General features: G+C 50.8%; 39 protein-coding genes and 1 riboswitch (2 of these 40 cut by a window edge). Of the genes, 16 read left to right on the top strand and 23 right to left on the bottom strand.

Features of this window, described 5'->3' with window-relative positions:
* The 4 genes from B7988_RS02010 to B7988_RS01995 form a co-directional block, all read right to left on the bottom strand.
* Positions 1-2062: the 5' portion of an SNF2-related protein gene (locus B7988_RS02010; RefSeq protein WP_088656645.1), read on the bottom strand. The gene continues 1640 nt to the left of window position 1, outside the view; 2062 of the gene's 3702 nt are visible here — the first part of the coding sequence; its start codon is at positions 2060-2062; its stop codon lies beyond the left edge, outside the window.
* 95 nt (positions 2063-2157) lie between these two features.
* A complete protein-coding gene (locus B7988_RS02005) occupies positions 2158-3183 on the bottom strand; it encodes a hypothetical protein (RefSeq protein ID WP_088656644.1) in 1026 nt (341 codons plus the stop codon).
* A gap of 1 nt (position 3184) precedes the next feature.
* A complete protein-coding gene (locus tag B7988_RS02000; RefSeq protein ID WP_088656792.1) occupies positions 3185-4018 on the bottom strand; it encodes a TIGR02147 family protein in 834 nt (277 codons plus the stop codon).
* A gap of 207 nt (positions 4019-4225) precedes the next feature.
* Positions 4226-13489: a VWA domain-containing protein gene (locus B7988_RS01995; RefSeq protein ID WP_088656643.1), complete on the bottom strand. Its 9264-nt coding sequence runs from the start codon at positions 13487-13489 to the stop codon at positions 4226-4228.
* A 102-nt stretch (positions 13490-13591) separates the two neighbouring features.
* On the opposite strand from B7988_RS01995, the gene B7988_RS01990 reads away from it, so the two are divergent.
* On the top strand, positions 13592-14581 hold the full coding sequence (locus B7988_RS01990; RefSeq protein WP_170930512.1) for a hypothetical protein: 990 nt from the start codon (positions 13592-13594) through the stop codon (positions 14579-14581).
* A 7-nt stretch (positions 14582-14588) separates the two neighbouring features.
* Here B7988_RS01990 and B7988_RS01985 read toward each other — a convergent pair whose 3' ends face one another.
* From B7988_RS01985 to B7988_RS01965, 5 genes are all read right to left on the bottom strand, one after another.
* Positions 14589-16910: an NADP-dependent malic enzyme gene (locus B7988_RS01985; RefSeq protein WP_073320730.1), complete on the bottom strand. Its 2322-nt coding sequence runs from the start codon at positions 16908-16910 to the stop codon at positions 14589-14591.
* Positions 16911-17121: 211 nt separating this feature from the next.
* A complete protein-coding gene (nadC, locus tag B7988_RS01980) occupies positions 17122-17985 on the bottom strand; it encodes a carboxylating nicotinate-nucleotide diphosphorylase (RefSeq protein ID WP_073320727.1) in 864 nt (287 codons plus the stop codon).
* A 93-nt stretch (positions 17986-18078) separates the two neighbouring features.
* Complete coding sequence (locus tag B7988_RS01975) at positions 18079-19530, bottom strand: sugar transferase (RefSeq protein WP_073320724.1); 1452 nt, start codon at positions 19528-19530, stop codon at positions 18079-18081.
* Between the two features lie 55 nt (positions 19531-19585).
* Positions 19586-20875, bottom strand: a complete 1290-nt coding sequence (locus B7988_RS01970; protein WP_073190709.1) for a homoserine dehydrogenase — start codon at positions 20873-20875, stop codon at positions 19586-19588.
* A gap of 47 nt (positions 20876-20922) precedes the next feature.
* Positions 20923-22800 (bottom strand): InlB B-repeat-containing protein, encoded by a 1878-nt coding sequence (locus B7988_RS01965; RefSeq protein ID WP_073320721.1) that lies wholly within the window; start codon positions 22798-22800, stop codon positions 20923-20925.
* Positions 22801-22889: 89 nt separating this feature from the next.
* On the opposite strand from B7988_RS01965, the gene B7988_RS01960 reads away from it, so the two are divergent.
* Complete coding sequence (locus B7988_RS01960; protein ID WP_073320718.1) at positions 22890-24062, top strand: sugar transferase; 1173 nt, start codon at positions 22890-22892, stop codon at positions 24060-24062.
* A gap of 116 nt (positions 24063-24178) precedes the next feature.
* On the opposite strand, the gene B7988_RS01955 is transcribed toward B7988_RS01960, so the two are convergent.
* Together B7988_RS01955 and B7988_RS01950 are read right to left on the bottom strand one after the other, a co-directional pair.
* Positions 24179-24694 carry an OmpH family outer membrane protein gene (locus B7988_RS01955; RefSeq protein ID WP_073320715.1) on the bottom strand — a complete coding sequence of 172 codons (516 nt, stop codon included), beginning with the start codon at positions 24692-24694 and terminating at the stop codon, positions 24179-24181.
* Positions 24695-24703: 9 nt separating this feature from the next.
* Positions 24704-27394, bottom strand: coding sequence for a POTRA domain-containing protein (locus B7988_RS01950; protein ID WP_249268799.1), 2691 nt, complete (start codon positions 27392-27394; stop codon positions 24704-24706).
* Positions 27395-27621: 227 nt separating this feature from the next.
* On the opposite strand from B7988_RS01950, the gene B7988_RS01945 reads away from it, so the two are divergent.
* Positions 27622-29415, top strand: coding sequence for an ATP-binding protein (locus B7988_RS01945; RefSeq protein ID WP_088656641.1), 1794 nt, complete (start codon positions 27622-27624; stop codon positions 29413-29415).
* A 158-nt stretch (positions 29416-29573) separates the two neighbouring features.
* Here B7988_RS01945 and trpS read toward each other — a convergent pair whose 3' ends face one another.
* From trpS to B7988_RS01930, 3 genes are all read right to left on the bottom strand, one after another.
* Positions 29574-30569 carry a tryptophan--tRNA ligase gene (trpS, locus tag B7988_RS01940; RefSeq protein ID WP_088656640.1) on the bottom strand — a complete coding sequence of 332 codons (996 nt, stop codon included), beginning with the start codon at positions 30567-30569 and terminating at the stop codon, positions 29574-29576.
* Positions 30570-30585: 16 nt separating this feature from the next.
* Positions 30586-31527: a UDP-glucuronic acid decarboxylase family protein gene (locus tag B7988_RS01935; protein WP_072798431.1), complete on the bottom strand. Its 942-nt coding sequence runs from the start codon at positions 31525-31527 to the stop codon at positions 30586-30588.
* 82 nt (positions 31528-31609) lie between these two features.
* Positions 31610-32449, bottom strand: a complete 840-nt coding sequence (locus B7988_RS01930) for a type III pantothenate kinase (RefSeq protein WP_249268798.1) — start codon at positions 32447-32449, stop codon at positions 31610-31612.
* Between the two features lie 70 nt (positions 32450-32519).
* Here B7988_RS01930 and B7988_RS01925 point away from each other — a divergent pair, with 70 nt between their 5' ends.
* From B7988_RS01925 to B7988_RS01900, 6 genes are all read left to right on the top strand, one after another.
* Positions 32520-33425: a DMT family transporter gene (locus B7988_RS01925; RefSeq protein ID WP_088656639.1), complete on the top strand. Its 906-nt coding sequence runs from the start codon at positions 32520-32522 to the stop codon at positions 33423-33425.
* A gap of 137 nt (positions 33426-33562) precedes the next feature.
* On the top strand, positions 33563-35194 hold the full coding sequence (locus B7988_RS01920) for a hypothetical protein (protein WP_088656638.1): 1632 nt from the start codon (positions 33563-33565) through the stop codon (positions 35192-35194).
* A gap of 382 nt (positions 35195-35576) precedes the next feature.
* Positions 35577-36536: an ornithine carbamoyltransferase gene (argF, locus tag B7988_RS01915; RefSeq protein WP_088656637.1), complete on the top strand. Its 960-nt coding sequence runs from the start codon at positions 35577-35579 to the stop codon at positions 36534-36536.
* Positions 36537-36796: 260 nt separating this feature from the next.
* Positions 36797-37768: a biotin synthase BioB gene (gene bioB, locus B7988_RS01910; protein WP_088656636.1), complete on the top strand. Its 972-nt coding sequence runs from the start codon at positions 36797-36799 to the stop codon at positions 37766-37768.
* Between the two features lie 407 nt (positions 37769-38175).
* Entirely contained in the window at positions 38176-38409 is a 234-nt protein-coding gene (locus B7988_RS01905) for a hypothetical protein (protein WP_088656635.1), read from the top strand.
* Entirely contained in the window at positions 38393-38809 is a 417-nt protein-coding gene (locus B7988_RS01900; RefSeq protein ID WP_088656634.1) for a PIN domain-containing protein, read from the top strand. The genes B7988_RS01905 and B7988_RS01900 overlap by 17 nt, the downstream gene beginning before the upstream one ends.
* 344 nt (positions 38810-39153) lie before the next feature.
* Here the strand turns inward: B7988_RS01900 and carB are convergent, their stop codons facing one another.
* The 7 genes from carB to B7988_RS01870 all read right to left on the bottom strand — a co-directional run bounded on the left by carB (position 39154) and on the right by B7988_RS01870 (position 46761).
* Positions 39154-42372 carry a carbamoyl-phosphate synthase large subunit gene (carB, locus tag B7988_RS01895; protein WP_088656633.1) on the bottom strand — a complete coding sequence of 1073 codons (3219 nt, stop codon included), beginning with the start codon at positions 42370-42372 and terminating at the stop codon, positions 39154-39156.
* Positions 42373-42695: 323 nt separating this feature from the next.
* Positions 42696-42869, bottom strand: coding sequence for a hypothetical protein (locus B7988_RS14995; RefSeq protein ID WP_170930511.1), 174 nt, complete (start codon positions 42867-42869; stop codon positions 42696-42698).
* A gap of 196 nt (positions 42870-43065) precedes the next feature.
* Positions 43066-43368: an HU family DNA-binding protein gene (locus B7988_RS01890; protein WP_073053306.1), complete on the bottom strand. Its 303-nt coding sequence runs from the start codon at positions 43366-43368 to the stop codon at positions 43066-43068.
* A 106-nt stretch (positions 43369-43474) separates the two neighbouring features.
* Positions 43475-44602 carry an AI-2E family transporter gene (locus B7988_RS01885; protein ID WP_088656632.1) on the bottom strand — a complete coding sequence of 376 codons (1128 nt, stop codon included), beginning with the start codon at positions 44600-44602 and terminating at the stop codon, positions 43475-43477.
* The gene (locus B7988_RS01880; protein ID WP_088656631.1) at positions 44599-45531 is read right to left on the bottom strand and encodes a helix-turn-helix domain-containing protein; all 933 of its coding nucleotides are present in this window, start codon (positions 45529-45531) and stop codon (positions 44599-44601) included. The genes B7988_RS01885 and B7988_RS01880 overlap by 4 nt, the downstream gene beginning before the upstream one ends.
* Positions 45528-46277 carry a hypothetical protein gene (locus tag B7988_RS01875; protein ID WP_088656630.1) on the bottom strand — a complete coding sequence of 250 codons (750 nt, stop codon included), beginning with the start codon at positions 46275-46277 and terminating at the stop codon, positions 45528-45530. Before B7988_RS01875 ends, B7988_RS01880 begins: the two co-directional genes overlap by 4 nt.
* Complete coding sequence (locus B7988_RS01870; protein ID WP_139261162.1) at positions 46270-46761, bottom strand: hypothetical protein; 492 nt, start codon at positions 46759-46761, stop codon at positions 46270-46272. The genes B7988_RS01875 and B7988_RS01870 overlap by 8 nt, the downstream gene beginning before the upstream one ends.
* A 143-nt stretch (positions 46762-46904) precedes the next feature.
* Between B7988_RS01870 and B7988_RS01865 the strand changes: the two genes are divergently transcribed.
* Together B7988_RS01865 and dusA are read left to right on the top strand one after the other, a co-directional pair.
* Positions 46905-47729, top strand: a complete 825-nt coding sequence (locus tag B7988_RS01865; RefSeq protein ID WP_088656629.1) for a tetratricopeptide repeat protein — start codon at positions 46905-46907, stop codon at positions 47727-47729.
* Positions 47730-47847: 118 nt separating this feature from the next.
* Positions 47848-48831 carry a tRNA dihydrouridine(20/20a) synthase DusA gene (gene dusA, locus B7988_RS01860; protein WP_088656628.1) on the top strand — a complete coding sequence of 328 codons (984 nt, stop codon included), beginning with the start codon at positions 47848-47850 and terminating at the stop codon, positions 48829-48831.
* Positions 48832-48840: 9 nt separating this feature from the next.
* Here the strand turns inward: dusA and B7988_RS01855 are convergent, their stop codons facing one another.
* A complete protein-coding gene (locus B7988_RS01855; protein ID WP_141225527.1) occupies positions 48841-50361 on the bottom strand; it encodes a hypothetical protein in 1521 nt (506 codons plus the stop codon).
* 41 nt (positions 50362-50402) lie between these two features.
* On the bottom strand, positions 50403-52496 hold the full coding sequence (locus B7988_RS01850; protein ID WP_088656626.1) for a TonB-dependent receptor plug domain-containing protein: 2094 nt from the start codon (positions 52494-52496) through the stop codon (positions 50403-50405).
* A 3-nt stretch (positions 52497-52499) separates the two neighbouring features.
* A riboswitch (cobalamin riboswitch) is annotated at positions 52500-52693 on the bottom strand.
* Positions 52694-52748: 55 nt separating this feature from the next.
* Here B7988_RS01850 and nadA point away from each other — a divergent pair.
* The 5 genes from nadA to B7988_RS01825 form a co-directional block, all read left to right on the top strand.
* A complete protein-coding gene (nadA, locus tag B7988_RS01845) occupies positions 52749-53765 on the top strand; it encodes a quinolinate synthase NadA (RefSeq protein ID WP_170930510.1) in 1017 nt (338 codons plus the stop codon).
* A 23-nt stretch (positions 53766-53788) separates the two neighbouring features.
* Positions 53789-54460 carry a hypothetical protein gene (locus tag B7988_RS01840; RefSeq protein ID WP_088656625.1) on the top strand — a complete coding sequence of 224 codons (672 nt, stop codon included), beginning with the start codon at positions 53789-53791 and terminating at the stop codon, positions 54458-54460.
* 124 nt (positions 54461-54584) lie between these two features.
* A complete protein-coding gene (locus B7988_RS01835) occupies positions 54585-55724 on the top strand; it encodes a DUF6588 family protein (protein WP_141225526.1) in 1140 nt (379 codons plus the stop codon).
* A gap of 39 nt (positions 55725-55763) precedes the next feature.
* Positions 55764-57299: a carbon starvation CstA family protein gene (locus B7988_RS01830; RefSeq protein WP_073323228.1), complete on the top strand. Its 1536-nt coding sequence runs from the start codon at positions 55764-55766 to the stop codon at positions 57297-57299.
* Positions 57300-57671 carry the start of an ATP-dependent RecD-like DNA helicase gene (locus B7988_RS01825; protein WP_088656623.1) on the top strand. The gene runs 1770 nt beyond the window's last position, so 372 of the gene's 2142 nt are visible here — the first part of the coding sequence; it begins with the start codon at positions 57300-57302; its stop codon lies off the right edge, out of view.

The raw sequence follows: 57671 nt of genomic DNA, 5'->3' as shown, positions 1-57671 counted from the left end.
CGGTCGTCTCGGCCGATTCTGCATTCTCGGCGTCATCGATGACTGCGACATCGTCAGAAGCGTCCGCTTTCTGTTTTTTCGCCTTTTCTTTTTCGCGTTCGTCCAGGCGCTGTTGCAACAAATCCAAATCGTCTTTATTGAATTCAATGTAGCGGTCCTTGAACTTGAGAAGCCCTTCGGCATCGCGGGCAAGTTTCAAGAATTCTTCGGCCGAAATCTTGTCTTCACCAAGCGCCACTTCCCAGTCAAAGTCCAGCAAGTCGCCTGCGGTAAACGCCCCGATTCCAAGGCCACCCTTCAGCTTCATCTGGGTCTTCGGGCGCGTACGTTCCAAAAGCGAACGCGGAATTTCGGTCACGATTCCAAAGACTTCGGACTTCTTGACCGTGTAATTCACGAATTCCTTGAGTTCGGCACCATGCATTACCACAGGCTCTGTCGCATGGTTTTCAAGGTAGGCCTTCATGGGCTTAAAGATTTCGGCCATGCAGTTTAGCACATTCAAGAGCGACAAGAGCCTCGGATCGCTATCGCGGAACAGCTGCGCAAGCGGCACGCGGCCCGAAGCATCTTCAATAAAGACATTCAGCGCAATTTCTTTACCAAGCTCCGAGCAGACAAATACAATCTTGTGGTTGAATTCCAGCGAATTATAGACCGAGAACCACGCCTGAATCTTGGAGGGAATCTTGAGGCCGTTCGCGGCAAGGCGCCCCGACTTGCAATCGAAAAAGAATCCGAGCAAGTTTTCGTGCGGCCCCTTCTTGTAGCTTTGGGCGGTGCGGGCAAATCGCAACAACTTGCCGATAAACACCGACAGAATATGCTCGGCCGCGGCATCCAGATCTTCACGAGATTTTTCTTCACGAGATTTTTCTTCGCGAGAATTTTCCTCGCGCGATTCTTCGCGAACGGTAAACGCAAAATCATCGGGCACGGACTTTTCGAGTTCAGCCACAATCGCAAGCACATCGGGCAACATCTCTGCCGGTAGCCAGCGCACCTGTGCAGTCACGTTATTCAGCCAGAACACCTGCGGGTATATCGCACCGCAGCGCACCAGGTAATACGCCACCTGCAAAAGCTGGTGCAAAAAGCGGACGGTCACGTGGTTATGCCAAACGCAATCCTGATTCAGGCGGCAAAGGGCGCCCATCACGTTTTCAACCGAAAGCCCCGAGGCAACCACATTCTCTTCGACCATCTGGTCAAAAGTCCACTGCCAAGGGCGCGCGTGAATCAACTGCAGGCGCTCCTGTTCCATCAAGAAGGTTCGGGCATGGTAAATTCCAAAATCCTGCGCGAACTGGCCAAAATTTTCGAAGTGGTTGTAGAATTCGCGGCAGCGGGCAAGTTCGTCGACAAAGCTCTTCTTAAAGTTCCCTGCCGGGCAAAAATCCGGGAAGTTCTTGAGCATGGCCGGCAACACATGCGAATAGTCGCGCCATTCCTCGAACTTGAACATGGGCACGCGCGGGGCTGCCACCCGGTTGTTCACCGGCAAAATGCGTACCAAGGTCGATTCGCGCGGCACATCCGATTCTACCGGTTCTTCGGGCTTGTAATCCTTGAGGTAGGCAATATCAAGCCCATGCAGCCTGAACAACAGGAACGGGTCGGCCGACGCCATTTCAGCAAGTTTCAGGAACACGCAAATCACGTAGCGGCAAGGCAAGGCGTCCTTGCAGTCGCAATTCATGTTCACCTGGTCAAAGCCCTCGAACAGCGAAAGCCCGCATTTCGATAAAATCAGTTCGATGGAAGGATTGAGTGCGCCATTCGAAAGCGCCATGAGTTCGACCGGTTGCTGCTTTAAAAGCCCCACGAAGGCTTCGCCACGTTCCTTGTCGAACTTGGGGAACACGAGGTACACATTGTGCAAGCCCCCATTCGGGCCCTTGACCTCGGCCATGACGCGGTTATCGTTCACCGTAAACGGCTGAACCTGGCCGCGCCCCACATACTTAAAGGCGTAATCGATATCGCGTTCAGAAGCACCCGCAAGCAAGCGGTCTAGCCACTTCTTGCTCCACCAAGTACTTCCATAAACACCATATTCCATAGCCGCCCAAATATAGCAAATTTTTCCAAGACAAATTGCTCATTTGAGCAATTTAATCTAGGAAAAGTACGACTTTGGTGTTATGGATATTTGTCTTAATCTAGGTTCGTGCCTACCGCGAAAATGTGGAATTTGCCTTCAGTTCCGTTCCTTTCTTGAAATTGAATATAAACCTTCGACAGGTGACGTGCAGCCATTTCACCGGCAACATCATCATCCCACCCTTCGACAGAGGGACCCCAACCAGCACGTTTGAACTTACTCCATTCAAAACATTTAACAGAACCGGCTTCGGACCTCGCTAAAGGCACATTGGGCAAGTCATACTTCAAAACCTGATCAAGCGAATCACCGACATCTAGCACAAGAATCGCAGATTGAGAAGCTTCATACATCAAGCAAATTCCGGTCCAATTCGAAACATCTGCTGTAAGGGCAACCCCATTGGAATCAAAGCCTGCCACATTGAATCCAACCCGCACAAACGGATCATAACTCAAGTCGCCTCTATCCAACTTAAATGTACCACAAACTCCACGTTCACCACATTCTTCTACCACAGGCAGAATCGAGGTCGAATCCCCTTCAACACCAACAGGAGCCGCCCATTGGATAGTTGACTTTCCGCCATCAGCAGTATCTATATCCAGGAACCATTTTCCCGCATTTATTCCGAACTGAGATTTATCTTCGGCAAACGAGCTTGTTTTCACATCATCATCAGGTTCATCTTTCCCATAATAAGTTTCAGGACTCCACAAATCACCACTATAGGAAACAGCACAACCAAAGCCACCGATCTTGCACAAGACAGGCGGGATATAAGCGCTCGAGTACAACCAAGAAGGTTCACTTGAACTTGAAGACACCGGGATTTCTGAACTCGACGAAATTGTCGGCACTTCTGCAGACGAGTTAGGTACATCTGCAGAAGAATTAGGCGTATCTACAGAAAAACTAGATAGTTCTACTATCGAGCTGCTCGACGGCAAGTCGTTATCCGCCATCAACACGTTCGGTTCTTCGGCTGTTCCCGAAACCGGAGAATCTACAGATTCCGAGCAAGCGAGCATTGCAAGCGCGAACACACCCGCACTGGCCATATAAAGTTTCTGATTCATATTAATTCTCCTTGGTGCCCTTGACTTGCTTGGTCAGGGGGAACAGTTGTAAATTTAACCTATAAACTTGATCCAGTTCGCCACACTCCGCAGCAATCGCCACGATTTTCTTGCGGCAATCATCAAGTTCATCAACAATCTTTTCGTAGGCTTCGCGATTCAAGCCCATCGTAATACCAGTCACGTTGCGTTCGCTGGAATCGAATTTTTCAAGCGAATCGACGGCAAGCCGTCCCATTTCGCGATGCATTGAACGAATCGCAATGGGGAGCCCCTCTTTTGAGCCCTTCACCGACTTTTCAGTTTGTTCGTAAGTTTCTTCGCCAACCTTTTTAAGGAGCCCGGTGCGTTCCAAGAAAATCAGGGACTTGCGAACTTCATAGGCAGAAATATCTTGGTTGCACATCTTTGCGATTTCGCCCGGCATGGCACCCGGCATCATGGGAGCAAGTTCACGAATCACCGGATTTTTCCAGCTGTCATAAAATTCGAATGCCGCCTTGTCAATAACGCGAACCTTGTGCGCACTTGCAATCGCATGCATTTCGTCAAAGTAGCGCCTTTTGGCAACGTCTTTCTTGGCATTGCCAAAATTCACCATCGCCTTAAAGTAGTCCACCTCGTAGCCCACAAGCCCCATGGCAACCGCCACACGCTCCATGGTCACGCGGCTCAAGCTACTCTTGCCTTCGCATACCAGCTTCAGGTACGAGGGCGAAGTAAACCCCGCAATTTTTGCAAATTCACGCCACGAAAAAGCGGAACTTCTTTTGCGTTCCTCGTAATAGTCGCTCATGAAGATGCGATAATCTTGATATTCAACTATCGGTTTCATATTCATAAATATATTTCGTGAAAATTGCCTTGTCAATAGTTAAATGATACAAAGTTAAAGAATTTTACACGTTTTTAGCATTTTAGACAAACATTAAAACGCATTTTATGCGTAAATGATACACCCCGTATCATAAAAAAGGCCCGCAGGGCCTTTGGGTAAAGAACCTCGTCTCGATTTTCGTCAGACGAATCGGTTCCGTTCGATTTACTTGTGGCGTTTCACGCCGGTCTTGAGCAGTCGATATTCCTTGTGACCATCGTTAAACTTGAAGTCGATTCTCCAGATGTACACGCCGTCACCCACCTTGCGACCTTCGGAGCTGCGCTCGTTCCAATAGAGGAATCCTAGCTTGGAATGGTCGTTTTCATTACCGCGGGAATCCATTTCCATTTCTTCCTTGGTGAATGTTTGGTTAAACGATGTTACCACATTGGAATAGTTATCGTAAATAATGACGCGGGCCTTGTACGGGGCAATAGACGAAATGCGGATCGTCTGCAAGGAATCAGGAACAGGTTCCCATTCCTCTTCTTCAGGGGGTATCCACTTCGGTTTCTTATCTTTCTTTAAAAGGCGAATATTGGAAGACACCTCGTAAAGGTAAATATCGCTGTTCTGGCCGCCCACCGACACGCCTCCAATTCCAACGGCATTCTTTTGAGGGTCAACATAACCCGAGGCGGGGTTTGTGCGAATGCAGTTGTCCACCAGCAAGTTGTTGTCCTTAAGGACAATCGTCCATTCCTTGCCAGATTCGCTAACCTTCGGTTCACCTTGAACGCGCAGTGCCATGCTCGCCGTATCGGAGCAGCGAGCGGAATAGCGGAACAAGTTTTTCCAAGGTTCCTTCTTTTCCTTGGTGGAAATCGGTTCGGACATTTCTACGAACAAGGTGTCGGGCGGAATGCCGTAAGAATCCTCAATGTATTCCACAGTCGGGACACGGCCAGGGTGCTTTTCCGCCTTCACGGGAACCGGGCCAATTTTATCCCGGAGTTCCACCTTTTGCGGGCGGTCGGCAGCAGTCTTTGTCATGCGCAAGTAAGGGGTCTTGTCCTTATCGGCAAAGGTCACGCCGTAATCGAACGGGTCCTTGATAATGGATTCCACCCAGTGGAAATCTTCACTCAAGTGCATTTTGCTCTTGGACGCCTTTTTCCACGTCTTTCCGGCAGCATTCCAAAAGACCGTATCGATGCTTACGATATTTTCGGAAAGACGCTCGATAAAGTGGATGCGAACGGAATCGGCGCGGCCATCCTTGTCGCTGTCGTAAATTTCGGCATAGTCTGCGGCAGAATAATCGGAATAGACAATCAGCGAGTCGCGGGACTTTAACGAAGACTCGTCGCCATCGACCTCGGCATAAATCTTGATGCGGTTATCGGAACTCTTGTAGTCGAAAACAGCATCGAGGCGCTTACTTTTCAGTTCCTTCTTGTCTTCGACATAGTAGAACGCCGATTTCACTTCAAATTCCGAAGAATACACATCGGTTTCTACAGCCTTAAGCTTAATGGTATCGCCGGTATCAGTGAACAGAATGACCTTGATCGTATCGCGGTCATACATCGACTTGCTTTCGGCCGTAACGCGGAGTACAAACGCCACGCTGTCGGTGGTTTCTGCAGAATCCAAATCCGCCCCGCCTTTCTTTTTCAAGAAACGGTAAGCGATTTCGATGTCATCGGACACCACGACGCTCTTGCGGGCGATGGTCTTGTACACAGGATCCTTGAATTCCGCTACAAGGGTATCCGTAGCATCGCAAGAAATCTTTCCGTCACCGCGTTTCGGCGCATATTCATTTTTCTCGATGTCCTTTGTAATCTCGTAATAGCCGGGCTTCTTTTCGGCAACCTTCAGGTCGCTTTCAATATCGCCAGAAGAGAGACAAGAAAGCGAAACCTTCAGAGTATCCTTTCCCCGCGTATAATCTTGGCTTTCTAGAGTCAACCTGATCTTTTTCGTCGATCTTTTGATAGACTTTCCGGCAGAATCCGCATTTACGATTTTGATACGGTCCCTTTCATCTGGAGCGGCCGGAGCTTCGCAGCCCTCAATCAAGACCCTCTCTGTGGTAAGCCAAGTGGTCTTTTCGCCCAGAACATCCCACGCCTCGGCATTGATTTGCAGTCCGCTTCTGCCAAACGCCTTTGAGGGCACCATCACGTCCCAGTAATCGCTGGTTCTGCTGCGGCGCACCATAGGCAAAGTATCGAAAGGCACCTTGTCGCTATTTCTATACAAAAGCTTTGCCGAGCTGACACCTTCAATGTCGCGTACCTCGAAGCTCAACTTCACCTCGGTTTGAAGCGTATCCACACAGCCTTCTGTCAAAAGCGCTATGCTGGATTTAAGGTTCTTGACATAAATGGTGTACGGATTTCTTTCCGGGGAAACAACAGAAGGTGTGCTTGCATCACGCCCCAGGGAATCCGTCGCCGTCACATAAAAATCAACACCCGGAGAAACCAGATAATCTTCAGGAACCGTGACCGTCCAAGTGCTATCCTTCACTTTTCTCATGGTAAGTTGCTTATATGTTGACAACGTATCTCCATGCGTGCGGACAAAAGCCTTCACGGATTTCATGGAGATTCTAGACGAAACGAGAACGCCGATATTCAAGGAATCCGATTTAAGTTCCTTGCCCACAAGGCCCGCGGTCGCCTTAGTCAAAGTCACCTTAGGCGGCAAGAAATCCTCTCGCCAGCTCGCCGTATCGGAAGCCTTTTTGCCGCGATAGCTGACGCCGATTTTAACATGGTGAATGTCGCCATCGATTATCGTATCCGGCGTCGTGTAGCATACCGTGTAACGGGTTTGCATGTCATGACGGATTTGGGCAAGGATTTCCCTCGTTTCCGTAATGCCCGCCGTTTCGTAATAGCGGCCTCCCGTTCCTGCGGACATGTCCTGCAAGATGTCGAAGCCGTAGTTGGAATGCGAGGTGGAATATTCTGCGCTTTTTTTGAACGCGATAGTATAGATGGAAGTCGCATATTTCTCGGCAAGTTCTACAACGGTAGAGGCTGTGTATTTTTTATGGTCGGATCTACCGTCCGAAAATACGATGATTGCCTTGGGTCCGCCTAAATCGGCCCCGAGTTCCACACCTGTGTAGGCACCGAGGGCGATGTCTTCGTACGCCCCGGTAAACTTTAGCCGTTTCACGGCACCTAAGAGGCTGTCCTTATCGGCCGTGTAGCCCTGCACCACTCGAACGGTATCTACGTAGCCGATAATGGCAACCCTATCGAACTCCTCCATTTCGTTCACAAAACGGGTTACATATTCTCTGGCCGCATCTTGAATGGCACCGATGGAGCCGCTTTCGTCAACAACAAATACGACAGATACGCCCATCACATTTTTCGGGCTTGTGACAGTTGCGGGGAGAGATTTCCCGTCTTCGAATAAAACGAAATCAGAAGAATCCAAATCGAAAATCGACTTTCCGCTGTTGGAATCCACCACGGAAACGATGCTGCAAATTTTAGGATGGTCGGCCGTGTTGATTCCTTGAATGTCGACTTTCGGAACGGTGGTCAGGTCCACTACATAATTTGCCTTTATGGAACAAGTTGTATCGATGGGGGTTACTTTCGTTTTTTCACTTGTGGGGTTTGCGATGGTCACATTTCCCTTGGTTACGGTCCATTTGCTGAAAACATATCCGCCGTACGGAATGGCCATGACGGTAGTGTCGCCGCCCGAAGGCAAAACGATGGCCCCGTTGGGATGTGACGTACCGTGATCGCCGGACTCGACTGTAAGCACGTACGGAACGGCAATCTTTGCAGAAAATTCCGCAAGGCTATCGCGAGCGAGCACGGGACCAAGCGACCAGTAATGCACCGCACCCTTTGTTCCCTGGAAGGACAAAATGCTTTTCCCGTTCACTTTTTTCAAACGGCCGGTCCTATTTTTCAAGTCGGTTCCGTAGCTGTATAAATTAAGATTAACACCAGAATCGGCAGAGATTTCTATAAAGTACCAGTTGGTATCAGGCGCGGTCCAAGACATGAACACCTGGTTTTTGAACCCGGTGGTGTCGGTATAGTAGTCTTTAGCAAAGACAAAGTCCTTGGAGGTGGCGCCTATGGTGTGTATAGTACCCTTGTTAAAGGTAGCCTTGACGGTGGCATTGTCCGCAGATTTTACCGTGGTGTTTGCGCTCTTGGTATCTCCGATATCCGGGGTGCCAGACGTAACAGCCCACTCCTTGAACTTGTATCCGAAATCCGATGTTGCGGTAATGCTTACCGTGCTCGTCGGACTTGCAGGTTTCGGAGTTGTGGGCGTCACCGTTCCATGACCATCCGAGACAACCATGATTTGAGCGGACTTTACGATTTTCACCGTAATGCGTTTACTGGAATCCGCAGAATAATACCGTTGGAAAGACCAATACTGGGGCACCCCGGCTGCCCCCTGGAACAGGTATGTGACAGGCAAGGTGTAGGTACTATAGGAACCTCTAAAGGTAGAATCCGTACCATAGTTCCAAAGGTAGCCACGGGTAATGTTACTATCGGGGCTTTCAATATCCAGGTAATACCAGCCGGAATCCGGAGCGGTCCATGTCAAGGCGACATCATACAGATGGCTCGAATGGTCCGTAAAAGCGTCCTTATTAAAGGTAAAGGTCTTTGCTGTTGTTCCAATTTTCTGAACAGGTCCCTTATGGAACTTCGCTTTTACCGTAGCATCACTTTCGATAGATACCTTTGTCGAACGCTGGGTTGAAGCGCCAATCGTCACACTACCAGAAACTTTACTCCACTCGTCAAAGAAATACCCCACCTTGCTGCTGGCCGTAATGGTTGTATCGCGTCCTTTATGCAGAGCAATCTTGCTATCCGTATTAATCGTTCCCATAGAAGCATCAACATTAACGGAAAGTTCATACCCCCTGCTTATTTTTACTTTACTGGATCCAGAACTGTCGCTAGCATAATAAGGTCCCAAGGCCCAATACTGCGGAATACCCGAAGCACCCGTGAAAGCGAAGCCGTTCTTGCCGGAATAGTAATACTTCGAAGAATATCTCGAGAACGAAGAATCCGTATCAAAACTATAGAGATAGCTGTATCCCGAAATATCGAAATCAACAAAGTACACACCAGAATCAGGAGCGGTCCAGGTCATGAATACATAGTTGTTGAATCTGCTGTTGTCGGTATACTTGTCCTTATAGAATATAAACTCACTTTCGTCATAACCGATATCTTGAATGGAACCTTTACGGAACGTGGCTTCAATAACAGCATCCTTGTTGACAGTCACCTTGGTAGAGCGTGAAGTCGGGTTCTTTATAGACGCACCGCCCGAAACCACTCGCCACTCGTCAAAGAGATAGCCCATATTTCCATAGGCGGTAACGGTAGTATCTTGACCTGCACCAATTTTTATTTCCGAATAACTCGATATAGATCCATTGCTGCCAGCGACAACCTTCAGGGATACCGAGCCCCGTATAGTCGCCGTAAATGAATTGTTAAAATAGCTGGAGCTATTGGGAGCAACGGTCCAATACAGTGTTTCACCCTTATTTTTTACGGTAACAGGGAAGCTGTACTTATTACTAAAACTCTTATAGGTATTATAAGACCTGAATGTGGAACTACTGCCAAAAGCGTACACATACACGCTTGCCTGCGGGGATTCAATATCCAAGATAAAGGTTCCCGTATCGGGAGGAGTCCATTTCAACGCCACTTCATATTTTTTGCGGTAAACAGAATCGGAATAGTAGTCAGTGCTAAAAACAAAAGACTTTACCGTTTTGTCAATTTCATAGATATCACCTTTTCTAAAGTGAGCTTGAACGGTGGCATCGTTGGTCGTGCTGACAAATGTATGGCAAGTATCTTTATTCGCAATAGTCGCATTACCGGACTTCACACTCCATTGATCAAATCGGTAACCAAAGCGAGTCGCCGCAGCGTCAATACTGTAGTCCATGCCAGAAATCACATCTGTATAGCCCGCGCTGGGAGTAACTGTCCCCAAGGAATCAGCCAGGAGTTTTATGACAAGGCGTTTTTCATTCAAATCTACATAATGGACCGAAATAGTATCCCCGTTGGCAATAGCGACACTGTAGGGCACCACTTTGAAGTTTACCGAGTCGCCCTTTGAAACGGTTACAGAGTCTATATAAGCGGTATACACACTTCTGGAAGCAGAGGTACTTGTGCAGCCCGCATTAGCGCACTTGTAATATGTAACATAGTTAGCTTGATTTTTACGTTTTACCACAATACCAAACTTACCGTCATCCGGCGCAACGAAACGGAAACGAACGCCATTAGTTGCTGAGCCACTGTAATAATTGTCTTTGAAGGTATATTCCTTGGGCGTATCGGTAACGCTATAAATTTCACCTGCAACAAAGTGGGCTTCAAGATTGCAGTCTCCCTTGACCGTGACTGTAGTCACAGCCGACGCCTTATCGGACAAGGTACAAGAACCCGAAACAATATCCCACTTTTTGAACTTATAACCAGTGTATGGAGTGGCAACAAGCCGAAGGGTATCCCCCGCAGCAGCCGTAGAATCGTCATAACGGTAATAGCCATTGATTGTGACATCGCCTTTTCCCAGGGTATCTATATGAACCCGGTAAGTACGTTTCACCGAAATCAATATGGAATCGGCAAACGTGACCTGCGAGACATTGTGATAATCACGGAACACATAATAATGCTTACCGGCCTCCGCAATGGCATCAACATTAGAAGACTTGTAGGTCCCCCCTTCAAAAGTTTCATCGGAATAAAGGTAACGATAATAATTGGTCGTGTTAGAATACGTAACAAACTTATAGGTTCCCGCAGTCGGAACATCGAAATAAGTCTGTATACCCATATAACCGTCGCGCATGACACCGTCTTTAAGGAAATTGAACCATTTGGGAGTTTCGCTAATTTCAAAAACTTTGCCTTCTACAAAGAATGCCTTTACCTTGCAATCCCCGGCGAGCGCCACAAAGGTGCTAACCTTTGCCGTATCGCGAATCGTACAGGAACCAGAAACTTTTTCCCAATGGTCAAAACGCGACCCATCGTCCGCAGTCGCCACAATCGAAATGGAATCTCCGGCAAATTTGTCGTCGCTGGAACCCAATTTACCATTGACTTTAACGGTTCCCGCTCCCGAAACTGCAGAGCTCACGTTTACGTTTTTGACAACCCATACCGAGAGAGTGTCGTTCTTGTCCGGAGAATAGGAAGAACTGGTGCTTTGCAAGTAGAAATAATATTTTTCACCTTCAGTGGCGCTAAACGCATTGGACGAGAGGCTACTCCTTGTGGTAAAGGTTTCGTCGTAAGCCCAAACATTGTTCGACAGGCTACTTTTTACAAAAAGAGTGTACCCGCCGTCTTCAGGCGCCGTAAACACGGTCCTGATGCCAAAACTTGAACCGATTTCAGAACGGTGAATGGCATAGTTGAATTTCGAAGACGTTGTAGAAATCGGATAAACACCACCCTCATCTTCTGAGAATACGGTTATTTTACAATCTCCATCGACAGTCACTTTTGCATTCTGGGCAGCGGTGTCGCTCAAGGTGCAGTTACCCGAAGTCACCTTCATGTACGAAAACCTCTTTCCGCTAGATGCAGTGGCGGAGATTTGTATGGTTTCGCCATTAATGTGCGTCGTGTCGTGGGAAGAACCGTTTTCAAACTTGGCAGAAACACCTTCGTCACCAACAAGCTCTATATGGTAAGTACGGTCGACGTTGAGCGTTAAGGATTGCGAGGCACCAGTGCTAAAAAGAAGGTACCGGCCGTCTGTATCGACGTTTCCCAAGAAAACCTGTTTGGTCGTAGTTCCACTATAACTTTTACTAGTTGTAGAAGGGAACGTTTTGTCGGAGCCATCATCATACAAATAAAAAGAAGTCGAGAGAGCCGGTTTAATCGTGAGCCTGTAGGTACCGGAATCTGTCGGGACAAATCCCGTATTTATTCTGTAATTGGAACCGCTGGCATAGCCATCGACACTAAACTTGTAGGTGACGGGGGTTTCGGTAATGGGCAGAATGGGAGCCTCTTTAAATTGTGCCCTGACAGAGCAATCCGTAGAAAGTTGAACCTTTGCAGTCACAAGGTTCTCATTGTCTATTTCGCAGGTACCCGACACCACGTTCCATTTGTCAAACATCTTTCCATACACAGATCCCGCAGTAATCGTGTAAGAAGAATCGGGGTCGCAATTCTTCGTGCTATAGCTTCCTGAGCCATAAACATCATAGCGTAAAGCATATTTTCGCTTCACCACCAGTTCAACATCATCTGTGCCGTAGTCTTCCAGTTGGCGGAACAAGATATAGTTGGACTTTCCCGCACTCATGCTCAAGGAGATTTGTCCATTACTAGCAAGCGTCTTTACCGTGGTCGCGTTAAATGAGGAACTTTGTCCATTGTCAATGTACTTGATACTTCTATTGGTCTTTACATGAATCACATAGGTGCCGGTTGCCGGGGCCTTGAATACGGTACGCAAATCATAATTGCCGTCTACCAAGAAAGCATGTTTGGCCAAGTTGAAAGACCTCGGCGTCGAAGAAAGTTCAAAGACTTCGCCCGTATTGAACACCGCCGTGACAACGCAATCGTTTGCTCCCATGGTAATGGTAGCCGTGGCAGAATTTTCATCGTCAACAGAGCAGCCGCCGGTCGTTTTCCAGTGGCCAAAGCGGTAGCCTTTATTCGGAGTGGCGGAAACAGTTTGCGTATCGCCTTCAATAAGGACACTTCCAGAGGGACCCAGTTTAACAGAACCGCCGCCCTCCACTTTAGTTGACAAATAATAGGCTAAAAACGCCTGAACCGTAGCCGTTTTGTCTTCGCTATCAATGTTATTTTCGGGAATAGCGATATAGTAATCATAAGGAGTAGAGCCGTACTCATCACTATAAAAATTGAGTCGACCATTTGAGAAATTTCCACCCGAGCTCATATAGCCATCAAAACCTGAGTGGCTTTTATACACGCTTTCTTTTTGAGTATAGTTCGAAATGGCAAGAGCCACCCTCTTGGCCCCCTGCTCGATTTTTACCCGGACCCCATAAACACCATTCGTCGTGGTCGAATTTTTTTTAAAGTCCAGCGTAGTAGGGGAACTTGCTCCAGGAGTCAGTGTATAAAAATAGTTTTGTTCTTTGGCGTAAGGTCTAAAACGGCAATAGCCACCTTCGTACGCCGTGGCAAAGGTCGACATGGAATGAACGTCGTCAATAACGCAATTACCACCATTATCCATTTTCCATTCATCGAAGGCATAGCCATCTTTGGTAGACGCTCTGAGTTGAATGGTATCGCCGGCAGAATAATCCCTAGTCCCTTTTGTAGAAAGAAGGTAAACACCGCCATTATCTTCTATGGAAACTTGTACAGCCTGCGCATAACTAAAAGCAAACAAAATGCACAATGCAATATATGCACGAATCATCAATGTTCTCCTAACATGGTCTTTTTTAGAGGGGCCTTTCCTACAAAAAATTTAGAATTTTTTTTATATTTTGCTACAAATTTCTTGATTCACGGGGTTATTTTGAGGAAATTCATACTCGTTTGCATTTCTTGCCTAATCGGCAATATTTTTGCCATGGAACTCAGGCCCTTTTTCAACGGCTATGCTCCCAGCAACGCATCTATCGTCACCCACCAGAAAAGCGTAAAATCCGAAAGGGACTGGGACAGCGAAAAGCAGTTCTCTGCCGGACTCGAAATGAACTTCGCCGCTGAATTTAGTCCCATTCGTTACGGTTTCGGCGCAGGCTACAAGAGTCCGCTAAAAGAGGATCACACCAAGATTGTCCCCGCCTCTATTCCCGTATGGGGAACCTTCGCTTTCGGCCGCATCAATACCGACGCCTTCTTTTCACCTTATGCCGTGGGCCGTGTAGGCGTTCTCCCCCTCATCACAGCTAACGGCAACTGGTGGGAACGCCCCTTCGACTTCTTTGTCGCCGGAGGCCTCGGCGTCATACTTCCCTACCGAATCGGCGTCGAAGTCAACTACGAATACGCCTCCGTGCTCAAGTCCTACGAACATAGCGACCAAAACTTTCGCATTTCGGCAGGCAAATTCGGCGCCCGCCTATCCATCGGTTTCGAAATTACTCGTGACAAAATTTACAACCCCCACGACCGAATCGAAAAGAGGGACGAATCCGCTGTACAAGAAGAACCTTTCGACGATGGCAGCGATGATAGCGAAACCACGTCCGCTATAGCAGATAGCGTCGCCCCCGTCCCCGAACAAGTTGTCGATTCTACTAAAGCCGCAGAACCTGTGCAGCCTGTAGAGACGGCACAGCCAGCGGCGGCTTCCGCAGAAAACGAGCCGGCGGCAGCCTCTGCAGGAACCAATCCTGCAGAAATTTCTTCTGAAGAAATGGCTGAACCCGAGCCAGCCGCCGAGCAGACGAAAAACGTCAAGGGAAAGAAAAAGGCTTCCAAAAAATCTACAACAAAGAAAAAAGCCTCCGTAAAAACGAAGGCTAAAAAAACGAAACCCAAAAAGAGTAAAAAGAAGTAGATTTATTCTACCACATCTTGTCGTATTTCTTGCGGCTCTTTTCTTCGTCCTTCTTTTCCTGAACGATAGCGTCGATTACGGCGGCAACCGTCAGGTTGAAGATATCATGCACAGAGGCGTCGGTATCGGTAAAGTGAACCGGCTTGTTCAGGCCCATCTGCACAGGACCGATGGATTCGCCCACGCCCATTTCCAAGAGCATCTTGCAAGTGGTATTTGCAGAAGAGAGGCACGGGAAAATCAGCGTATTGACCGTCTGGCCCTTGATCTTGTTGAAGGGGTACTTGGTATCGCGCAGGTCCTTGTCGAGCGCCACGTTCACCTGCATTTCGCCGTCAATCATGTAATCCGGGAACTGTTCGTGAATCATGCGCACGGCTTCGCGGGCGGTGTTGGACGTTCCGCGCGGAGCACCCTTGTCGCTGCCGAAGTTTGCGTAGCTGAGCATGGCCATCACCGGTTCGTGGGCAAAGAAGCGTACGGCGTCGTGCGTGAGTTTCACGATATCCACGAGCGTTTCTGCATCGGGGTCGCGGTTCACCAGCGTATCGGCCAGGAAGAACGTGCCCTTGCGGGTGCTCAAAATGTGCATGGCACCGAAGTGCTTGTATTCTTCGCGGATACCGATGATTTCCTTGGCAAGTTCAATCGTTTCGCTGTACTTGGAATAGCCACCAGAAATCAGGGCGTCGGCATCGCCGACCTTCACCATCATCATGCCGAAGTGGTTCGGTTCGAACATGTCGTCGCGGGCTTCGTCGAGCGTCACGCCGTTACGACCGTTTTCTTCGGCGTAGATTTCGGCATACTTGCGGCGGCGTTCAAATTCTTCCGGAGAACGCGGGTTCACGATCTTGATGCCCGTGAGGTCCAGCTGTTCGCGCTGGGCGATAATCTGGATGCGGTCGGGGTTGCCGAGCAGAATCGGGTGTGCAACGCCTTCAACCTTCGCCTGCACGGCGGCCTTGAGCATGTTGAGGTTGCTTTCGGCAAACACCACGCGCTTGGGGTTGCTGCGGGCGGTATCGCTAAACTGACGGATGAGCTTGTTGTCGTAACCCATCATGTCACGCAGACGGTCATAATAAGCGTCCCAATCGGTAATCGGCTTGCGGGCCACGCCACTTTCGATAGCGGCCTTCGCCACGGCGATAGAAACGTCGGTCAATAGGCGCGGATCCAAGGGCTTCGGAATCAAGTATTCCTTACCGAAGGTAAAGCGCTGGGCGTTGTAGGCGATGTTCACCACATCCGGAACCGGCTTGTGGGCAAGGGCTGCAATGGCGCGCACGGCAGCGTGCTTCATGTGTTCGTTGATGCAGGTAGCGCGAACGTCGAGCGCCCCGCGGAAAATGTACGGGAAACCGATCACGTTATTCACCTGGTTCGGATAGTCGCTGCGGCCCGTTGCAAAAATCAGGTCGCCACGGCTTGCCATGGCTTCTTCGTAGCTGATTTCGGGGTTCGGGTTGGCAAGAGCGAAAACAATCGGCTGGTCGGCCATGCTGCGGACCATTTCGCGAGTAAGGATGTTGCCCTTGGAAAGACCCACGAACACGTCGGCACCCTTCATGGCATCTTCGAGCGTTTCGATATCGGTGCGGTCGGTCGCAAAGAAAGCCTTCGCTTCGGTTAAGCCCTTGCGGTCCTTGCGGATGACGCCCTTACTGTCGCACATCACCAGGTTCTCTTTCTTGAGACCGAGCGACAAGTAGAGTCGCGTGCAGGCGCAAGCGGCTGCACCCGCACCGTTCACCACCATCTTCACGTTGCGAATGCTCTTGCCTGCGACTTCGATAGCGTTCAAAAGGCCTGCAGAAGAAATGATAGCCGTACCGTGCTGGTCGTCGTGCATCACGGGAATATCGAGTTCGGCCTTCAGGGTGTCTTCGATTTCAAAACATTCCGGAGCCTTGATGTCTTCGAGATTGATGCCGCCGAACGTCGGGGCGATTCCCTTCACGATTTCGATAAACTTCTTCGGGTCCTTTTCATTGATTTCGATGTCGAACACATCGATACCGGCATAAATCTTGAAGAGGAGAGCCTTGCCTTCCATCACCGGCTTACCGGCAAGCGCACCAATATCGCCGAGGCCAAGCACTGCGGTGCCGTTACTGATCACGGCAACCAAGTTACCCTTACCCGTGTATTCGTAAGCGAGGTTGTTATCCTTTTCGATTTCCAAGCAAGGAGCAGCTACACCCGGAGTGTACGCAAGACCCAGGTCGGTCTGCGTGCTATGCGGCTTGGTCGGCACGATTTCAATCTTGCCGGGCTTGCCCATGGAATGGTATTCGAGAGCTTTTTCCTTTAAGTCCTTGCTCATTCTTTTCTCCTTTTGGCAAATCTTACGTGGATTGCTTCGTCGCCTTCGACTCCTCGCAATGACGTTTGAACACCAATAACAAATTTCAGCGCGCAAGATAGAAAAATCAAAGGGCATTGTAAAGATTTCAATACCCTTATAAGAAAGATGTATTTTTTTGCAGTCTAAAAGGAGTCTAGACTCCCCTTTTGGGCCTTGGGCGCGAACGGTCTTATATTCTCATGGAAATGTCAAGGGCCTTTACACTATGTGTAAGAGCGCCGACCGAAATATAGTCGAGGCCGAGTGTCGCGATTTCCTTCGCGCGTTCAAGCGTCATGTTGCCGGAGCCTTCCACCAGGCACTTGTCGCCGCTTTCCTTGATAATCTTCAAGGCCTCCGCCATCATCTCGTTACTCATGTTGTCAAGCATGATGACGTCGACTCCCTTGTTCAGGAGCGCTCGCAGCTGGTCGAAGTTTTCGACTTCCATTTCCACCATCAGGCCCTGCTTGTTGTTCTTCTTCACCACTTCAAGCGCTTCGAGAACGCCACCGGCTGCCGCAATGTGGTTATCCTTCACCAGCACCATGTCAAAAAGACCCATGCGGTGGTTAGAACCGCCACCCACGCGAACGGCGTACTTCTGCAGAGTGCGGAAACCGGGAACCGTCTTGCGCGTATCGAGAACCTTGGTCTTCCCCGCCTTCAAGGCTTCCTGGAAGGTATGCGCAACGGTTGCCACGCCGGAAAGTTGCTGAATAAAATTCAAAAGCGTGCGTTCGCCCGTCAGGAGTTCGTGCGTCGTGCCGTCCATTTCGGCAATCAGGTCACCCTTTTTAACGACATCGCCGTCTTTCTTGTGGAGCGTCACCTTCACGTTCGCCTTGAGTTCCTGGAACACAAGTTCAATCACCGGAAGGCCTGCGAGCACGCCATCTTCTTTTGCAATCAGGCGCGCATGCTGCTTCTGGTCGGCAGGAATCGTCCATTCACTGGTCACGTCACCCGTGCGCACGTCTTCGGCAAGCGCCAAGCGAATCATCGTGAGAGCATCATCTTTCGGAAAAACTGGAGTAGAATTATCGCCGTACATAACTTAGTACCTTTTGTTAAAATGTGTAATGTGAGATGTGTAATGTGAAATGAAATATTTCATCAGTCATTCCACATTCGTCATTTCACATTTCTATTGAGCTCCTTTTCCAGTCAGCACCACATACACTGTGCGCATCAGAATCTGGAAATCAAGCAACAAGCTCATGTTTTCAAAGTAGTACATGTCGTACTGCAACTTGATTTTCACGTCTTCGGTGCTGGTATCGTAATGGTGGCACACCTGAGCCCAACCGGTCAGGCCAGGTTTCATTTTCAGGCGGCTAATATAGAACGGGATTTCTTCACGGAGCTTGGCAATGAACACGGCGCGTTCCGGGCGCGGGCCCACCATGCTCATGTCACCTTTAAGCACACACAAAATCTGCGGAAGTTCATCGATACGGGTCTTGCGCAAGAACTTGCCCACCTTGGTTATGCGGGGGTCGTCCTTGGTGGCCCACTGGGCGCCAAACTTTTCAGCATCGGTACGCATGGTACGGAACTTGTAGACCGTAAAGGGCTTGCCGTACAGGCCAATGCGTTCCTGCGAATAGAACACCGGGCCACGATCTTCGAGCTTGATTGCAATGGCGGCGAGTACGCATACCGGGAACGAAATTATCCCGAGGAAGGCGCCAAACAGAATATCAATCACACGCTTCACGCGCACCTGCCACAAAGGCATGGTAAACGCAAACAGTTCCTGCAATTCAAAACCATAAACCAGGTTCGCCTTGAACTGTCCATGCACCACGCTGTAGAGTTCAGGCACCAGGTAAATGTGAACCGGCTGGTCGCACACCCACACAAGCACGCGCATAATTTCTTGCGGCGAAGAACTTTCGTGCGCAATAATAATGCCCGTTACCTTGTACTTCTTAATGAGCGAAGCAAGGTCTGCATATTTTCCAAGCACCGGAACATTCGCAAATTCATGTTCCATGACCTGAAAACGTTCATCCACAAAGCCCACCACACGCTGGCCGCGTTCGGGAGTTTTCGCAAGCGCTTCGGCAATCTTTCGGCCCGCCTCGGTCGCACCCAAGACAAGAATGTTGTTCGCACCAAAGCCAAGGCTCAAGAGCCTACGCAGACAGCGGTAAATGAGCATTCTGAAGAGAATCACCAGGAACAGCGCAAAGCCGCCATAAATAAAAATCCAGGGGAATCGAGAACCGTACAGGTAACCTTGATTGAGCGGTTCGTTCACCATGACCTTACCGATAAATTCAGCGCCGAACAGGACTGCGATTACAAGCACGATGCCAATGAGCACCGCACGCAACACGCGCAAAACTTGGTGCGTACGCGACATCAACAGCCATGAACGGTAAAGCCCGGCGCAAGTAAACAGCACAAGCCAGCCCACATTGAGCACGAGGCCCATGTGCCAATATTCGGCAAAAGTCTTGCTAGGATCGAACTTATCGGCAATCCAACCACTGTGGAACTGCACCCAGAAGGCGAGTACAAAACAAATAGACAACGCCACGAAGTCCGAAAGGACAACGAGAATGCGTTCCAATGTAGCGGCGCGAATCATAACAGCCCTAAATTACCAAATTACCGAATCTCAGATTTTCCGTTTCACGCAATTTTTAGGCGAGGAAACGAATCACCTGGCTCTTTTCGACAATTTCGGGCAAAGCGTCGATAGCGTCGACAGCCTTCGAGGTCTTGCAATCCTGGGTCTTTTCGGTGATAACCACGATAGAAACCTTACCCGGATCCTTCACGTTCTTCTGGATAATGGTTTCGATGGAAATCTTGTTTTCGGCCAGGATGCTCGTAATCTTGGCAAGCACACCACAAGCGTCACGAGAGGTGAAGCGCAGGTAGTAGCGAGAAGTCGTTTCCGAAATCGGCACGAGCGTCGCGGAATTGTCGACGTTGAACCAGCCCATGGGGAGCGCCTTGCGGGAGCCCTGGTCCACGGAGCGGGCCAGGGAAACGAGGTCGGCTACCACGGCAGAGGCGGTCGGCAAACGGCCTGCACCGGCGCCGGTCTGAACCGTTTCGCCCAGATTGTCGCACTTCAGGTAAACGGCGTTGATCACGCCATTCACGTTAGAAAGCAGGTTGTCGTTCGAGACAAAGCACGGATGCACGCGGGCGTCCACGCGGTCGCCGTCGCGGTGGTAAATGCCAAGGAGCTTCACGCAGCAGCCGATTTCCTTGGCGAATGCGATATCCTGGGCGGTAATTTTGGAGATACCGGTCACGTGAATCTTTTCGAAGTCCACGCGCTTGCCGCTGCAGAGGCTAGCGAGCAAAGCCGTCTTGTGGGCGGAGTCGATACCTTCGATATCGAAGGTCGGGTCCGCTTCGGCAAAGCCGAGCTTCTGGGCATCCTTCAGGACCACATCGAAGTCGAGGCCTTCGTCGGCCATGCGGCTCAAGATGTAGTTACAAGTACCGTTGATAATGCAGCTCAGGTGTTCCACCGTAGAGCCGAGCAGGCCTTCCTGCAGGCTGCGGATAATAGGAATGCCACCGCCAACAGCGGCTTCGAACAGCACATGCAGGCCGTTCTTGGCTGCAAGCGGGAAAATTTCGTGACCGTACTTGGCGAGGAGAGCCTTGTTCGCGGTCACCACATGCTTGCCGCTTTCGAGGGCAGCGAGGATCCACTTGCGCGGCATGTTGTAGCCACCGGCGAGTTCCACGAGCACGTCGATGTCGTTACCGGCAATCATTTCGTCGGCATTGGTAGACACCTTGTAGCCCTTCGCCTTGTACGGGGCAACTTCTTCTTCGGACTTCGCGCAGATGCAGGCGAGTTCGAGTTCGACACCGAGCTTTTCCTTGTACTCGGCAATCTTCTGTTCCAGAATCTGGATAACACCGCCACCAACGGTTCCAGTACCAATAAGACCAATACGCAACATAAGGCGTCTCCATTTTAAATTTTTACGGGGCAAATATAGAATTTTGGCTAGAATCTCACAGACACCTTGCGGCTTCCATTCCCGATTCGAAGCACATAATTCCCCGAAACAGGCACCACCATATTGAAATTCGAGCTGTTTACAGTCCCGCGGAGCACCACGTTGCCCTGCATATCGAATAAGGCATACCTATCGCCCACACGGGCTCCCGCCACCTGCAAGTTGCGATTTACAACGTACACGCTAAACCGCGGCAACGGCATTCGCTCAAAGGAAGTAGTCTGTTCACTACTCGAGCTCGGCGTCTCAGAGGAGCTTGACGCATCAGAAGAACTGCTAGATACGCTCGAAGAGGATTCCTCGCTGGAGCTCGAAACTGGGGGTGTAGTCCACTTGGCATAAAAGATCTGTGTACCAGTCGCTTTGGGGCTCACCGAAGTGACAGCATTCCCCCAAAATTGCCTGTTATCATACCAACCCGCAAAATAGAACCCTTCGCGAGTCACGAATTGTGCATCAGGAAGCGCTGTCTCCACTCCTTCTTCATAATACTTCAGCTCATGACCTTTTTCGATTTTGCCGCCTTCATCTAAAACGAAAAATACATAGTGTTTCGTGTTACTCCAATCAAAATGCGGGAGCACCTGCGTGCCAGCAGGGTCTTCGGCCCATACGAGACCATCGGCGCCATTTTCCACATAAGAACCGTTACGGTAAGTTTCAATCCAGCCTCGTAAATAACCAGCAATAACTCCACCCATTAAACGTTCTTCGGTAACACCTAGAACATCTTCTATTACCTTGTTAGTTGTATCCGACACATTAGCAACAAGAATATCCTCTTGCTCCACAAAAAAACAATTTTCAAATCTGATCTTGCCGTCACCATATCCATACCCGAGAATAGTTCCTGCTTTTAGTGAAGAATCTGCATCGTAGGAAACATGCCCAGCATTATACGCATTAGCAATAGTAACGCCACCACCAATAAGGTCTGCGCCTTCTCCATAACCAACAAGCCCACCAACACTCGAGCCACCTTCTACGGCACCCTTGTTGTAGACATTTTTGAAAAGAGCGTATTCGAAAGAAGTCGCTTTGCCTAATAAGCCGCCAACATACATCTGTCCGACAACTTTTCCGGCATTATAGCTTTGGTAAACCCCGAGAACGCCCTTACTTGCCCAACCAACAAATCCACCAACAGCCTCCTTACCGGAAACCACCCCTGAATTATAGGATTTTATTATATAGACATCGTCTTCATATTTACTCCCAATGAATCCCCCCACTTCGTACAAACCTTTCACCATAGACAGGTTGTAACTGTTCGATATATACAGCGATCCCTTGTGCCATGTTGCGCTTCCAATAAAGCCTCCTACGCCAGATTCACCCTCAACCAAGCCTGCGGCATAGGAATTCGTTATTTCCATTTGGTTTTTCGAATAATCGTTTACAAAGCCAACAAAGGCGCCCACATTTTCTTTTCCCGCGAAATAAAAGTCTTCAAGACCGAGGTTTAATATTTGAAAGCCTGACGCATTTTCAAATAAGCCCACACTTTTGTCACCGTTGCCATTAAAATACAATCCATATATAACATGGTTGTTCCCATCAAACTTTCCCGAAAAATCTTTCATCGGAACCCACGGGACAAAATCCTTTTGCGAATTCAATTCGCCTTCGGAATTTAGCACTGATTCATTCACCACGATATCCTGAGTCAGTTTTCCACACACCTTCCCTTGAGGGTCACCCTCTCCTGTACCATTCACAATGTCTGCAAATCCGTAAAGTTCGGCGGCATCTGAAATTTGATAACAACCATCCGACAAAGTTGGCATTTTTGAAGTAATAGTCGCCGCATTTGCAGACAAGGCTGTAAACAGAACTCCCGTAAAAATTGAAATCGTGAATTTCATAAAATCTCCTCTTTAATTCTGATTAGAAAGATACAATAATTGAAAGCCCCACTTTGCCTAAGCAGTTACAAGTAACTATATTTAGCGACATGGAACAGGAATCCGTCAATCCGGCAATTGGCTCAATTCTCGACGAACAAAAGCTCAAGAACATTGTCTACCCGGCAAAGCTCTTCAGAACGCGCTTGAACGAAGAATTCATGCGTGCGAACCGCACCCGCAAGCCGTTCCTGTACATCAAGATGTATTCGCACCAGTACGACTTCTTCGGTTGGGGTAGCCCGAACAAGACCGTCGAAAACACCTGGCGAATCAGCATTTTGACCATGTTTTCGCACCTGCGCTTTATCGATGTCTTGGGCTACCTTTCCGACGGTAGCGGTCTCGGCATCATCTTGCTGAATTCCGACCTCTCGGTGCTGGAATCGATCCGCAAGGAGATTCTGCACAAGCTGAACGACGCAGGCCTTATCCAGACGTTGCGCATCAACCCCAAGAAGCCCATCTTTGAAGCCTATATCTATACCGGATACCAGGAAAAAGACAACCTGGAACTCGAAGATAAAATCAAGGACTTCAACAGCGCTAACGGTCGATTCTTCTCGCTTAGCCGTCTGAACCTTGACCACATCTGGGAACACCCGCACACCATTCGCTACCGCCACATGGTCAAGCGCATTGTCGACGTGACCTGCACCAGCATCGCGATTGTACTTTGTTCCCCGCTACTGCTTTTCTGCGCGGCCGCAGTCAAGATCAGTGACCCGAAGGGACCTGTCATATTCAAGCAGACCCGCGTAGGCAAGAACGGCAAGCTATTCACCATGTACAAGTTCCGCAGCATGTACGTGGACGCCGAAGAACGCAAAAAGGAACTCATGGCCCAGAACGAAACGGGCGGCAAGACGTTCAAGATGAAGAACGACCCGCGCATCTATCCGTTCGGTCACGTGCTCCGCAAGTTCAGCCTCGACGAACTCCCGCAGTTTTTCAATATCATCAAGGGCGACATGTCCATTGTGGGTCCGCGTCCGCCGATTCCGTCCGAAGTGGCGGAATACGAGCCCTGGCACCGCATGCGTCTGTCCGTAACGCCAGGTCTCACCTGCATTTGGCAGGTCAGCGGTCGCAGCAACATCAGCTTCGAAGGCCAGATGCGCCTCGACAACGACTACATCAAGCGCAATGGCAAACTCAGCGATGATGTCTCGCTTATCCTCAAGACCTTCAAGGTCGTGTTCAAGGGCGAAGGCGCGTACTAGTCAGTGTGTAGTGAGAAATGTGAAATGTGTAGTGTGAAGTGTGAAATGTGAAATTTAAAAAGAGCAATGAAAAAATTTCATTGCTCTTTTTTGTTGATTAAATTGTCGAGGCTTGATTATCTGTTGTTCAGGTAGTCAAGCACTTTCTGCGTCAGGTCGTTCTCTTTTTTCCAGAACACTACGGCGCCCGTTGCCCGGTCAACCACCATGTCGTAGCCTTCCTGCAAGGCGATTTCGTTAATGGCCTTACGGATCAACTGAATGATCGGACCGCTCACCTTTTCGTTTTCAGAAATCAGTTCTCCCTTACGGCCGTACACGCGGTCGATAAAGCTCTTGAGTTCCATATCTTTCTTGTTGTATTCGGCTTCGAGCTCGCGCTTCTTTTCGTCGCTGAGCATAAGCACCTGCTTGTCGAGCTTTTCCTTAATGGCGGCAAGTTCCTTCTGCAGCAAGTTGCCCTGCTGTTCCCACTTGGCCACCTGACGGTCGTATTCTTCCTGGGCGCGCTTGGTGCCCTTGTAGCCGTCAAAAATCAGCTTGGAATCCACATGCGCAATGCGGAGTCCATCTTCGGCAAACGAGACGGTCGCAAACGCAAGCATTAAAGCCATCAGCAGATGTTTAAGCATAAAGCCTCCTTAGAATCCCTGGCCAATGACAAAGTTGAACTGCATGTCGCCCACTTCGGTACGCTGTGTGCCGCTATAGGTTTCGCCCACATCCAAGGGCCAGGCAAAGTCGAAGCCGATAATACCGAGCATCGGAACAATCACGCGGAAACCGAAACCGATATCCTTCTTGAGGCTCGTCGGATCCCATTCGTTGAGCGGGTTCCTGGAGGGTTCGGGCACCTTGGTGCGCGGGTTGTAGCGTTCACCGAACACGTTACCGGCGTCAAAGAAGAATGGCAACAGGTAGAAGGTCTGCGGCACAAGGCCGAGCTGGAGTTCGGCACCCGTGTACTGGTAGCTACGACCCAAGCGGCGGTAGCCGATAGAACCCGAGCTGTAACCACGCATCATGCCTTCGTAGCCCATCACGCCACCCATAGTGTAAAGCGTGCGGTACTGCAACTGGTCGCCAAAGATCACGCCGTACTGGTTCGTAAGGGCAATGGCCAGGCGGTCGCGGAACAGCGGGAACCACCACTTCACCGTAAGTTCAGTCTTCACGAAGTTGAAGTCACTAAACAGCACATCGTCTGCCCACTGGATATCGAGCACGTAGCGGGAACCTTCGGTCGGGAACTGAGGCAGGTTCTTGTCGTCACGCAACAGGCGGAAGTTCAAGGCCGATTCCACACCGGTGTAAACCACGTAGCTGTCATCGATGTTGGGGCCCTGCTTGTTCATGAGCCAGCTGTAACCGATCTGGCCGTAGAAATAGTCATCGGGCCACTTGAGGCGCTTACCCAGGTAGACAGAACCGCCGTAACGGGTAATATCGGGGTCGTCATACTTGGACATGTTCCACCAGGAGTAGCTAAGGCTTGCACCCAAGGTGATCGGCTTATCCATGAACCAGGGTTCCTGGAAGCTGATAGAAGCACTCTTCTTGTCGGCACCGTATTCCACGCTGAACGATGCGGCCTGGCCATCACCCATACAGCAGTTCGGAATAGACACGCTAGCCGTACCCACGACACCGTCGCTTTCGCTATAGGACACGCCCAAGCTGAACTGGCCGGTACCGGCTTCCTTTTCCTGTACGGTAAAGTCGAGGTCCACGTCCTGCTCGCCCACCACCTTGATGTCGGGTACGACCATGTCGAAGTAGTTGAGCTGCATGATTTCACGGAAGCTACGTTCCAACAAGGACTGACGATAAGTATCGCCCGGATACAGGCGGACTTCGCGGCGGATTACCTTTTCGTTGGTCTTGGTATTGCCGTGAATATGCACCTTGTGAATCTGGGCAGGCAGGCCTTCGGTCATCCTGTAGGACAGGTTCACAATAGAATCGTTTTCGAACGTACGGGTTTCTTCGTACTGGGCAAACAGGTAGCCGTCTTCGCGGTAGGCATCCAGAAGGGCCTTGCGGGAAGCGTCGTACTTGTACTGGTCAAAGACTTCGCCGCTGTCGAGGCGGTAGGCATAGGCAAGCATCTTGTCGTTGAGCACTTCGTTACCCGAGAAGTGCAAACCACCCATGTAGTACTTACGACCTTCAATCATGTGGATATGAATGAGAATCGAGCTCGAAGTCTTGATATTGTCGTACTTGTTGAGGACCGGGAACATGTCTTCGATCATGTAGCGGACCATCAACTTTTCTTGATAAGTAGAGCGTTTCTTGACCTTGCGCAAGGAATCGATCTTGGGGTTCTTCCACTTGCGACCGTCGACAATGTCCAGGAATTCCTTACGGGCGCTTTCGTAGCGGATAATGTCGTTCAACATCTTCCAGGCGTCTTCTTCGGCCTTGACCGTGACCTTAGGTCTAGACACCCACGGCATTTCGCCCACTTCGCGGTGCCTGCGGAAGAAGTGCGTCACCTGCATGGTGGGCTTGCCCGCCATCTTGTACAAGGGCGTTGCGGAGTCGCCCAAGGCGAGGTTCAACTGCTTGTAAAGGACTTCCAGGTTTTCGCCCAGCGGAACCATGCGGCCCATATAGAACAAGCAGGTGGAGTCCGGCAGGTATTCGGCACTGAATTCGGTCAGTTCTGCATCCAGGTAACCGAAATGACGAATAGCGTTCAACACCGTGTCGCGGTCAGCCTCAAAAATGTTTTCCTTGAATTCGCCGCCGCCCCACCACTGGTCGAGCTTTGTCACCATGTGTTCCATGATATCTTCGGCAGGCACATGATCGTTGCCCTGGATATCGAACTGGCGGACTTTGACCTTTTCACCTTCGCGGATAATGAAGGTCACCATATTCTTGTTTTCGTCGACCGGCGTTTCGCGGTAGCCCACTTCGGCCAGCAAGTAGCCTTCGGCGCGGTAAAAATCCAAAATAGCCTGGCGGTCGCGTTCGAGTTGGCTCTTGCTGTAAACCTGACCCGGAATCATACGGATCTTGAGTTTCAAATCTTCTTCGGATTCTTCGTCACAGCCTTCGAATACGGCCGTATCCAATGCCGGGAGTTCCTTAATCTTGAAAATGAGGTCGACATCGGTGCCATCGCCCACATAGTCAATCCAGGCAGTCACATCGTCAAACAGGCCCGACTTGTAAAGGGACGTCACCGAGGACTGCACCTTTTCGGTCAGGGCCGTCGGAGAATAGCTTTGACCATCGCGAATACCGATACGGCTAAGGACCGCGCGGTCGTCCATGTGGACGGTACCTTCGACCTTTACCTTATGGATTTTATTTTCGACCATATAGCTCTCGGACATTTCGGACATGTCCAAAAGCTGGGCCTGAGCAAGCCCAACAAACACAGCAAATAGAAACAGCCAGCGAAAGCGCAGAATAAACCTACCTATAAACAAAATTCGGGACAAAAATACAAAAGTTATAAGCGGGAGACCCGCACGATTCTTTCCAAAAAGTAAAAAAACGGCATTTTTAGTGTTCACACCCCACACTTTTTATATACATTCAGGGTATGACACAACAAGCACTGAGATTATCCGAGATTACTATTTCGAATCTGCGCTCTATTCAGAGGCAGACGTTTCCTCTCAGTAGCTTTACCGCACTCATCGGCTACAATAACGCGGGCAAAACGAATATCTTGATGGGTATTCGCTGGCTTTTGTCCAAATTTTCGCTTGACATTTCATACTTTGACGACCCCAACGACCCCGTAGAAGTCATCGGCGTTTTTGATGGCATCACGGACCAAGTCTTGAACCGTTTGGGCGAAGAATACGCCTCCGAAGTGCGACCGTTTTTGCAGAATACGCCACAAGGCCCCGGCCGCCTGCGCGTCAAGAAAGTGCAGCGCATTCCCAACGAAAATCCCGAAGCGCTCGAGCTTTTCGTATTCGTGCCGAGCAATCACCGCAAGGGCGACAAACGCGAATGGGTTCGCCCCAGTGAAGCGTTCAAGTTCGCTTACCACCGCATGTTCCCCGAATCGATTGCCATTTGGGATTTCGAAGGGAACCAGGCGTTCACCAAGCTCTTGCATGAAATTTTCAAGCCGCTGGAACGCCGTTTCGGCAACGAAATCAACACGCTTTTGAACAAATTCAGCGACCTGCTTTCGCCCGACAGCGAAAACCGCGCCGCCGAAATCGAGACCTTTGACCGAGAAGTCAACGAAAAACTTTCGCCGCTATTCCCAAGCGTCAAAGTGGAATTCGACATTCCCATGCCGACCCTTGAAACATTCCTCAAGAGCGCAAGCCTCAAGGTCATCGACGAAGACGACGGTTTTGAACGCGACATCAGCCGCATGGGCGAAGGCAGCAAGCGAGCTATCCAGATGGCACTGGTGCGTTACCTGGCCGATGTAAAAAAGCACCATCACAACCATTACCTTAGCCGCACGCTGCTGCTTATCGATTCGCCGGAACTTTACCTGCACCCGCAAGCAGTAGAACTCGTGCGCGTGGCTCTCAAGAACCTTTCGAACGAAGGTTACCAGGTGGTATTTGCCACCCACAGCGCCCAGATGGTTACCAGCGAAGACGTAAGCACCTCGCTACTCATCCGCAAGAACAAGGAGCGCGGCACCTACATGCGCAAGCGAATGGAAGACGCCGTGCACCAGGTGGTGCAAGATGCTCCCAGCCAGCTGCAAATGTTATTCAGCCTTAGCAACAGCAACGAGCTCCTGTTTGCCGACTATGTACTTTTGACCGAAGGCAAGACCGAATGGCGCGTGCTTCCGGCGCTTTTTGAGCGCATTACCGGGCAGTCCTTCGCCCTCATTAAATGCGCGCTGGTCCGCCAGGGCGGCGTGAGCAACACCCGCAAGAGCATGCAAGTGCTCGACGCCATGGACATGCCCGTGCGCGCCATCGTGGACCTAGATTACGCATTCACCACCGCCACCCGCGACGGATTCCTGGAAGCGAACGATCCCGACATCAAGTATTGCCGCGACCTGTTCCGCGAACTCGCCTTCCACAATCATTTGCGCTTGGTAAACGGGCTGCCCGTCAACAAGCACAGTAACATTAGCGCCTCCACCGCTTATGCCATGATGGCCGAAATGGAAGAAGCGCAACAACCCATCCGCAGCATTCACGCGAAGCTCCGCAGCCAAGGCATTTGGGTATGGACAAAAGGCGCCATCGAAGAACATCTAGGTCTCGAAGCCAAGAATGAACAGGCTTGGAGCAAGTTCATCGAACGCAGCAAATCATCGAACTTTATAAAAACTCTCCCCGACTACGCAAGTATCGAGGAGCTGTGCAATTGGATTATTGAAGGCAGCCGCGGGAATTAATTAGACAAAAGACCCTCGGACAACCGAGGGTCTTCTCATATACAATTCACATTTTATAATTCGTTTAGAAGCGAGCAAGACCAGGAACAAGAACCGAAGCTGTATAAATAATACAGCGAGAGTTCTTGTGACGCCGTATTGCGAAGCTTATAGACGAATTAGTACGTGCCCAACAGGGCACGGACTTTTTCCATCATTGCCTTAGATTTAACGCGGGCCTTTTCCTTGCCGTACGCGAGAATCTTGTCGATTTCTTCGGTATGGCTGAGCAGGTAGAAGTACTTTTCGCGGGCAGCACCTAGGTGTTCCTCGAGCACATTCTGGAGTTCCTGCTTGGCATGGCCCCAGCCCATGCCACCTGCGCGGTAGCGGGCGGCGAGCGCTTCGGTCTGTTCCGGTGTCGCAAACAGCTTGTACAGCTTGAACACGTTGCAAGTGTCCGGATCCTTGGGTTCTTCGATCCCCTGGGAGTTTGTCACGATCTTGCCGATCTTCTTTTTGAGAGCCTTGCTTTCCAGGAAGATGTCGATGACGTTGTCGTACGACTTGCTCATCTTGCGGCCGTCAAGACCCGGGATGATGCCGGTCGTTTCCTGGAACACCGGTTCCGGAATGGTGAACACATCTTCGCCAAAATGCTTGTTGAACTTGATGGCGATGTCGCGGGCAAATTCCACATGCTGCTTCTGGTCCTTGCCCACGGGCACGATGTCAGCGCTGAACATCAAAATATCGGCGTCCATGAGGCACGGGTAGCAGTAGAGCCCCATGTTCACGTTGGCATCCGGATCTTCGCCGGCGGCTTCGTTCTTCGCCACCTTGTCCTTGTAGGCGTGGGCGCGGTTCATGAATCCCTTCGGCGTAAAGCAACTCAAAGCCCAGCTGAGTTCGAAAATTTCAGGGATGTCGCTCTGCTTGTAGAACAGGCCCTCTTCGGGGTTCAAGCCAAGGGCAAGCCAGGTTGCCGCAATCTTGTAGATGTTCGCACGCATTTCGGCGCCGTTCTGCACCGTAGTCAAAGCATGGTAATCGGCAATGAAGTATACCGTATCGTAGGTCTTCGAAAGTTCAAGAGCCGGGCGAATTGCGCCCAAGTAGTTACCCAAGTGAGGTGTGCCGGTGGGCTTGATGCCCGTGAGTGAAATTTTTTTCATGGAACGATTTTAGGGTTTATTGTTTATTGTCTTTTAAAAGCTTGTCGAAATACACAATCGTCTTTTCGAGGCCCTGACGCAAGGGAATCGTCGGTTCCCAGCCGAGAGCGGATTTTGCAAGATCGATGTTGGGGCGGCGCATCTTGGGGTCATCACCCGGAAGCGGCTTGTACACGATCTTGCTTTTGGAACTCGTGAGTTCAAGAACTTCTTTAGCAAGTTCAAGCATCGTAAATTCGCCGGGGTTTCCGATGTTGACCGGTCCGATAATCTTGTCCTGGTTCATCATGCGGATAAAGCCTTCGATCAAGTCGTCTACATAGCAGAAGCTACGGGTCTGGCTACCGTCACCGTAAATGGTGATGTCTTCGCCCTTGAGCGCCTGCACAATAAAGTTACTGACGACGCGGCCATCGTTCATGAGCATGCGCGGGCCGTAGGTGTTAAAAATTCGCACGATGCGGATATCCACATTGTTCTGGCGGTGGTAATCCATGAACAGGGTTTCGGCGACGCGTTTGCCTTCGTCGTAGCAGCTACGGATGCCGATCGGGTTTACGTTTCCCCAATAGTCTTCAGTCTGCGGGTGCACCGCCGGGTCGCCATAGACTTCGCTGGTGCTTGCCTGCAAGATGCGTGCTTTTACGCGCTTGGCCATGCCAAGCATGTTGATGGCACCCATCACGCTCGTCTTGATGGTCTTTACCGGATTAAACTGGTAATGGATGGGGCTTGCGGGGCATGCCAAGTTAAAGATGCGGTCCACTTCCAACAGAATCGGTTCTGTCACATCGTGGCGGATCAGTTCGAAGCGATGATTGTCGCGCAGGTGGTCGACATTCATCAAACGACCCGTAAAGTAGTTGTCAAGGCAAATAACCTCGTGTCCGTCGTTCAAAAGACGTTCACACAAGTGACTTCCCAAAAACCCAGCCCCACCAGTAACTAGACAGCGCATATTAAGCTCCAATTATATGAGCATAATATAGCTATTATGGCCATAAGTGACATTAATCCCCCCCCCTCTTAATTGAGAAAATTTATTCTTCTTCGGTGTCCCGCGATTCGTCGCTGTAAGCAGAAGTTGCCGTCCCGTTCAACGCTACCAGACGAATCCCTCGCAGCGTCAAAAACGGATCGTATTTATCAATCAAGGATGTTCTACGAGCGATGGTTTTCCCCCAACCACCGGTTGCATAGACGGGCATGTCATCGCAGCCCATTTCCTTCTTGATTTTTCCGATGAGGAACTCCAACTGAGCAAGGAATCCATACAGAAGACCAGCGCGGATTGCGTCATCGGTATTGTCCGCCACCACAGCCTCGGGCCATTCAATCGTCACAGGCAAAAGGCGCGCGGCCTTTTCCGTCAAGGCATCCAGGCTTGCATTAATGCCGGGAATAATCACGCCACCCGCAAAGGCGCCATCCTTCATGACGTCGAAAGTGGTAGCGGTCCCCATATCCACGACAATCGCATTCTTGAAACCAGCCTCACGCATGGCAACCACATTGCACAAGCGGTCGGCACCGGCCATAGACGGGTTCTGGTAATTAATCTGCAAACCCATGCAGTTCTTGGAATTCACCACCTGCACCCGTTTTTTTAGCAAGGAATCCAAAGCCTTGATCCAAGGGCGTTCCAAAGCGGGCACCACGGTAGAAAGTCCCACGTGGGTAATCTCTTCTGACTTAATCTTGGAGAACCTCAATAGGCCGCCCACTTTATTCATCACTTCATCAGAGGTCGTTTCCTTGCGGGTCGTCAAGCGCCAATAATCAACAACCTTGGTATCCTTAAAAATGCCAATCACCGTGTGGGAGTTGCCCACATCGACCACAAAGGAAATCGTATTCTTCTTTTCAGCAGTCTTTTTCATCTGTAAAATAGTCTTTTCCTTAAAAGATATAATTTTTTTTCAAATCTTGAGGATTTCTATATATGTATACATGACCAATTTATGGTATACGCTTTTACTCGTTCTAACCGCCGCCATCTGGGGGTCGGGCTTTGTAGCCCAAATTGAGGGCAACGCCTTCGGGCCGTTCACCTTTTCGTGCATACGTTGCTTTATCGCGGCTGGCTTTTTGGCTCTGATTTTCAAGATTCTCGACCTAATCGGCAAAAGTCCGCGCAGGCCTCACAACCGCGAGGAGCGGATTCTACACTGGAAAGCCGGATTCTTTTGCGGGCTCGCCTTGTGCACGGCCATGAACCTGCAACAGCTGGGAATGTTTCTCGGCACCCCAGCCGGAAAGGCTGGATTCCTTACCGCATGCTATATCGTGCTTGTACCCATCGTCAGCTTATTCATTGGCAAGAAGACTTCAATCAAGACTTGGCTATGCGTCGTCATCACGACCTTCGGGCTTTACCTGCTCTGCATCAAGGACGGTTTTTCATTGGAACTTTCGGATGGTGTTTCGCTGCTGTGCGCCCTCGCCTTTTCAATCCATATTTTGGTCATCGACAAGTTCGTGAACAAAGTCGACCCGATTCGCGTTTCGGCGATCCAGTTCCTCACTATCGGCGTTTTGACGGCTCCGCTCATGTTTGTTTTCGACATGAAATTCCCTGTTATGGAATTTAGCACGATTGCTGCCGCGCTTGTCAATCCAAGAGCCGTCGCAGGACTTTGCTTTGCCGCCTTCTGCTCTAGCGGAATCGCCTACACGTTACAGATTGTTGCTCAAGACAAAGTAAAACCCACCATCGCTTCGCTTACGATGAGTCTGGAATCGGTTTTCGCCGTGCTTGCAGGCTGGGCAATTCTAGGGGAACAACTTTCAGCCCGCGAAATCTGCGGTTGCGCCATCATGATGGTCGCTATCGTTTTCGCACAAATTAGGCGCTAAAAAGCAAGCGACCCGCCCTGTTGATAAAAATTAACGTAAAAAATCGGAACAAAAGTTTCCACTTTAAAAAAAAGAATATATTTTATTTACACATTTACGAGTGCAGAATTCACTACACTGTAATTGGGATTGGATGTATGAACAAATATAAATATCTATTGCCAGCGGCAATTATTGCCGCCGGTTTTTGGGCATGCGGCGACGAAAACACGACCGCTACCGAATGTACCACAGAACAGTGTCTCATTGACAAATATGGCGAATTTAACGCAGATTCGGCAAATTTAGCCAATCAGCAGACGCCTGTCGAGACAATCGACTTTGAAATCAACGAAGGGCCGAACGTGATTGACGTGCCGGCAGACTCTTCGGGAGCAACCTCCCAGGAACCGGGCACAACACCGCAAGATTCCAACCAAACAGGCAACCCCGTTGACGTTCAAAACGACTCTATTCCAAATAATTCTTACACATCTTCGAGTTCTTTGGCCTCAGAACCCGTCGTCGGATCTTCGAGCAGTGGACACCATCATCACACTTCTAGCAGCTCTGTCGGCGACGTGAAACCCGCCGAATCCAGTTCCAGCGAAGAAGAAGTCATTCCGCCGACACCCGGCAACGACTTCGTGGAAGACCACCGCAGCGAATGCCAGATTGGCAACATCCCGACGAGTGTGAACAACGCGAAGCTGCCCGACCCGTTCATGGGTCTCGATGGCAAGCGCATTTCTAGCAAGGCCGATTGGAAGTGCCGTCGCGAAGAAATCGGCGCCATGTACGAAAAACTCATGTTCGGCGAAAAGCCGCGCAATCCCGAAAAGGTCGAAGGCAAGAAGTCCGGCAACAAGTACACCGTCACCGTTACCGACAAGGGCAAGTCCGTCTCCTTCGACGTCACCATCAACAGCGCCGGCACCAAGGACAAGCCGAAGCCGGCCCTCATCGGCCTGGACCAGGGATTTGGCTCATGCGGAAGCCTCGGCTCCTCGACCAACGGCTTGGACATCGCCATGATAACCTTCAATACGAACAATGTCGCTCCCGAAAGCGGTGGCGGCAAGTTCTTCCAGCTTTACAACGGCGGCCAGGGCACCATTATCGCCTGGGCATGGGGCGTGAGCCGCCTGATCGACGCTTTGGAAAAAGACCCCGATGCAGGCATCGATGTCAAGCACCTGGCTGTTAGCGGTTGTTCCCGCCTGGGTAAGGCAGCCCTCGCCATCGGCGCTTTCGATGAACGTATCGCCCTCACCATTCCGCAGGAATCCGGTTCCGGTGGTGCATCGCTTTGGCGTGTAGGCGCCCAGGTCAACAAGCAGAAGGGCAAGCAGTTTGTGCAGGGCCTGGCCAGCGCTGGTTCCGAAGGCAAGTGGATGATTTCTAGCTTCAAGAACTACGACGGCAGGGAAAATACGCTCCCGTTCGACCAGCACATGCTCGTAAGCATGGTCGCTCCGCGTCCGCTCCTCATCATCGATAACGCTGGCCAGGAATGGCTGGGCGAAGTGCCGTCGAACTACTGCGGCCAGGCTTCTCTCGAAACCTACAAGGCTCTCGGCGTGACGGAAAATTACACCTATAGCCAGGAAGGCGGCCACGCGCACTGTTCGCTCCCGAACGGACAGTTCGACGAAGTCAAGGACTTTATGAACAAGTTCCTGCTCGGCAAGGACGCCAAGACGGGTAAGATTGATTATTCCAAGAATACGCAGACAATCAACTTCAAGAAGTCCGAATGGATCGACTGGGAAACACCCACTTTGAACTAGCTCCCCTAGAAAACCAGACACCTCGAAAGCCCTTCGGCGCAAGCTGGGGGGCTTTTTTACATGCTCTTTTTGCATATTTTTATGCGTTTTTACCTTTTTTAAGGGTCGTTCACCTTGACAAAGCCCCTAAAATTTTCTCTATTTGGAGGCACATTTTCAAGTTTAACCCTTAACGGAGAAACAACATGCCTTGCGGAAAGAAAAGAAAGCGCAGGAAGATTGCGACTCACAAGCGTAAGAAGCGCCGTCGTCGTGACCGTCACAAAAAGAAACTTCGCTAATATCCGTTAGCATTCTATTGTGATTTCCTGTTAAAGACGGAGTGTAAAAGCTCCGTTTTTTAATTTTTTTTGTTTTACGGGCTTGCCCAAAGGAATCAAAAATGATTGATCGCAACAAGCACTTCCTCCGCCTCATGGACTGGAGCGAAGAAAAAATCCTGGAAACTATCGAAATCGCTTCTCGCCTGAAGGCAGAAGTCCACGCCGGCAAGGTGTCTGACCGCCTGCACGGCCAGAACATCGCCATGTTCTTCGAAAAGCCCTCGCTGCGAACTATCACCACATTCCAGGTAGGCATGAACCAGCTCGGCGGCCACGCCGTGTTGCTCGCACCCGATTCCATTGGCCTTGGCAAGCGCGAAAGCGTCAAGGATGTGGCCCGCTGCCTTAGCCGCTGGGTGAACGCTATCGTGGTCCGCTGCTTCAAGCAGGACCTGGTGGAACAGCTCGCCGAATACGGCAGCGTCCCCGTTGTGAACGCCTTGACCGACGACTACCACCCGTGCCAGGCAATCGCATTCGCCCAGATGATCAAGGAAAACCTCGGCGGTTTCAAGAATGCAGACGGCAAGCCCAAGACAGTCGCTTTTATCGGTGACGGCAACAACGTGGCAAACTCCTTCCTCGCACTCGCCTCCAAGGTGGGCATGAACTTCACGCTCGCCTGCCCGAAGGGCTTTGAACAGCCCGCCAAGGTGGTCGAAGAAGCTCAAGAAGGCTTGAAGAAACACGGCTGCCAGTACCGCGTGTTCCACGACCCGAAGGAAGCCGTCAAAGACGCCGACATTCTCTATAGCGACGTGTGGGTTTCTATGGGTCAGGAAGGCGAAAAGGCTACGAAGCAGTCTCACTTCTTGCCGTTCCAGATTAACGACGAACTCCTGAAGCTTGCTCCGGCACACTGCAAGGTCAGCCACTGCCTGCCCGCACACCGCGGCGAAGAAATCACGGACTCCGTGATGGACAACCTCGATGTGAACATGAGTTTCGAAGAAGCAGAAAACCGCTTGCACGCACACAAGGCTGTGCTGTGGCAGGTCATGGAGCCTTTTGCTAAATAAACTTCGTGATACTTCGTTGCGCTCGCACCTCACGTACAATTCGTACGCTACGGGCGAGCGACGCCTTGTCTCACTCGTTTCTTAAGCAAAATGCATTTTAGAACCTTGTCTAGCTCGCTTCTCTGAAAAAAGTTTTTTCGTCTCGTTTCTTTAGCGAAATGCGATACCATAGATAGTTTCTCAAAAAACAGATTTTAGCTCGACAACTGCCGAGCTTCACTTTTTTATATTTGCACGCGAAAATGTTCAAGGAGTAAGATATGTCTTTTATCCAGGAACTTAAGGAAAAGGTTTTAGGCGGTTACGAAATCAACCGCGAAGAAGCAATCAAGCTTTTAGGTGAAAACCTCGACGAACTCACGAAAGCCGCCAACGAAATTCGCGAAAAATTCCACGGCAACGATTTTGACTTTTGCTCTATCGTGAACGCTCGTAGCGGGCGTTGCTCCGAAAACTGCAAGTACTGCGCCCAGAGCAGCTACTACCACACCGGCGCCCCCGAATACAAGCTCCTCAGCGCCGACGAAATCGTAGCCGACGCCAAGAAGAAAGAAGCCGCAGGCATTCCGCGTTACTCCATCGTGACCTCGGGCCGCACGCTCTCGAACCGCGACGTAGAACAAATTAGCGAAGCCATTCGACGCCTCAAGAAAGAAACCAAACTTTCCGTATGCCTTTCGGCAGGGCTCTTGAACCGCGAGCAGTTCGACAAGCTCAAGGAGGCGGGCCTCACCCGCTTCCACAACAACCTGGAAACTTACCGCAGGCATTTCCCGGACGTATGCACTACGCACACCTATGACGACAAAATCGGTGCACTCCAAAACGCCCTTGCCGCAGGTCTTGAAATCTGCAGCGGCGGCATCATGGGCCTCGGCGAGACCATGGAAGACCGCATCGACATGTGCCTCGATCTCCGCAAGCTCGGCGTCAAGTCCACGCCGGTGAATGTGTTGAATGCCATCCCGGGCACGCCCTACGAGAACTTGCCCAAACTCACGAACGATGAATTCTGCCGCATCGTGGCCATTTACCGATTTATCAACCCGAAGGCATTCATCCGCCTCGCGGGCGGCCGCGGCGTCTTGGGCGACGACGGCAAGCGTGCCTTCAAGAGTGGTGCCAACGCGGCCATCACCGACGACATGCTCACCACCGCAGGCGTCAACAGCTGCAAGGACTTCGAACTCGTGAAGGGCCTCGGCTTTACCCCGCACGGGTTTATCGGTTAACACCGACTATTCCAACTTGGAATATCGAAAATAAAGAAAACCGTACCACTTTAAAAATAAAGTGGTATATTAATGATTGAGCCCTTCTGGTGGATAAGAAGCGCCGGCGTCGCAGCCGTTCCAGTCAGCAATCGCGAGCCGCAAGTCTCTAGACGAGACAGACCCACCAGAGCGGCTTTTTTTGTACTCCATTTTCCCGGACGTTTGTTTGAACGGTCCGGGATTTTTTTGATTCAGTCTTTTTTCCAGACTACCCTATGAATATGACAATACCATTTCGCACTCGTACAACAGCGTACCAGTCCAGACTAATATGTAAAGAAAAATAGCCATTCCAACTTGGAATGGGGTTGCCTTTCGAGCGTGTAAAAAGGTATATTTAGAAAGAACGTTATCGGAGTAAAACCATGATAGCAACTGCAAAAGGATTTTTCGATGGGCAGCAGATTGTGCTAGAACCACCTGTTCGGCTAGAAGCGGGACAGGAGGTTGTTATCGCATATACTGTCGTAGCATCCTCTGAAAAAAAGAGTGCAAAAGCGGATCTCGTTGATTCGCTTATTGGTGCTATTCCCAATACAGGAAAGTCACTAGAAGATTACCGTTCAGAGAGACTCGAAAAGTATGCAGATAATGGTTGACACCAATGTTGTTCTAGATGTTCTGCTGAATAGAACCGCCCATGTGAACGAATCGGCAGCAGTTCTCAAGGCAGCATCAGACGATATCCAAGAATTCATTTCGGCTTCCTCAATTACGGATATTTATTACATCGCACAAAAGGAATTGAAAAAAACGTCTTTAACAAAACAGCTTATCCGCAATCTACTCCAAATTGTCCATGTTTCTTCCGTATCAGAAGTCGACATTTGGGCGGCTCTCGATAGCGGATGGGAAGATTTTGAAGATGCTGTTCAGAACTCCGTTGCAGAACATCACCGGTTCGACTGTATTGTCACCCGCAACACTTCCGATTACAGCAATTCCGCATTGTCTGTAATGACTCCGAAGGAATTCGTCAACAAGTTCGTTTCGAAATAATCTTTTTCAAGTATGATAAAAGGACCGCAGCATTTTATTGCTACGGTCTTTAATGCTTTTGGACCCTATCGCATCCTATGGACGCTCCAGGGTGACAAATGCGGGTCTGGATCCTTCGACTTCGGGCTACGCCCTTCGCTCAGGATGACACGCTTACGCTAGGAGATCCCCACCTTGGTGGCCATGCGCACTAAGCACTTCCCCAAAGAGGATAACTCTACTATGGCAACAAGTTGCCAAGTATCGTATAAAAGTGCTAAGTGCTGTCCGCCCGCCTTCGCGGGGATGACATTCAAGCCTTAGATTTCCTCAATCGAAGCACGCTACTCCTGCAGACTCTTCAGTTAAATCTCTTCGATGCTCGCGTGATATTCCTGAAGAGATTTAACCGCGCCGTGTCCGTTCCTTGCAGCGGCGATGCCCTTCACGGTGTTGTACGCACCGGCAAGCGTCGTGATGTAAGGAACCTTGTACTTGATGGCGGCCTTGCGGATAGCGCTTTCGTCCTTGATGGCGTCGCGCTTTGCCCACGGCGTGTTGATGATGAGGTTCACCTGCTTGTTCAGGATGATGTCGAGAACATTGGGGCGGCCTTCAGCGATCTTGTTCACGACTTCGCACTTGACACCGGCGGCTTCGTAGAACTTGGCGGTGCCTTCGGTAGCATAGATCTTGAAGCCGAGCTTCTGGAATTCCTTGCCGATTTCGATGGCCTGTTCAGACAAGTTAACCTTGTCGGAGAGGCTGATGAGCACGGCACCTTCGTTCGGGAGGAAGGAACCTGCGGCTTCCTGGCTCTTGTAGTAAGCGAGGGCGTAGTCGTCGGAGAGGCCGAGCACTTCGCCGGTGGAGCGCATTTCGGGGCCGAGAACCGGGTCCACCTTCGGGAACTTGTCGAACGGGAACACAGCTTCCTTGGCACCGTGATGCTTGAACTTCTTGTCCTTGAGCTTGAGGTCTTCGAGCTTGGCACCGAGCATCAGGCGGGTAGCGAGGCGGGCCATCTGCGTGTTACAGACCTTGGAGACGAGAGGCACCGTGCGGCTTGCGCGCGGGTTCGCTTCGAGGACGAACACCTTGCCGTCTTCGATAGCGTACTGCATGTTCATGAGGCCGCACACGTGGAGGGCTTCAGCAATCTTCCTGGTGTAATCCTTGATGGTTGCCAAGTTTTCCTTGGTGATGGTCACCGGCGGGATGATGCAGGCGGAGTCACCGGAGTGGACACCGGCAAGTTCCACGTGTTCCATCACGGACGGGATGTAAACGTGTTCGCCGTCAGAGAGGGCGTCGGCTTCGCATTCCAAAGCGTTGTGGAGGAAGCGGTCGATGAGGAGCGGACGGTCCGGGGTCACGCCCACGGCCTTCGCCACGTATTCGCGGAGCATGTTTTCGTCATAGATGACTTCCATGCCGCGGCCGCCAAGCACGAAACTCGGGCGGATCATCACCGGGTAGCCGCCGATCTGCTTGACGCAAGCGAGGGCTTCGTCGATGTTCGTGGCCATGCCGCTTTCCGGCATCGGGATGCCGAGCTGGTCCATCATCTTGCGGAACAGGTCGCGGTCTTCGGCGATATCGATGGAATCGATGCTCGTACCAAGAATCTTGACGCCTTCGTCGCTCAAAGCGCGGGCGATGTTCAGCGGAGTCTGGCCACCGAACTGCACGATCACGCCAGCCGGCTTTTCCTTGTGGTAAATCTGGAGCACGTCTTCGAGGCTGACCGGTTCGAAGTACAGCTTGTCGCTGGTATCGTAGTCGGTAGAAACCGTTTCAGGGTTGCAGTTCACCATGATGGTTTCGTAACCCATTTCGCGGAGGGCCATTGCAGCGTGGCAGCAGCAGTAGTCGAATTCAATGCCCTGGCCGATTCTGTTCGGGCCACCACCGAGGATCATGATCTTCTTCGGGTTCGTGGAAGCGGTAGATTCGTCCTTGGCATTGTAAGTGCTGTAGTAGTAGAACTGGTTTTCGACGCCGCTTACCGGCACTGCGCACCAGCCTTCGACCACGCCGAGTTCGGTGCGCTTCTTGCGCACGTCCTTTTCGCGGATGCCGAGGATCTTGGCAATATACTTGTCGCTGAAGCCGTCCTTCTTGGCCTTGATGAGCAGTTCGTCAGAAGGCAGGCGGCCCGGAGTCTTGAGCATTTCTTCTTCGAGTTCCACGAGTTCGCGCATCTGCTGCACGAAGTAAGCCTTTTCGTAGGTGGCGGCGAAGATTTCTTCGTCGGTAGCACCCTTACGGATAGCTTCGTACATCTGGAAGTGGCGTTCGGAGCTCGGGGTCTTGAGCATTTCCAAGAGTTCTTCCTTGCTCTTCTTGTTGAAGTCCTTCGCAAAGCCGAGGCCGGAGCGACCGTTTTCGAGGCCGCGGATAGCCTTCTGGAGGGTTTCCTTATAGGTCTTGCCGATAGCCATGACTTCGCCCACGGCCTTCATCTGGGTGCCGAGGCAGTCATCCACACCGCGGAACTTTTCGAATGCCCAGCGGGCGAACTTGAGCACCACGTAGTCACCGCTCGGGGTGTACTTTTCGAGGCTTCCATCGCGCCAGTAAGGAATCTGGTCGAGGGTGAGGCCTGCGGCGAGCTTTGCAGAAATGAGGGCAATCGGGAAGCCGGTAGCCTTGGAAGCAAGGGCAGAAGAGCGGCTGGTACGCGGGTTGATTTCGATAATCACCACGCGGCCGGTCTTCGGGTCGTGAGCGAACTGCACGTTGGTACCGCCAATCACGCCGATGGATTCCACAATCTTGAAGGCCTTTTCCTTCAGTTCTTCTTCGAGCTTCTTGTCGATGGTGAGGAACGGGGCCGCGCAGAAGGAGTCGCCGGTATGCACGCCCACCGGGTCGATGTTTTCGATGAAGCAGATGGCGATCATCTGGTTCTTAGAATCGCGAACCACTTCAACTTCCAGCTCTTCCCAACCGAGAATGGATTCTTCGATGAGGCACTGGTGCGTCATGGAGAGTTCAAGACCGTTAGAGCAAATGGTGCGGAGTTCTTCCACGTTGTAGCAGAAACCGCCGCCTGCACCACCCATGGTGTATGCCGGGCGAACCACCACCGGGTAGCCGATTTCAGCCACAATCTTTTCGGCTTCTTCCACAGAGTGGCAAATGCCGGAGCGCGGAGTGTCGATGCCGAGCTTCTGCATGGTTTCCTTGAAGATTTCACGGTCTTCGCCGCGTTCGATAGCGTCGAGGTTCACACCGATGACTTTCACGCCGTACTTGTCCAAGACGCCAGCCTTGCTCAAAGCAGAGGCAAGGTTCAGGCCGGTCTGACCGCCCAAGTTCGGGAGGAGTGCCTGCGGGCGTTCCTTTTCGATAATCTGGGTGAGGCGGGCGACGTTCAGCGGTTCGATGTAGGTGGCATCGGCCATGACCGGGTCGGTCATGATGGTAGCCGGGTTAGAGTTCACGAGCACAATCTTGTAACCCTGTTCGCGCAGGGCCTTGCAAGCCTGGGTGCCGGAATAGTCGAATTCGCAAGCCTGACCGATCACGATCGGGCCAGAACCGATGATAAGGACTTTGTCGATGCCTTCAATCTTCATTTTTTATCTCCGTTATTGCTATTTAATTTTTAAACTCTGGTGTTAAAGTGCTCGTGGACCCTATCGCTACGCTCCAGGGTGACATAAAAAAAAGCTGAACTAAAAAGTCCAGCAAAAATAAAATCAGAAAAACTATTAACCTTGGAAAAACCCGTTGCAGTTGCACAGTGGATTGCGCAGGTCTCGCAGCTCTGGGGCTTCGACATTGCAAGATTTTTGTTCATCTTCCTGTCTAATTCGCTCAAGGTTTAAACTTGCGCAAATATAGACAAAAAATGTAACGCTTTCAAGGCAAAACACAAAAAATGAAAAATAATTTCGGCTTACGGTTCGCCAGCAGGATCAGCCGCCGGTTCTTCCGGTTCTCCGCTAGCGCAATCCGCAGCGTTCGGGTCCACGGTGCAGTGGTCATCCGATTGGGTACTTGCAGTGCCGCAGCCAGCAAAAGCGAGCGCAACAGCCAAAACAGAGGCGAAACCAACAAACTTGCGAACCATAATTTCTGCTCCTAAACATTTGATGTTCAACAAGTTAGAAGATAGTAATTTCAGCGTTCAGAGTTTAGCGTTCGGAGTTTTATAATCGCGGCAAAGCCGCCTTACCAAGCAATTCTTAATTCAAAATTCTGAGTTCCGAACTAAAAAAAGCACCCGGGAAATCCCGAGTGCAAAAGCAAATCGCTTTAGAGCAAAATTACTTCTTAGCAACCTTGGTCTTCTTAGCGGTTTCCTTGAGGCCAGCGCCGACCTTGAAGGAAACAGTCTTGGAAGCCTTGATCTTGATCGTAGCACCAGTCTGCGGGTTACGGCCGGTACGTGCAGCACGTTCCTTAACAGTGAAGGTACCGAAACCGATCAGCTGAACGAGACCGTCCTTCTTGATACCAGCGGTGATACCGTCGAGAACGGCGTCAACAGCGCGGCCAGCGGCAGCCTTGGATTCAATGCCAGCTTCCTTGTTAGCGAGGATGGCGTCGATGAGATCTTGCTTATTCATTTTATTAACTCCTTGAGTAGGTTAAGAATTTTATAGTGATATTATACTTTTTTTTTTGCGTCGCGGCACACTTTTTTTGAAAAATTTTTGAAAAATCCTTATAAAATCAAGCCTCGGGCGGTGGTTCGCCTTCAGACTCTACAATCGTGTCTGCTTTCTTCTGAATTTTGTCTAAGTACACCAGACACAAACAAGTGAATGGAATCGCAACGATCAAGCCGAGGAATCCAAGCAGCTTTCCCCAGATAGAAAGCGAAAGGAGAATGCCTACGGGCGGCAAATCCATCGACGATCCGACAATCTTCGGAACAAGAATCATGTCTTCGATAATTTGTACCACCAAGTAAATTACAGCAACGATGGCGGCCACTTCCCAGAAAGGCATTCCCTTGTCAAGAGCATAGACCACTGCCAGCAGTAGGGCCACAGGGATTGTCGCCAGCTGCAAGTACGGCACCATGTTCAGTGCGCCAGAGAACAAGCCAAAGGCGACTCCCATTGGCAGTCCGATGATTCCAAAACCGATTGCATACAAAATACCAACCGTCAATGCGACCAAGGATTGCGCACGGAAATAGCTACCCATGAACACGTCCATCTTCTTTGCGAAATCAGACGCACCTTCTTTATACCTTGTCGGAAACAGTTTCTTGATACCGCCGCGAAGCTTAGGCATATCAAGCATGATGAACACGAGGTACATAAAAATGAGGATTGCGCCGGAGAGCCATACAAACAAATTAGAAGTCTTGGCAAGTACGTTCCATGCGCTCGGCAAAACCTTTCCGGCCACGGACTGCGCGGCATTCCAGAAATCGAGAGTTTGCATGGCGACAGCAACCTTGTTCCAAGAAATGAACGTCTTTATTTCTTGCCACAAGTTTTTCGGTACGAACATCGACAAGCGTTCGGCCCACGTAGAATCGTTAAACAGTTTTGGAATCAATTCGCCAAGGTGCCTGATTTCGCCCACCACCATCGGGATAAAAAGCCACAAGGCTCCACCCACCACAAGAATCATAAGCGTAAGCACCACTATGACAGCGGCAATGCGAAACTTGACCTTGTTCTGAATTTTTGTAACCAGCGGATCGAAAATGTAGGCGATAAGGAACGCCGCAAAAAACGGAGCGAGCACGCCACTCAAATAATGCAGCACCCAAAGCAGGATGCCGACACCGGCGGCCATAATCAAAAGCCGCATCACGCGGTCTACAGTCCAAATACGTCTCATTTCTTAGCCTTATATTCCAGAGGTTTTACGCCATAGATTTTGGCGAAAGCTTTTTCGAATGCGGCCGGATTCTTTTCGCCTACGGCCAGTGCGACTTCGGCAATCGAGCGGTCCGATTCTTTTAAGAGCTTGGCCGCTTGCGCCATGCGAGTCTTCAATTCGTCCAGTTTCTTTTCGCGATTTGCAATATGGCCTGCGGAATTGCGAACTGTCAGCGCAACAACGCCCGCGTACACCAAAACCATTACCACAAGCGCCACAACCATGAGCGCCTTGAAGGTACGGTTTTCGCCCCAGAGTTTGATTGAGCGCACCACGATGTCGTCGGGGATGCCGAGCATGGTACCTTCGCCGTTACAGATTTCAAAGAACATGCCACGGTTCATGTAGCGCAAGCCATCGTCTTTGTCGAGGCCCTGCATGGCAAGCCACCATTCAGGCACTTTAAAGTCGAGCATCGATACGGAGGCGCGGCTCACGCGGTCGCGAATAATCACCGGCGCTTGAGCAACCATCGGGCGGTAGCTCTGGTACACATTCTTTTTACTGTACACCGGGTCATCATTCAAAATCTTGACGCCCACGCGCTGCATGCGCCCCGTTTCAACATCGATGACGAGTGAATCAAAATCCGAGAAGTCGAAGAATCCGTTTGCCGGGCGATTATTGACCGAGAGCAAATTAACGCCCACACCTGCATACGGGTAAGCCATGCCCGAGCGAATGTTCACGTGGGCAGAAATGACGGAATCCTGATTGGAAAGTTCGACCGTCGAGAATCCGCCCACATTTGCGTCAGAAACGGCATACACCTGGAACGTGCCGCCAGGGAACAGGATTTGTTCAGTTGCGCTAAACTTGACGAACAGGCAAATCCATACGGCGACAGCAACAACTAGCGTAGCTGTTGCGATGATAATTTTTTTCATGCGCGAGGCTCCGCAGACTTTTCTTCGTGTTCCTTGTTATACGAATGCGTGCGGCCGATCGCCACAATCATGAGCCCAAGCATTAAGAACATCACGACGCCAAAGGCAAAATTGCTCACACCCTTTGCCGTAATGGAATAGAACTTGAGCGAGAACTTTTTGCCGCGCGGCTGATTCCAGCCCGGAGCGATTTCGACGCGGGCCACCGTTTCCTGATGACGGCGGTTCAACGTACGATCGACATGTTCGTCGTCATACCAAAAGTCCGGCGTGTAGAACTGTTCGAACGGGAACGCAATGCGCTGGCGGCCCTTGGTCAGCGGAATTTCCTTCATGAGCAGGCGGAACGTACGCGGTTTGGAGATGTCGGTGACATCCGGATCGAACGTCCAGACTTTCACAAGGATTTCATCGGTTCCGCTGGATTCCAGTTCAAAAATCAGCGAATCCACAAAAGTCCAGTTGCGATATTTCGCCTCCTCACCTTGACTGAGGTCCAATAAAAGTCCGCACCAGGCGCTCTTGGCAGTATCGGCACCAAGCATGCAACTAAAGGAAGCCGAGGAATCCGTCAATGCAAACGTCACCTCGGACGAACCGCCATCGGCCTTGTCGTCGTATTCAAAGACAGAGGCGCCATCGTGCAGCGGGAATACGGAATCGACAAAGTGACGATCCGGCAAGGCAAAGTATACGCCGAGAATGACGGCGGCAATCGCCACTATTATAATATATGTCTTAGCCATTAGAATCTTCTGGTTCCAAAATCGGTTTCAGGTGAAGGCTGTACTGCACCAAATCCAGCGGATCTTCGTCAGGTTCCTTTTCGCCAAAGAGTTTGTTTACCACGGCGTCGAGCGCACGGATAAAGAAGAAATGATGCTTGCCTTCTTTAGCGGGCACCTGGAACGGGTGTTCCAAAGTACGTTTTAAAAGCGTGATGGTCATGGAAGGCGGCATGTGGAACATCTTGCAGCAAGAGGTGACTTTGCCGTCGTAACCGTAATCCGGGAGTTTCCCTTGCACCAGAGGTTCGCCGTGATCAATGCAGCAAGGGTCTTCGCAAACGGGGTCCTGCACATTCTTGGCAAGGAGCGCCTTGAGCCAGAGCTCGCGGGACTTGTCGGTGAGGTCGCTGCGGAAGGCCATCGTCTGGTCGCACGGGAAAAACGTGGAATAGCACTTGGGGCAAATGCGCAAGTCCAGATGCTGGAACTTGATTTCTGCCACCTCCGATTTGCAATAAGGGCATGTACTCATATTGGGGAATATAGTATTTTAGTTGATAGAACTTAGTTGGTAGAACTTAGAAAAAAGCTCATTATCTTGGTTCTAAGTTCTAAGCTCTAAGTTCTAAGTTCTATATTTAGCGTATGGCTAAAGTTGTACAGATTACCACTGAAAATTTTGAAACCGAGGTCGCACAGGCCTCTGAATCCCGCGCCGTAGCGGTGCTTTTCTCTTCTGCAGAGTACCCTGACTGCGCACCGTATTCCCAATTGCTGGGGCAGCTTTCTACCAGCATGGATTTTACGCTTGGCGTCGTGAGTTGCGACGAACGCGAAAACATGCAGTTGATCCAGGCATTCCGCGTGCGTTCGGTGCCCGAAGTCCACATTGTAGACAAGGGCCAGATCGCAGACGTGATCCAGGGCGTGTTGCCCGAAGCAGACCTCAAGAAGCGCCTCGAAAAGTTCTTCATCAGCGACGAGGCCCGTTTCCAGATGGCCCTCGAAGATGCCATTGCCCAAAAGAATTTTGACCAGGCGCTCCCGATGCTCGACGAAGCTCTAGCCAAGACCCCCGACGACAAGAAGTTGCAACTCTTGTGGGCAAAGGCAAGCCTCGGCATGGGCGACACCGAAAAAGCCAAGGAAGTCCTTGCCAAGTTCACCGAAGCCGACGACCAGTACCGCGAAGCGAAATCGTTGCTGGAGCTCCTCGACTTTCACGCCGAAGCCGCCAAGAAAGACGTTCAAGGCAAAGAAGCGATTGTTTACCACGAAGCATGCAAGCTCGCTTGCAGCGAAGATTTTGAAAGCGCATTGCAGGCATTCCTGAACTTGTACGTAGAAGCTCCGGAATGGAACGACGGCGCCGCAAAGAAGGCGATGCTTACTTTGTTCGGAGTTCTCGGTCCGAAGCACGAACTTACCTGGAAATACCGCGCCAAACTCAACACGATGATGTTTATTTAGTGGCAGTGGGGTCGAGCCTTCGGCTCTCTGAGGCATGAGCAATGAGCAAAAAAACTCAAAGCGAATCGACCTCACAGTGCTTTAGCACGACCTCATACCTCAAAGCGAAGCGACCTCTATGAATCTTGACTTCAACCGCAGATTATCTATTGCCCCGATGCTCGACTGCACCGACCGCCACGAAAGGTATTTCTTGCGGTTACTGTCCAAGCACATCCTGCTCTACAGCGAAATGGTGACGACCAATGCGTTGCTGCATACCGATCCGGACCAGTTCCTGCGCCATCAGGAATTCGAATACCCCGCGGTGCTGCAACTGGGCGGCTCTAATCCCGCCGATTTGGCCAAATGCAGCAAGATGGTCGAACAGTCCGGATTCCAGGAAGTCAACCTGAATTGCGGCTGCCCTTCGGACCGCGTGCAGAACGGAAACTTCGGCGCATGCCTCATGAAAGACAAGAACCTGGTCGCCGACTGCTTTAAGGCCATGCAAGACGCCGTGAGCATTCCCGTGTCTATCAAGTGCCGAATCGGTGTCGACGAATTCGATTCGTGGGACTTTTTCCGCGACTTTGTAGGTACCATTGTCGATGCGGGTTGCCGCGTGTTCATTATTCACGCCCGCAAGGCGTGGCTCAAGGGCCTAAGTCCCAAGGAAAACCGCGAAGTTCCGCCGCTGCATTACGACTTTGTGCACAAACTCAAAGCCGAAATGCCGCAACTGAACATCTCGATTAACGGCGGCATCAAAACGCTTGACCAGACGCTTGAACTGCTCCAGGATTTGGACGGCGTGATGGTCGGTCGCGAAGCCTACGAAAATCCGTGGTTCCTGCGCGACGCCGACGAGCGCATTTTTGGCGACGCCAACGCCGCCAAGCCCGAAAGCCGCAAAGCATTACTCGAGGCCTACCTCCCCTATGTAGAAATGGAAGCCGCCCGCGGAACGCCCGCCACCATTTTGGTGCGCCACCTGTACGGCCTCTTTAACGGCAAGCCCGGCGCCCGCAAATACCGCCAGTACCTCGGCGAAAATGCCCCCAAAACAAAAAGCCCCGCGGAACTGATCCGCAGGGCTATGGACTTGGTTACTGAGCCTTAGTCTTTTTGATTATTCAGCTTCCACGACTTCGACTTTCTTGGCGCTGAATTCCTTCGTGTCGATGCTCGAAATGGTAGAACCGTCGCCAAGGGAAATCTTGCGGATTTCTGCCGTATTGTACATGGCGACCCAAGCCGAGTTATTGTCGATAGCTACGACATCGTAGGGGTTTTCAGATTCAAAAGGTTGTTGCCAGTTAACAGCCTTTGCAGACACATTGATATTCGAAATGCTGCCCTTTCCTTTGCGATCGAGAACATACAATTTGCCGTTCACGGTCACGATTTTCGTATCGCCAGAGAAGGCGATAGCGTCAACATCATCGCAGACACCTTTTTCTCCACCATCATCGACAACCCAATAGAGCTTGCCAGACGAATAGTCGGAGATATAAATGAACGTGTCAGCACCAACTACGGATATTCCTGCAGGCTGGTACATAAATCCTTCATACGTATCCGGATCGAGGTCCTTGAACATCGCGGTCAATTTGGTGCCATCATAGACGCGAACATTCATGTTCCCCATTTCATAGGTTTCCCAATCCATGAATCCACGGTCACCGATATAGAGCTTGCCAGACGCATCCATAAAGAATCCGCCGGTCGCATCCGTAACGCCATTGATATTCTTCACGCTCTTGCTTGCAAGGTCCACTTCCACAACCGGCACCGATCCGTAGTACTTGTCGATTGCCACATAGCCTTTGCCCGTCTTGGCATTGACTTCAAACAAGGTTACACCGCCACCAAGTGCAGTACCGCTCACCCAAAGTTCAGACTTCTTTTTCTTCAGGTCAATCTTTTCAATACCGCGGTTATCGTCGGCATCGGTTCCCCAGGACTCATTGTATTCGCCATGGGTTGCCACATAGACGTTACCCTTCACAACCTTCACGACCGACGGGTTCTTCGTCACAAGAGGAATGGTGTCAAGAAGGGTTCCGTCGCTCAACTTGTAAAGGGCAAGCAAGCCGTTGTCGTTGAAAAGGGCGGTATAACCGTCATCTGACAGCGTATAACGCTGGAACACTGCAAACAGCGTGTCACCCGAAACTTCGAGGTCAGCGGCATTCGGGGTTGTGGACAGGTACGTCACCTTCAGTTCGACAGAACTGCTGGACTGCGGTTCTTCAGAGGAACTGCTAGATTCAACCTTTTCACTAGAACTGGACTTATCGTCCTTCGTGCTGGAACTGGACTTATCGTCCTTCGTGCTGGAACTAGACTTTTCGTCCTTTGTGCTGGAGCTTGACTTTTCGTCCTTCTTTTCACTGGAGCTAGAAGTCACCTTTTCGGAGCTACTGGACTTTTCGTCTTTTTTGACTGAGCTTGAGGACTTGTTCTTGCTGGACTTGGCCGAGCTGGAACTTTTGGCATCGTCAGAATCACTGCTGAGATCTTCGTCGTCCAGGCAGCTTTCGTTGTCCAAGCATTCAATGCTTGCCGAGGAACTGCTGTCGTCACCGCAAGCACTCATGAACAGCGCAAACGAGACCGATGCGAGTAATGAGAGTAGTTTTTTATTCATGGTTTGTCCTTTTCTGGCTTTACGCTATTTTAGCGCGGGGGCTAGAACCCCTGTATGATTGTGAACTTGTATTCCCTACCCGGCGCCGGGTAGGGGGTATAAATGTTCCGATAGGTTTCGTCCGATATATTGTTGACGGCAAAAACTAGGCGAGTCTTATCCCACGGCAACCAAGAAAGTGACGCGTGGTAATGCGTTACCGGAGGCTGCCTTGTAAAATTCAGTCGGTCACTGAAAATCCGGGTTCTATACGTCATCTGGAACGTTGCACTCAAATCAAACGGCAAAAAGAGCGTACCTTCGGCAAAATAGCTGCGAACAGGTTCTCCCGGCAAAAGGTTTCCTTTATAGGCCATGTTTTTTCCTTCTTCACGCGGGTCCTGGAAGGTGGCCCGCAATACGGTCTGGAACAATTTTACCGGACGGCTTTCCAGTTCAAGTTCAACACCACGAATGCACGATTCATTAATATTGAACGCTTTCATCAGGTTTCCGCTCGTAACCCAATATATTCCGTTTTCCGCATGCGTTTCAAAATAGGTTGCACGCAACAGAGAACGCTTTTGAGGGGTCGACAAATAAACCCCTGCCGAAAACCTGAGAGCCGATTCGTCTTTAAGCGAAGGACTAGAAAGCATTCCCGCATACACTCCATAAAGTTCCATCAGCTGGGGTTGCCTAAAAAATCGTCCAACCGAAACATTGGCTCCGAACCACGAATCCTGCTTTCCGAATTTCGCCTGAACCAATCCGCCCATATTCAAATCGCGGTCGGTCGACTCGTTTACCTGAGCCATTCCTGTTGACATCAGGACCCTTCCGCCACCAATGTCATCTATAGACTTAAGGATGTTTCCTTCGGCAAAAAGACTGAACCATTCAAAAAAGCGATATTCTATATTGCCCGCAAGATTCCCCGTATATCGGTTCACTTCGAAATCTTGCAAAGTCCCGCGGGATTCCCAATATTCAGCACTTCCCGACACCCTCAAAAACGCTTCAAACTGTCCAAAAACAAGATTTGCCGAAACATCGGGAATCAACCTGTACCCCGCAAGTCCAAATTCCCTATAATTCTGCGACAAAAAACCAATTTTATCAAGCGGATAATACGATGCCGAAATATTTTTTTCAAATTTCCCGGTAACACCCGTTTCTACGAGCAGATGATTGAAATATTCCGGGGTTTCTAGGCGGTACGCAAATTGGCCCATATCCCCCGTAAATTTTGCAACGACTGTCTGCAAATCCTCGGTGCCGGGGTTTCCGGCCTCCGTATGGATTACATTACCCGAAAGCGTCGAAAAATAGCCGCCACCATGAAGCATTCGATACTGCACATTTCCTGAATATTCCGTGAACTGGGCATTTCTTCGTTTGTCCTTAAAATCGTCATTGTCGTTATAAAGAGTGCCATTGCGATTCTTGAATTCATAATCATTATCGCTATGGCGCATCGACGCTGTCGCCGAGAACTGCACGCTATCTTTTACTGTGGCTATTACCTGTGCAGAACCCTCGAATGAATGGTGAGAGCCATAACTCGCCAAAACACGTCCTGTAGGATTACGCATCGCACGAACGGAATTTTTGGTGATAAAGTTAATGGCACCGCCTATCCCGGCTCCCCCAAACTTGGCAGGCACCCGGTCCTTATAGATTTCGATTTTCTCGATATTATTGAGATCGATTGCTCCAAGGTCTACTGCACCACCGCTTGCGTCATTGAGCGGCATTCCGTCAATACAAATCAAGATGTTCCTTGCCGCAATGCCACGGATGCTCACCGTCTGAAAGCTACCCATGCCCCCTTGCGTATAGCTCTGAATTCCTGAAAGTGACGACAATATTTCTGCAGCAGACAGGCCACGGCCTTCCCAGGCGGACGGCTGGATTTCCATATAGTCCGTACCAGAAACGACAACTCCACTCACCGAGGGAGCAGAAACCTCGCTCAAGCCCAAATCTTGCGTTGGAGAATTTTCATCGACCGCGACTGATTTTGCCGAAATAACCGAAACATCCTCCAGGGAATTGCCCGAAGGTTCCGCAAAGGCGCCACATAGCCCACCCCCAATAAGCGAGCAGCTAAGGACCGCAGCTCGTGCGGCCTTTAAGAAAGACGTCGTTCGCATCGTTCCTCAAAAAGCGTTTCCCACAGTTCTTCTGGCTCGGGGCTCACTCTACTCCCGGCTCCTTCACATCGCAAGCGACATTGGTTCATGCCGGTTTCGTCCTCCCTTACAGCGGCGCGACCGCTCCCGGCTCTCACGGGATTCTCTCCTTGCGGGCCACCCAGTAGGGCTCCCGCATGGGCTTTTCAGGGCACAGGAAACTTTTCGCTTTCAAATATAGAAATATTTTTACAATTTGCTATATTTAGGCTCATGACAGCAGAAGAACTCTACAAACGTCTTAGCACAATTCAGCCGGGCGCCGTCCTTTGCACCTATTCCATGGAAAAGTGCGAACAGATGCTCCCGCTCATCAACGAAATCAACGAACTGAAAAAGGAACGCGATGCCGTGATCCTCGCCCACAGCTATGTTGCCCCCGAAATCATTCTGGGCGTGGCCGACTATGACGGCGACAGTTTCAAGCTGAGCCAGGACGCCACCAAGGTAAGCGCGAAGACAATCGTGTTCTCTGCAGTGCGCTTTATGGGCGAAACCGCCAAAATTTTGAACCCGACCAAGGACGTTCTGATTCCGGGCCCGCTCACGGGTTGCAGCCTCGCCGACTCCATTACCGGCGCCGAGGTCAAGGCACTCCGCGAAAAGTACCCCGACCACACCTTCGTGTGCTACATCAACACCACCGCCGACGTGAAGGCGAACTGCGACGTGTGCGTCACCAGCAGCAACGTGATGAAGATTGTCTCTAGCCTCGAAAACGACAAGATCGTATTCGTGCCGGACGGTCTCATGGGCCAGAACCTGATCGACGAAATGCAGAAGCGCGGCATCAAGAAAGAAATCGTGCTCCACAGCGGCTGCTGCTACGTTCACGAGACCTACGATTCCGAACTCATCAATTTCTTCCGCAGCCAGAACCCGGGCCTCAAGGTCGTAAGCCACCCCGAATGCCACCCGGGCGTCGCCCTCCTCAGCGACTACGTGGGCAGCACCGGCCAGATGGTGAACTACATCAAGGAGCAGCCCGAAGGTACGCCTTTCCTGCTCCTCACCGAATGCGGCCTGAACGCTCGCATGCAGTACGAATTTCCGAACAAGACCTTCATTGGCAGCTGCAGCATGTGCAAGTACATGAAGTCGAACTCGCTCGAAAACATTTTGGAAACCTTGCGTCATCCGGAAAAGGCTCAGCACGTAGAACTTGACGAAGCAACCCGCGTTGCCGCCAAGAAGTGCATCGACGCCATGTTCTACTATGCCAGCAAATAAGGGTTATTGGTTAGGGGTTAAAAATGAAAAAACTGAAAGTTATTGCATTGCTTATTTGCCTTTGTGCCGGATTCACATTTGCCGAAGATTATTACTGGCCGCGCACCTACTATGTAAGCGCAGGCTTTGGCGCGCAGGTTTCCAAGGGCGACTTTAACGACCGCGTCCTTACCGGCAAAGATACCGCCGGAGTCAAGGGCGACATTCACCCGCCTTCAATCGCGTTTACCGCAGCCCCCGATTTCATGGTGGGCGTGAACCTCGGCGCATTCACCTTCGGACTCGGATTCCAGTATTGGAAATCGAAACAAGACATCATCGGGTTTCCCGAAGACTCCTACCAGCAGGACGTGCGCATTTGGCGTGCCGGACTTGAAGTTACATACAACTTATTCTATCCGGAATTTTTCCAGATCGGTCTTGGCGCAGGCTATTCTTACAGCAGCGTGAAATCCGAAAATTCCGCCTTCTTCGGGAGCGACGTCTACGACTCTGAATTTATGGGTTCTGCAGTCGCCTTCATTGCAAACATCCACTATTACATTACCGAAAATCTGGCCATGGTTCCGGCCATCAAGATTTACGAAAACTGGTTCAAGAACGTGCATTGTTCTAGAATCGACAACAATGATCTAGACCCGTATTTGTGGCAATCATTCGTTTTTGCCAGCGTTTCGGTGCAGTACCAATTTTAACACAGGGCGCCCAAGCGGCGCCTTTTCTAATTTGCCCTAAAGGGCAAGATAGTGCAGCTCGGCAATGCAAGTTTCAGCAAGCTAAACTTGCGCTGCACTCGCTTTTTTCTATCTTTGGCGGCGTATGAAAAAGCTATTTCTCGCAGCGCTTATTATGGGAGCCGCAGCAGCAACCGCTATGGACGATAGCGGTTGGGCCACCCAGTTTGAATCCATGTCCGCGTTCGACAGCCAATACGGCAATCGTTCCGGTTACGTCAAGCCCATTATCGACAACCTGGGCAACGTGCTCAACAGCAACTGGTATGCAAGCGCTTCCGTACCGCAGAGTTTCACCTTCGAAGCGGGCCTTCCGATTTCAATCATTCCCATTGGCGATGACGACAAGAGCTACGATGGCAAGCCGACTATCTTTGGCGACCACGGCAACCCGGAAGCACCTTCCGACACCATTTACGGAATCAAGACCCTGAACGGTCTCGGCGTATTCACCTACCCCTACCTGCAAATGGGCGCAAGCTTCTACCACTTCAGAGCCGTACTCCGCATGATGTACCTGCCCTCCATCAGCGACCTCCGTAAATTCAGCCTGTTCGGCATCGGATTCCAGTACAGCTTCGGGCACTTTTTCCAGTACATGCTCCCGAAAGCCGCCCAGCCGTTTGACGTGAGCATTGTTTACGGTTACAATTCCAGCAGCATCGGCTACCGCCCCGACGAATTCGATGGCAAGCTTGGCCTCGATGTTTCTACGCACAACTTCTCGTTCGTTTTCGGTTACAAGCCCGTCAACTTCTTCGAAGTCATGATGTCGCTTGGCTACCAGAGTGCCGAAATGCTGTCTTATGGCGAACTCTACCAGATCGACCCTTACACCAACTTCAGAAAGAACGAAATCTACCCCGACATTACCGTCAAGGGCAACAACGGATTCCGTTTCGGCATTGCAATCGCCTTGCAAATCAACTCGTTCCACCCGGTTATCGGCTACGATTACGCCGGCAAGTCCAGCTTCACGACAAACGTGCTCTACTTCAAGTCGCAATTCGGCAAGGACAAGACTCCCGACGAAATTGCCAAGGATAAGGGTTATGTCCGCGGCGGGAACGTGAAAACGCAGTCCAGCGAAACCGAGGCCCCGGTAGAACAAGCCTCCACCATAGAAGAAACTCCGGCTGATGAACCGGTTGAGGCGCCCGAAGCACCTGCAGCAGAAGAAAACTCTGCTGAGGCCTCTACCGAAGATACTTTTAACGAAGAATAAAAACTTTCTACTTTTAACTTAAAACAAAGAAGGCATCACATGATTACATTCCTGATCGGTATCGCGATTCTTATCGGCGGATACTTTACTTACGGAAAATTCGTTGAACATGTCTTCGGCCCCGACGACCGCAAGACTCCCGCCCTCGAAAACCCGGATGGCGTTGACCGCGTTCCCATGGCGCACTGGAAAAACGTCCTTATCCAGCTTTTGAACATTGCAGGCATCGGTCCTGTGATTGGCGTGATTTTGGGCATCAAGTTCGGCGCCATCGTGTTCATTCTGCTGCCTATCGGCAACGTGCTTGGCGGCGCCGTGCACGACTATTTTAGCGGCATGGTCAGCATGCGCAACAACGGCTACAACGTGCCGGCACTTTCCCGCAAGTTCCTGGGCAAGGGTCCAGCCAAGGTCGTGATGACGCTTATTTCGGTCGCCCTGATTTTGGTGGGCGCCGTCTTCACCAACACGCCTGCAGCCCTTATCAACACCCCGATTCTTGCTGGTTCTGCCGTATCGCCCACCTTGTTCTGGGTCGCGGTCGCCTGCATTTTCGTCTACTACTTTGCGAGCACCTTCTTCCCCATCGATAAAATTATCGGACGTATCTACCCAATTTTCGGTGCACTCCTGATTCTTGCCTCCCTCGCCATTTTCGTGGGAATCGTCCCGAACCTGAACGTACTCGACGAATTCTGCTTTAGCGACATCATGAGCAACTTCCACAAGCATCCGGCTGGCCAGCCGATTATCCCGATGCTTTTCGTGACGATTGCTTGCGGTATCATTAGCGGTTTCCACAGCACGCAGAGCCCGCTTGTCGCCCGCACCGAAGTCACCGAAAGAACAGGCCGTCAGACCTTCTACGGCATGATGATTATCGAAGGCCTGATCGGCATGGTCTGGGCCGCCGGCGGCATGTTCATTTACCACCAGATGCCGGAACTCCTGACTGGCGCTTCGGGCGTCAAGGTCTTGAGCGTCCTCGTTTCTACCGTGATTCCCTGGGCTCCGATTTCGATTCTCGTTGTCGTGGGCGTGATTGTCCTTGCTATCACCAGTGGCGACACTAGCCTTAGAAGCCTACGCCTCACGATTGCAGAACTCACCGGCATGGAACAGACCTCCATTCGCAACCGTCTGCTTCTTACTGTGCCTATGTTCGCCATTTGCGCCATCATCATCTTCTGGAGCAATCTGAACCCCGAAGGATTCAACATCCTGTGGAATTACTTCAGCTGGAGCAACCAACTCATGGCCGTGTGCAGCCTTTGTGTGGCCACGGTTTACCTGCGCAGCAAAAAGAAGAACTTCTGGATTGCACTCATTCCGTGCATGTTCATGACCTTCATTACTTGCGACTATATTCTTTGGGTGAGCCCCGAAAACCTGAAGGGTGCTCCGCTGGGCTTCGGTCTCGACTACAAGACCGCCCTTGTGATTGCCCTGCACGACGCCGTCATTCTCGGATTCCTGCTTTGCACTAGGGGCAAGACGCTCACCAAGATGGAAGGTTTCGATCCTGACCGCTGGAACCCCGAACTGGACGAAGGCAAGGTCCCCAAAGCTCAATAAATGGTTCTCGAAGGTTCCGTCAAGTCCATTACCTTTCATAGTCCGCAGAACGGCTTCACCGTGCTGCGGCTTATTGATAGCAACACCAAGAAGGTGGTGGTCGTTACGGGCACCTTGCCTGAACTTTCCGTAGGCGAAAATCTGCGCTTCGAAGGAGACTGGGGACGCCACCCTAAATTCGGCGAACAGTTCCAGGCCAAGCATTTCGAAATCGTCGAAACGCAAAGCAATAATCTGGAAGCCTACCTCGGCAGCGGGCTTTTCCCAGGGATAGGCCCCAAGACGGCTAAGGCCATCGTCGAAACTTTCGACGACGAACTTCGCGATATTCTGGACTACGAGCCGGACCGTTTCCGAGCCAAGAAAATCAAG

It is taken from the genome of Fibrobacter sp. UWB1, assembly GCF_002210325.1.
Lineage (GTDB): Bacteria > Fibrobacterota > Fibrobacteria > Fibrobacterales > Fibrobacteraceae > Fibrobacter.
Note: the sequence above shows the minus strand (reverse complement) of the source record. Positions and strands in the feature narration are given on the sequence as shown.

Bases quoted from the DNA above. Each gene is read 5' to 3' on its own strand.
- B7988_RS02005 (WP_088656644.1), bottom strand. From the start codon at position 3,183: ATGAATCAGAAACTTTATATGGCCAGTGCGGGTGTGTTCGCGCTTGCA.
- B7988_RS02000 (WP_088656792.1), bottom strand. From the start codon at position 4,018: ATGAAACCGATAGTTGAATATCAAGATTATCGCATCTTCATGAGCGAC.
- B7988_RS01995 (WP_088656643.1), bottom strand. From the start codon at position 13,489: ATGATTCGTGCATATATTGCATTGTGCATTTTGTTTGCTTTTAGTTAT.
- B7988_RS01985 (WP_073320730.1), bottom strand. From the start codon at position 16,910: ATGAGCAAGGACTTAAAGGAAAAAGCTCTCGAATACCATTCCATGGGC.
- nadC (WP_073320727.1), bottom strand. From the start codon at position 17,985: ATGTACGGCGATAATTCTACTCCAGTTTTTCCGAAAGATGATGCTCTC.
- B7988_RS01975 (WP_073320724.1), bottom strand. From the start codon at position 19,530: ATGATTCGCGCCGCTACATTGGAACGCATTCTCGTTGTCCTTTCGGAC.
- B7988_RS01970 (WP_073190709.1), bottom strand. From the start codon at position 20,875: ATGTTGCGTATTGGTCTTATTGGTACTGGAACCGTTGGTGGCGGTGTT.
- B7988_RS01965 (WP_073320721.1), bottom strand. From the start codon at position 22,800: ATGAAATTCACGATTTCAATTTTTACGGGAGTTCTGTTTACAGCCTTG.
- B7988_RS01960 (WP_073320718.1), top strand. From the start codon at position 22,890: ATGGAACAGGAATCCGTCAATCCGGCAATTGGCTCAATTCTCGACGAA.
- B7988_RS01955 (WP_073320715.1), bottom strand. From the start codon at position 24,694: ATGCTTAAACATCTGCTGATGGCTTTAATGCTTGCGTTTGCGACCGTC.
- B7988_RS01950 (WP_249268799.1), bottom strand. From the start codon at position 27,394: ATGGTCGAAAATAAAATCCATAAGGTAAAGGTCGAAGGTACCGTCCAC.
- B7988_RS01945 (WP_088656641.1), top strand. From the start codon at position 27,622: ATGACACAACAAGCACTGAGATTATCCGAGATTACTATTTCGAATCTG.
- trpS (WP_088656640.1), bottom strand. From the start codon at position 30,569: ATGAAAAAAATTTCACTCACGGGCATCAAGCCCACCGGCACACCTCAC.
- B7988_RS01935 (WP_072798431.1), bottom strand. From the start codon at position 31,527: ATGCGCTGTCTAGTTACTGGTGGGGCTGGGTTTTTGGGAAGTCACTTG.
- B7988_RS01930 (WP_249268798.1), bottom strand. From the start codon at position 32,449: ATGAAAAAGACTGCTGAAAAGAAGAATACGATTTCCTTTGTGGTCGAT.
- B7988_RS01925 (WP_088656639.1), top strand. From the start codon at position 32,520: ATGACCAATTTATGGTATACGCTTTTACTCGTTCTAACCGCCGCCATC.
- B7988_RS01920 (WP_088656638.1), top strand. From the start codon at position 33,563: ATGAACAAATATAAATATCTATTGCCAGCGGCAATTATTGCCGCCGGT.
- argF (WP_088656637.1), top strand. From the start codon at position 35,577: ATGATTGATCGCAACAAGCACTTCCTCCGCCTCATGGACTGGAGCGAA.
- bioB (WP_088656636.1), top strand. From the start codon at position 36,797: ATGTCTTTTATCCAGGAACTTAAGGAAAAGGTTTTAGGCGGTTACGAA.
- B7988_RS01905 (WP_088656635.1), top strand. From the start codon at position 38,176: ATGATAGCAACTGCAAAAGGATTTTTCGATGGGCAGCAGATTGTGCTA.
- B7988_RS01900 (WP_088656634.1), top strand. From the start codon at position 38,393: ATGCAGATAATGGTTGACACCAATGTTGTTCTAGATGTTCTGCTGAAT.
- carB (WP_088656633.1), bottom strand. From the start codon at position 42,372: ATGAAGATTGAAGGCATCGACAAAGTCCTTATCATCGGTTCTGGCCCG.
- B7988_RS14995 (WP_170930511.1), bottom strand. From the start codon at position 42,869: ATGGTTCGCAAGTTTGTTGGTTTCGCCTCTGTTTTGGCTGTTGCGCTC.
- B7988_RS01890 (WP_073053306.1), bottom strand. From the start codon at position 43,368: ATGAATAAGCAAGATCTCATCGACGCCATCCTCGCTAACAAGGAAGCT.
- B7988_RS01885 (WP_088656632.1), bottom strand. From the start codon at position 44,602: ATGAGACGTATTTGGACTGTAGACCGCGTGATGCGGCTTTTGATTATG.
- B7988_RS01880 (WP_088656631.1), bottom strand. From the start codon at position 45,531: ATGAAAAAAATTATCATCGCAACAGCTACGCTAGTTGTTGCTGTCGCC.
- B7988_RS01875 (WP_088656630.1), bottom strand. From the start codon at position 46,277: ATGGCTAAGACATATATTATAATAGTGGCGATTGCCGCCGTCATTCTC.
- B7988_RS01865 (WP_088656629.1), top strand. From the start codon at position 46,905: ATGGCTAAAGTTGTACAGATTACCACTGAAAATTTTGAAACCGAGGTC.
- dusA (WP_088656628.1), top strand. From the start codon at position 47,848: ATGAATCTTGACTTCAACCGCAGATTATCTATTGCCCCGATGCTCGAC.
- B7988_RS01855 (WP_141225527.1), bottom strand. From the start codon at position 50,361: ATGAATAAAAAACTACTCTCATTACTCGCATCGGTCTCGTTTGCGCTG.
- B7988_RS01850 (WP_088656626.1), bottom strand. From the start codon at position 52,496: ATGCGAACGACGTCTTTCTTAAAGGCCGCACGAGCTGCGGTCCTTAGC.
- nadA (WP_170930510.1), top strand. From the start codon at position 52,749: ATGACAGCAGAAGAACTCTACAAACGTCTTAGCACAATTCAGCCGGGC.
- B7988_RS01840 (WP_088656625.1), top strand. From the start codon at position 53,789: ATGAAAAAACTGAAAGTTATTGCATTGCTTATTTGCCTTTGTGCCGGA.
- B7988_RS01835 (WP_141225526.1), top strand. From the start codon at position 54,585: ATGAAAAAGCTATTTCTCGCAGCGCTTATTATGGGAGCCGCAGCAGCA.
- B7988_RS01830 (WP_073323228.1), top strand. From the start codon at position 55,764: ATGATTACATTCCTGATCGGTATCGCGATTCTTATCGGCGGATACTTT.